Below are 57,663 nucleotides of genomic sequence, written 5' to 3' on the forward strand. Positions count from 1 at the left end.
CTTCAGCTGTATTTTCTTTAGTCATTGTATTCTCCTAGAGGTAAGTTATTTAAGCAGCCAAGCTCTTGAGAGTCAATGGTTATAGTGATATTTAGGGTATGACATCTTGTCTAATCAACATCTGATATATGCTAAGTAGAATCACTATATTGTCTCACTGTTTGATGCTAACAAAAGATAGTGGATTTATATCATTACTTCAAAAAATATGTCGCCTATTTGTTTCTATGTTTGCTTGCTTCATATCTACTTGCTTCTCTGATTTGACCATGTCTATAGCGTGCTCACTTGCCTTTTTTATACTTAAGTTACATTGAACTGTCTATGCAAGCTACTCTAAAATCTTAAACATCATAATTAAAATATATAGCACGAGGTTTAGGTATGTCACATCAGCCATCTGATAAAAATGTCACATTGGTCTTATTTCATAATGATTTGCGAGTAGCGGACAATGCGACATTGTCGACAGCAGCTAACCTATCTAGCAATGGAAAATTACTGCTTGTCTATGCATCATCATTGGCTGAGGGGTTGAATGATATCAACAGTGACCCCGCTTATCATTATGACACTATGGGTAGTGCTCGCGAGCAGTTTTTGCAAGAAAGCTTGGCTGATTTGAATGCCTCACTGACGCAGCTTGGTAATAGACTGCTGTATCTAAAAAAAGACGCTACAGTGCCAGACACGCTTACTCAGTTGCATGAACTGATTGAAGTGCAACAAGTAACGGATATCTGTGTCAGTAAAACCTCTGATTATTATCAGAACCAAGTATATGCTTTACTACAGGATAAACACCCGCAAATACGCTGGCATGTCCAGACAACGGCCATGTTATTTGATGAGTTACCGCTAGAGCAGTTACCCAAGAGCTTTACCCAATTTCGTAAGAAAATTGAAAATGATCATGATTTATTGCATACCGAAGAAGATGCGATCATTTGTCCAACGCCAGAGTCACTGGCGCCAATGCCTGAGAGTATGGCTGACAAGAGTGAGTGTTTTTGTGACGCGCATCAATGCGACTTGCAAGAGGTCGATAGTTTTAGAGGCGGGGAGTCAAACGGTCTCAAACATTTGGAGCGTTATTTTGATTCTGAGGCACCAAGTACGTATAAGACCACGCGAAATGCGCTTGATAACTGGACACAGTCTACCAAACTCTCTGCGTGGCTTGCCAATGGTTCACTGTCTGTAAATACGGTATTAAATCGTCTGCGCCGTTATGAGCGTGACATTATTGCTAATGGCTCTACCTATTGGATATGGTTTGAGCTGCTGTGGCGCGAGTATTTCTATTGGTACGCGATAACGCTTAAGCAAAAGCTATTTTGGTTCACAGGTATCGGTCAGCACATGCCAGCAACTCAGCTAGATGAAGAACGTCTATTACAATGGACGCGGGGTCAAACGCCATATCCGATCGTTAATGCGTGCATGAATCAGTTGAACACCACTGGATATATGTCAAACCGCGGACGGCAACTGGTCGCAAGCTGTTTTATCCATGAGCTGGGGCTTGACTGGCGTTACGGGGCAGCTTACTTTGAGCAACACCTCATTGATTATGATGTTGGCAGCAATTGGGGCAACTGGCAGTATTTGGCAGGTGTGGGTGCTGATCCAAGAGGATCTCGACAGTTCAACCTTAAAAAGCAAACCCAGCAATACGATCCAGAGGGTGCGTTTATTCGCCAATGGCAAGGCAATATTAAAAAGAGCGATGAATAATTGCTAAACATTGCGGATGTGCAGGCTACAGCTTTGAATAGACTAACCATACCATCAAAATAGGTTTAGACCATGAAAAAACCAAGTCCTTATCTCACTTTTGCAGGTGCTATACCCTTTATCGCCTGCGCGCTTTTACTGGCTATAGATAGTGATACGATACTGGTATTGGGCAAGACGACTGAGGTGCTGAGTATATATGGCTTGGTGATTGCCTCGTTTATGGCAGGCGCGCATTGGGGTAATCATCTGAGTTTAGCTGATAATGATAGATGGGCTGTTAAATTGCCCTTTTTAAGCAATATGATAGCGCTTGTCTTATGGTTCGGGTTTTTAATACTATCTACGGTCAGTTTTATTTGGTTACTAGCAGCTAGTTTTGCCAGTATGTGGCTGATTGATTATGGTCTCAATCAAGCGCGTATCATTACTCAGAATTATTTTAAAGTGAGAACCTATGTCACAGGAATAGTAATAGTGTCTCTAATCGTAGCCGCTCTGCAGCTATAAGTTATGCAATATAGTACTAAAATATTCACTCTACGATTAAGTATATGGTTGTTCTAGCTTATGGTTGATTTAGCATATAGTTGTTCTAACATATGACTATCACTAGATATAATGGTTAGGTGCAACCAGTATTATTGAGCAAGATATTCAAAGGAGGCTACCAATATGGTAGCCTCCTTTGTATTGATAAAATCTATGTACACAGACTACGTTCGTCGATACACAAGTCTAGGCTGTTTCTAACTTGGGTCGAGCCTTTTTGATGGCTTTGACCAATGCTTTTTCAAATCCACCTTCTTTAAATTGTACAAGGTAGGAATGTGCCGCACAGAAATTACGAACGTCGCGCCATTCATGTGCCAGCGCTTCTGCCCAGTCACAATAATGCTTGCCAGCATTTGGCTCATTTTTCAGAGCTTTTTTGGTGGTGGGGTGCAGTATAAGCTCAGGTAAGACAGCCTCTAGTAGCTTCATTGGTGGACTCATAAATGTATCGTCAACATGCAAGCTTTGGCTGGCAGGATGATAGGCCAGTAGCGATCCTGCGTGAATCATCTCGTTTGACGATATATAAGCGATACCTTCTGACATTGAAAACTTGAGCTCTGGATAGCGTTCGGCGACCGCGTCACTTTCTACCAGATCATCTGCCCAACTCACTTCTGGCACTTTTTTGCGGTGACGGCTACTGCCATAAAATATTGCTTGCGGAAAGTCTTTTGCCATTTGGGCGCAATGCACCGTATGGAACGGGTGGACATTGAGGACGGCTTCGACATCTTGTCCATTGTTGGTCAGCGCCATGACTTCGTCTCGAACATCACCTGTTAAGGCGTAGCTGTCTAAAAATATAAAGCGTCCTGAAGACAGTTTGACAAGTGAGCAATGGGTACCAATGTTCACCACACCGCCAATACGGAATGACCCGCGTATGTTCCAAAATCCTGCCCCTAAATCATGAATTTGTTCTGACATTTATAATTCTCCTTATTCAATATGTTGACTCAAAAAATCACAATGATTTTCAATTTTTGTTCTTTAGATTTTACCGTAATCGTTTATAGACATAGCAGATTATAAAAATTCTAACTTCTAAAAATTATGCTTTTAGATATTGTACCTTTCAAACATAGACGTCTTTAGCATCATTGATTCTCAAGCTCATGGCGAGTGTTATCAATGACTGACAAGAGCGCTGCTTCAAATTGACCTTCCTCAAATACCATCAGTCCTGAGTGTGCGCCGCAAAAATGACGAACATTACGCCACTCGTGTGCCAGATCTACTGCCCAATCGCAATAGTGCTTGCCCGCGTTTGGTTCTTCTTTGAGTGCTTTTTTGGTAGTGGGATGCAAGCCAAGATTGGGCTGTACTGTATTGAATAGCTTTGACGGTGGGATTTCAAAAGTATCGTCGACATAGATGCTCTGGCTAGCAGGATGATATACCAGCAATGAGCTTGCATGAACGTTTTCATTAGGCGCAATATAATGAATACCTTTAGGTATGGAAAATTGAAGCTCAGGATAACGCTCAGCGACTGCGTCGCTTTCTACCAAATCATCTGCCCAGCTAACCTCAGGGACTTGTTGCGGATGTCTGTTACTCCCATAAAATGTCGCTTGCGGGAAATCTTGTGCCATTTGGGCACAGTGTACCGTATGAAATGGATGGACGTTGAGGACGGCTTCGACATCTCTACCTTCATTGGTCAGTGCCATGACTTGTTGACGTACATCGCCCGTTAACGTGTAACTATCCAGAAAAATAAATCGTCCTGATGGTCGCTTTATTAGAGCACATTGGACACCAATATCGATAATGCCATTTTTTATAAATGATCCTCGAATACTCCAAAACCCTGCACCTAAATCATAAATTTCATCATTCATCGTTGTGCTCCTTTACTGTTCATTTGTTCAATCATTTTACTTATTTATATATAACACTATGCGATTATTGATGGTTTGGTAAATAATGTCTGTACGAGAAAAGATATAAGCAATGTAGATGTGTAAAAATAAAACAGAGTTGTTATCCAAATGTCATCTCAGCAAACGAAAACTGCCCATCAGTCTACAATCAGCGATTGTAGCTGTTGTCTGATAGCTAAAAGTTACTGTTGTAGTTATTGAGCTTGTTGCAAAAACCATCTCTCACTTTCAATCAGTAAATAGAGTTTTATCTAATAAGGGCAAGCGTCTCCATAACGATCTAAACCTAACTTTTTAATCTAAGTCAAGAGCACTATCAATTGCCAATAACACATTTAAACCTGAGTATATTAATTGATGTGCTAACATGCCTCTCTTATCACTATGATAGCTATTTATCCTCTACGGCTTCATGTCTATGCTATAGCTATAAAAAGTCGATGTCATAAATTCGCGTTATATTTTCCTACCATTTAAGCTAATGACACGCTCGATCTACTGTCATAGCATAACCAATATAGTCAGCTCTCTTGTGAATAATCCTACAGATAAACCCCAAAGCATTGCCACAAAACCATCGCCTTCATCCAGTCATTCAGTGTCGTGGGTTTTGAAGCTTACGATTGGTTTGATAGGTATGTTCGCTTTTTTACAGATATATTCTATCCAAGCGGTACTCCCCGTCATGATGGTGGATTTTGCTGCGACTGAAGTACAAGCTGGCATGATCGTTGGTGCTACGGTCATGGCAATTGCTATCATGTCACCGTTTTTGGGTATGCTCTCAGATGCCGTCGGCCGCAAATCATTTGTGGTTGGTGCGTTGCTATTCTTAGCCATACCGACATTCTTGATCGCCCAAAGCTCCAGCATCGGCTGGGTAGGTTTATGGCGTTTTATGCAGGGGCTGTCCGTACCAGGTATTACAGTGGTGACGATTGCCTATATTGGTGAGGAGTTCGAGGGACGCGCAGTAACCGAGCTGATGTCGTTTTATGTCTCAGGGTCAGTGTTCGGCGGTTTTATGGGCCGGTTTTTGCTAGGGCATTTGCATGAGTTGATCGGCTGGCGTCATGGTTACTATGTCATGACAGCGATAACGCTACTGGGTGCGGTATGGGTCGGTAAGATGCTGCCATCGTCTCGTCATTTTGTACCCAATCCCAACTTTCGCTCAGCGATACAAACACTAGGGGAGCACGTCACCAATCGCTACGTGGTCACCTCTTGTTTACTGGGTGCTTGCGTTTTATTTTCACTGGTCGGTTGTTTTACTTTTATTAATTTACATCTGACAGATGAGCCATATCAGCTGACGACTGGTGCACTTGCGAATATTTTTGCGGTGTACTTACTTGGGGTCATTATTACACCGTTGTCTACGTCACTATTACGTCGATTCGGTTCAGCGCGTACCGTACGAGTGGCGATTGTTATCTCGATGGTCGGGGTGTTGTTAACGTTGGTGACACCATTGTGGGGCGTAGTTATAGGACTTGCCATTATGTCATCTGGCGTGTTTATTACCCAGTCAGCGACCATCAGCTATATCGCTGTCAATGTTAAAAAAGGACGGTCACTGGCATCGGGTTTATATTATCTGGGTTACTACTCAGGCGGCACGCTCGGCGCGTGGTTGTGCGGTATGGCTTATGCACGCGGGCAGTGGTCTATGACCGTAGGGTTATTAGTCATCGTACAAATATTGGCATTGATAATAGCCAGCGTTGGGATGGTCAAAACCACGGTGCAGTCAAAGTAGCTGACTGATCTCTACATTATGTATTTGCCCATTATGCTACTTAATGTAAGCCCGCTTTACATGGCGCTGCTTTTTTTTTACTATCTATAACGATGCTATTAACCTAATAAGGTTGTCGTTCATTATAAAAACTCATTAAGAAATGAGAATGGTTGGGCAAAACATTCCACATGAGTATTTCTACTGCTTATCATTACTGTGTATAGTCAAAGGAATCTAAAATAGGTACAAGGCAGCCGACTGCAGATTGTACAAATAGTACGTCTAGGGAGGATAACGTCGTAGCTGTTTAGCAGTTCTCTGACTATATAACCTATAAATACAACAAACAAGGAAGTCAGATCTATGTCAAATATTTATCACAGCGCGCCATCTGCCTATGATTATCCATTACTGGTCAAGCAGCTACTGAACCGTGCAAAAACAGTATCGCAAGACCAAGAAATTATTTACGCGGACAAAAAGCGCCTCACATATAAAGATCTGTTTGAACGTATCAATCGATTGGCTAATGTATTGGCAAACCTAAATCTCGATGCAGGTGACGTGGTTGCTGTTATGGACTGGGACAGTCATCGCTATCTTGAGTCTTATTTTGCGGTACCGATGTCAGAGTACATCCTACAAACGGTCAATATCCGTCTCTCTCCAGAAAAAGTTCTGTACACAATCAACCATGCCAAGCCCAAAGTACTAATGCTCAACTCTGAGTTTGCGCCACTGGTCAAAGACTATCAGTTTGAAAACTCTAGTATCGAGCACATCATTTGGCTTGATGATAATGGAGTAACGGCTGAAGGTGTCTTTGGTGACAACCAAAGCCGTGTCACAGGCGAGTATGAAGCCCTACTAGACGCTGCTAACAGGGAGTTTAATTTCCCAGATTTTGATGAAAATACTATCGCGACGACTTTTTATACCTCTGGTACGACAGGGGACCCAAAAGGGGTTTTCTTTAGTCATCGCCAATTGGTATTACATAGCCTAGCAGAGGCCGCCACTCTAGGTATGCTACCCAACAAACAAGGTGTCAGCTACGGTGACGTCTATATGCCGATGACACCGATGTTCCACGTCCATGCATGGGGTTTCCCATTTACAGCGACGATGGTCGGTCTAAAGCAAGTCTATCCAGGGCGTTATGCGCCTGATACATTGATGGACTTAATCATCAACGAAAAAGTCAGCATCACTCACTGCGTCCCTACCATCCTGCAAATGGTACTTAAAGAAGCCCAAGATCGTGATGTTAGCTTCAATGGTCTAAAAATGATCATTGGTGGTTCAAGGTTGACTGAAGGGTTGGCAAAAACAGCAATGTCTCAGGGTATCGAAGTCTATACAGGCTACGGCATGTCAGAAACCGCGCCACTTATCAGTTTGACTGAGTTTAGTCTTGATGAGCCTGAAATGAGCGAAGAAGAAGACATTGCTCGTCGCTGTATGACAGGTAAGCCTGTGCTTATGGTAGATGCTCAGGTCTGGGGTGAAGGCAATAAATCAGTTGGCAAAGGACAAGACAACACAGGTGAGCTGGTACTACGAGCGCCTTGGTTGACTCAAAGCTATCTCAAAAACGACGATGCTGGTAAAGAGTTGTGGGAAAGCGGCTATATGCACACTCAAGACATTGCCTACATACGTCCTGATGGTTATATTAAAATTACAGATCGCCTAAAAGATGTGATCAAGTCTGGTGGTGAGTGGATATCATCGCTTGAGATTGAGACGATTCTATCACTGCACCCTTCAGTAGCTGACGTGTCGGTGATAGGGGTGCGTGACGAGCAGTGGGGCGAACGTCCACTCGCATTGGTTGTCCTAAAGCCTACTGCCCAAGATACGAGCGCTGATGATATCAAAGCCATCGCAGAGAAAGCAGTAGAGCGCGGTATCATTCCTAAATATGGTGTACCAAGTCAGTTTAAGTTTGTAGATGAGCTGCCAAAAACATCAGTAGGTAAACATGACAAAAAGGTCATGCGTGAGATATATGCCAACCAGACACAGGTATAATCATATCTATCAGTTGAACATTCAACATTTGTATTTGTCAAAATGTAGTGCATGTCACATGCTTAATAGTTGACCTTTGCAATAGGCTCTGCTACATTTTAAACCGATACGTAATGTATCGGTTTTTTAATTCTGGCAAGGATGACCAGTACTTATTCAGACATTGTCTACTATAATCGTAACCGTGTAAGCCTCGTAGAGTCGGACGTGCAGATAGCGCTTCCAATGCGATGACGACTTGCTAGGGTTTCGATGATAAAATAACATTGCCTCATTTCTCGTTTATGCTAAGGACAGCTATTATGAGTGACCACGCCCAACACCCAGTCTCTACTCACACAGCAGACATGCCTACATTTGCTGATATCTATCACGACTCTATTATCGAACGAGAGGATTTCTGGGCGCAGCAAGCAAAGCGCATCTACTGGCACAAAGAGCCTGAGCAAATTCTCGATGACAGTAATCTACCGTTTGCAAAATGGTTTGTCGGCGGTGAGACCAATCTTTGTTATAACTGCGTAGATCGTCATCTGGCGGATCGTGCCGAGCAAGACGCGTTTGTCTGGGTATCATCAGAAATCAATCAAGAGTTGATAGAAACCTTTCCAGCAGTCGTTGATTCGTTTAAAGATCTGGGCAACAACGTCGAGTTTTATACAGACTATACCAAGCGTCGTCTGACGTATAATGACCTATATAAAGAAGTTAATTATTTTGCCGATGTGCTACAGCGCCATGGTATTGGTAAGGGTGATCGCGTCATCATCTATATGCCGATGATTCTAGAAGCGGCATATGCCATGCTGGCTTGTGCTCGTATTGGCGCAATACATTCAGTCGTTTTCGGTGGGTTTGCAGCCCATAACTTGGCTATCCGCATGGATGATGCTGAAGCAAAAATGGTCATTACGGTAGATGCAGGTCTGCGTGATGGCAAGGTTATTAATTATAAGAACCTTGTCAATCAGGGCGTCGAGCAAGCAACAACCAAGCCTGAGCATGTATTGGTGGTCAACCGCGGTATTTTACCGTTTGAGCCGAGAAATGTTGACGTCGATTATGCGACCGAACGACGTCACAGCTGCGAGGCGCATGCAGTTGTGGAGCCCGTCTGGCTTGAGTCAAACACACCGTCTTATCTGCTTTATACCTCTGGTACGACAGGTACTCCCAAAGGCGTACAGCGTGATACGGGCGGTCATGCGGTCGCACTGACTACTTCGATGGATTATGTCTATGATGGTAAGGCAGGTGAGACGTTTTGGGCAATATCGGATATTGGCTGGGCAGTTGGGCACTCTTATACAATTTATGCGCCACTGCTAGCAGGCATGACGAGTGTCATGTACGAGGGCCTACCACACTCACCGAATCCTGGTATTTGGTGGCGTATCGTTGAGGCCAACAAGGTCAATATTTTGTTTACAGCGCCCACGGGCGTGCGTATGCTCAAAAAACAAGACGAGAGCTGGATGACCCGCTATGATGTCTCTAGTGTCAAATCGTTCTTTTTAGCAGGTGAACCACTTGATGAGTCAACGGCCGGCTGGCTGACCCAGCATTTAGGCGTGCCAATCTTAGATCACTATTGGCAGACAGAGTCTGGTTGGCCCATCTTGAGTCACACACCAAAATTTGATCATAAACCGCATAAGCAAGGATCACCTGGCTATCCTATGTATGGTTACGAAGCGCAGGTGATCAATGAAGAGACTGGTGACCCCTGCAAAGCGGGAGAAAAAGGCTTGCTTGCAATCAAAGCGCCATTGCCGCCTGGTTGTCTGACTACGGTGTGGCGCAACGACGATCGTTTTATCAGTAGCTACTTTGGTTTGTTTGATGGGCAGCAGTATTCTACGTCAGACTATGCCGTGACAGATGAAGACGGTTACTTTTACATATTGGGTCGTACTGATGATGTGATCAACGTCGCAGGTCATCGGATAGGGACGCAAGAAATTGAAGAAGCCATCAGTATGCATCCAGATATGGCAGAGTGTGCAGTGGTTGGTATTCAGGATGAGTTAAAAGGAGAGCTACCCATTGCATTCTGTGTGCTAAAAGATCAGTCGCAAGTCGAAACGACCGAAAACCGCTTCCGTGTCGAGCAGCAAGTCATCGGTGCGGTGGTCAAATCTTTGGGCGGTATCGCAAGGCCAGCGGCTATTTATTTCCCGCAAGCACTGCCAAAGACGCGCTCTGGCAAAATCCTACGCCGATCTATTCGTGCATTGGCTGAAGACAAGCCTACAGGAGATATGTCGACCCTCGATAACCCAGCCGCTATCGATGCGATTAAGCAATCAATGAAAGACTATTAATCATAAACGATTAATAAGTTGCCTACTGCCTATCAAAATTAGACTAGGGCGTGTCCCTATTTTAGAAATGGTGATAAAAATGAGATAAATCGAAGGCAAACAAGGAAAATAGTGCATACAATATCGAGATATTGACCAGCTATTTGACGCCGTTTGTCAAAGGTTTAGCCATTTTTGGCACATTTAGTAATAAACGTTTGAATTAGGGGCACGCCTCAACCATTCAAAAGCTCATGAATCCTCATGGGCTTTTTTGTTTCTGCTGTTTTCTTATAGCAATCTGTTTACTTGTCGCATTTTGACAAAACAAACTTAATGAAAATGTTGATAAAGCGCTTGACCCTAAAATTGATTTATTGCTATAGTAAATAACGATACAAAATAAATCATTTTAAAATTTAGAATTTTAATGTTGTTTTATATATAAACGCTTATGGCGTTTCATTCACTAATGAATACTTAGGTGCCGTCATACGGTAGTCTCGCAAAAAAGATAAGGATATCTTATGCACCACGTTCAACAGCTCATCAACGGTCAGTTCACACAGTCAAACACCGATGAATGGATTGATATTACCGATCCTGCGACCCAAGAAGTCATCGCAAAAGTTCCGCAAACCACCAATGATGAGATCAATCAAGCCGTTGCAGCCGCCCAAACCGCGTTTGAGACATGGCGCAAAACACCAATCACCACGCGTGCTCGTATTTTCTTGACCTATCAAGCACTCATTCGTGAGCATATGGATGAGCTAGCAGAAATATTGACCGCAGAGCAGGGCAAGACGATTGCTGATGCACGCGGCGATGTGTTCCGCGGCTTAGAAGTGGTCGAGCATGCCGCTGGTATTGCCAATTTGCAAATCGGCGACTTTGTAGAAAACGTCGCATCAGGTGTTGATACTTATAGCATTTGGCAGCCGCTTGGCGTTTGCGCTGGTATCACGCCATTTAACTTTCCCGCGATGATTCCGTTATGGATGTTCCCAATGGCGATTGCCACGGGCAATACGTTTATTCTCAAACCGTCTGAGCAAGACCCGATGGTCACCATGCGTTTGGTTGAGCTAGCGATTGAAGCAGGCGTACCAGAAGGTGTGCTGAACGTGGTACATGGCGGCAAAGCAACTGTCGACGCCATCTGTGACCACCCAGATATCAAAGCTGTCTCTTTTGTAGGGTCTACTAGCGTTGGTAAACACGTCTATGAGCGTGCCAGCCAATCAGGTAAGCGCGCTCAGTGTATGATGGGTGCAAAAAACCATGGCGTTATCTTGCCTGATGCCAATAAAGAGCAAACGCTCAATCAGCTAGCAGGCGCGGCGTTCGGTGCTGCTGGTCAACGCTGTATGGCACTCTCAGTTGTCGTGTTAGTAGGTGCTGCTGGAGAGTGGATCGATGATATCAAAGCCAAGGCAGAAAACTTAATCGTTTCAGCTGGCAAAAATGACAAAGACTTAGGACCACTGATTTCACCTGCTGCAAAAGCGCGCGTCGAGCATTTGATCGGTACTGGGGTAGAAGAGGGTGCAGACTTAATTCTGGATGGTCGCGGCATTAGCGTTGAAGGATTTGAGAACGGTAACTTTGTTGGGCCAACTATCTTTGACAATGTCACAAGTGATATGCAAATTTATCAACAAGAAATATTTGGACCCGTACTTTGCATCATGCGCGCTGACAGCTTAGATGAAGCGATTGCACTACTGAATGCCAATCCACATGGTAACGGCACGGCGATATTCACCCAGTCAGGCGCTGCTGCACACAAATTCCAGCAAGACATTCAAGTCGGTCAAATCGGTATCAACTTACCGATTCCTGTGCCACTACCAATGTTCTCCTTCTCAGGCTCGCGTGCCAGCAAGCTGGGTGGTTTAGGCCCTTATGGTAAGCAGGCAGTGCAGTTCTATACTCAGACCAAAACCGTCACTGCACGTTGGTTCGATGATGAAGCGAGCCGCGGTGTCAATACAACGATTTCAATATAATAATCAATTGACTATATTTGCGGTATAACCTTGATGCCACTTGCGATACTATTGGTCGCAGTTTTATTATCGTTATACCGCTATCGTGCGGCGCGCACACCTTATCAGATGTCTCACTCGCACTTTATCAAGGGGTGCATCAAACAGACTTTTTATTTGATCTATAAGAACAAGGATAACCCTATGGATTTTGCATTGACCGATGATCAGATTGCCTTTCGCCAAACGGCCCGTCAGTTTGCGCAAAAAGAGCTCAAGCCAAACGCTGCTGAATGGGATCGCAACTCGCATTTCCCCATAGATGTCATCAAAAAATCTGGTGAGCTTGGGTTTTTGGGGCTGTATACCAATCCAGAATACGACGGTTTGGGATTGCCAAGGCTCGACTCCGCAATGGTATTTGAAGAGCTATCGTGGGGTGATACCTCTGTGGCAGCCTACATGAGTATCCATAATATGGCAGCATGGATGATTGGCGAGTATGGCAGCGATTCGCTATGCAAAAAATATTTGCCCGATATGGTCAGTGGCGAGTGGCTCGGTAGTTACTGCTTAACAGAGCCAAATGCAGGATCTGACGCAGCCTCACTACGTACCAAGGCTGAGCAGCAAGGTGAGTATTATGTACTGAACGGCGAAAAAACCTTTATCTCTGGCGCAGGCTCAACGGATGTATTGGTAGTCATGGCGCGCACTGGTGCGGCAGGTCCAAAAGGCATCTCAGCGTTCGTTGTAGATGCCAACAGCGATGGTATCGAATATGGCAAAAACGAGCATAAAATGGGCTGGAAAGCACAGCCGACGCGGACGATTAGTTTTAAAGATGTCAAAGTCCCAGTAGAGAATCTGATAGGGGAAGAAGGTCAGGGTTTTCGTATTGCGATGAAGGGACTGGATGGTGGTCGTATCAATATCGGTATCTGCGCTGTGGGTACGGCGCAATCTGCATTAGAAACAGCAACCAGTTACGTACAGGAACGTAGCCAGTTTGGCAGTCCAATTGCAAGCTTACAGTCCGTACAGTTTAAGCTTGCCGACATGCTGACCCAGACTATCGCTGCGCGTCAAATGCTCTATCTAGCGGCTGATAAAGTCGATAGTAATGATGGGCAAGCTTCTACCTACTGTGCAATGGCGAAGCGCCTCTCTACGGATCTATGTTTTGATGTTGCCAACACCGCCCTTCAATTACATGGCGGTTATGGCTATCTAAATGAATATCCGCTTGAGCGTCACGTGCGAGATTTACGCGTGCATCAAATATTAGAAGGTACCAATGAAATCATGCGAGTGATTATTTCGCGTCAGGTTCTACAAGACGAGGCGCTAAGCCAACTGCGCTAATAGGCTGTTATGGTTATTATTGTGACGATATCATACTTTTTCGCTTGACTAAAACAAGGATGTTTTATGACAGATTATACCAATCTAAACCTATCAATTGACGGTCATACTGCCACATTGACATTGAACAACCCCCCTGCGCATACGTGGACGATGGACAGTCTGGGTGCGCTCAAACAACTCATCACCGATCTCAATGCCAATGACAATATCTACGCGTTAATCGTGCATGGTGATGGCGAGAAGTTTTTTTCAGCCGGCGCAGATCTCAATAACTTCTCAGACGGTGATAAAGGCCGTGCGATAAGTATGGCGATTGCGTTTGGTGAGGCGTTTGAAGCATTGTCTGCTTATCGCGGTGTCAGCATTGCAGTGATCAACGGCTATGCGATGGGCGGTGGGCTTGAATGTGCGCTCGCGTGCGACATTCGTATTGCAGAAGCGCATGCACAGATGGCACTACCGGAGACGGGCGTAGGTCTACTGCCATGTGCAGGCGGCACACAAAACCTACCTTGGCTCGTCGGAGAGGGTTGGGCAAAGCGCATGATATTGTGCGGCGAACGCGTTGATGCAGAGACGGCATTACGTATTGGCTTGGTTGAGGAGGTCACTGAAACAGGTGCAGGACTACTAGCCGCTCAAGACTTGGCCAAAAAAGCCGCAAAGCAATCGCCTGTTGCTGTCAGTTATTCTAAAGGACTTATTCAAGCAGCCAGAGATACCCCGCCTGCCCAAAACCTTATTCATGAGCGCGAAGCTTTTGTGAAGTTGTTTGACACGCTGGATCAGCGCGAAGGTGTACAAGCATTCTTAGAAAAACGCAAACCCAGTTGGCAAAATAAATAAGCATTGCTTAAAATGCTTGGGTCATAATGTTTATGACATTATTTAATTTTTTAACTTTGTAGGTCACTTTTATGACAGCAGCTACCGACGATACCCAAAAGCCTTCGAGCAATACCGAGCAAGAGGCCTCTGTATTATTCAATACTGAACCGACAGTTTGTGGTCACCTCATTGGAGTGATGACGCTCAATACACCCAAATCGCTCAATGCGCTCAGCGTTGATATGTGCCAGCTGCTATCAGAGCAGTTAGTGCAGTGGCAAGCTGATAACCAGATAGTCGCGCTGGTATTGAGAGGTGCAGGGGACAAGGCGTTTTGTGCCGGCGGTGATATTCGTAAGCTGTATGACAGTATGTCTACCGATGCGCCAGTGCCCAATCCTTATGCCACTGAGTTTTTCAGTCATGAGTATCGTCTCTATCGTCAAATGCACTTTTATTCAAAGCCGCTAATACTTTGGGGCGACGGCATTATTATGGGTGGCGGCATGGGATTAATGGCAGGTTGTAGTCATCGTGTGGTGACTGAGCGTACCCGTTTTGCTATGCCTGAAGTGACAATTGGGTTGTTTCCTGATGCCTCTGGTAGTTGGTTTTTGCAGCGTATGCCTGCCAAGACAGGTTTATTTTTAGGATTGACAGGCGCGATGTGCAATGGCAGTGATGCGCTATTAGCGAATCTAGCGGAGTATGCTGTTGCCAGTCATGACTATGACGCTATCATGCAGCGTCTAAAACGAAGTAATTGGCAAACATCAGACAGTACGAGCAATACGGACAAGTTCCATAATGACAGTGCTCATAGTATTGTTAGCCGTGCACTTGCAGCACTACCTGCAGCGGATCTACCCGATAGCAAGCTGGCGACGTACTGGCAGCCTATTCAGCAACTCATGAACAGCGGTGGCTTGGCTGATATCGACGCACTGCTACAAAGCGATGAAGCGCTCGTACAGTTGAGCAAAGATTTTGCAGAAGACAGCTGGACACAGCGAGCAGTTGCCACCTATCGTCATGGTTGCCCAGTGACAGCAGCATTGACTCATGCGCTATATCATAAAGTCGCCGATTTATCGATAGAGCAGGTTTTGTATCTAGAGACCAACGTCGCGGTACATTGTGCGGCTAATCCTGATTTTAAGGAAGGTGTGCGGGCATTACTGATTGACAAGGATAAGAATCCACAGTGGTCACGCTCACTAGCAGACTGTCTCAGTGTAGAAGGGCAGGCATATATCGATCAGCACTTCGATAACCCTTATCCTAAAGGTCAGCATCCTTTAGAAGGCTGGTTGGATGCCACTGCTTTAGCCAGTCAGCTTGTGCGATAAGCTCAAACGTAGCTAGAAGGGTCATAAGGTCTAGATTACTTACCAACAGGGAGCGCCACCGACTCTCAATAACTATGTTATTTCAAACAATCTATGTCAGTTAAGACAATAGGGCTCGCTGGTTCATAATATACAGTGAGTCGCAAATAGTAATCATAACAACCATTATTAACGCAATATAAGTAGGTAGCAATGCCTACGCAATCATCAAGGAGTGATGAGATGAGTACAAAGGATACAAGTACAATAGATAATGACACCTCTAAACCAAACGTTGCTTTTATAGGACTTGGTAATATGGGTGCTCCCATGGCAGAGAACTTACTAAAGGCAGGTTATACACTTTCTGTGTTTGATTTGTCTGATGCTGCTACCAAGCGTCTGCAGCAGGCAGGTGCTAGCGTCGCGCAAAGTCCTAAAGAGGCTGTGAGTAATGCTCAAGTTGTCATTAGTATGTTGCCTGCAGGGCAGCACGTGCATTCGGTGTACTTAGGCGACAACGGTTCCAGTGGTCTACTTGCAGAGCTGAATAAAGGTACGCTAGTGATTGATAGTAGTACGATAGCAGCTGCTGATGCCAGAACCGTGGCAGACGCTGCGAGTAAACTGGGTGTTGAGTTTTTGGATGCGCCCGTGTCTGGTGGGACGGGCGGCGCGATTGCTGGTAGCCTAACCTTTATTGTTGGCGGTAACGCCGAAGCATTCGCTCGTGCTGAACCAATACTTGCCGTTATGGGCAAAAACATCTTTCATGCGGGTACGCATGGCGCAGGACAAGTTGCGAAAATTTGTAATAATATGCTGCTAGGTATTTTGATGGCAGGGACAGCAGAGACTATTAACCTAGGAGTGAAGAATGGTCTAGACCCTAAAGTGTTGTCAGATATTATGCTACAGAGCTCAGGTCGTAACTGGACATTAGAGGTTTATAACCCGTATCCACAGGTCATGGAAAATGTCCCATCTAGTAATGGTTACCAAGGCGGATTTATGAGTAAGCTCATGCAAAAAGATTTGAATCTTGCCATGCAAACCGCTCAAGACACTCATGTAGACACGCCGATGGGTGCAAAAGCAACGGAGTTGTATGCATCACACACTCTAGAGAATGGCGACAAAGACTTTTCCAGTATTATGGGGCGTCATGATATCTCGCTGTTGTCTTAAAGACTGCTATAGGGACTATTAGTAATGTTGCTAATAGCGGTTGCTTATTAATAGGTGGTGCTTATCAATAGACACTTGTGATGTGCCAATAGATACTTGTTAGATATCAGATAAAACAGAAAAGCGCCGCGCTAGGGACTATAGCGTGGCGCTTTTTGGTGCATGATAAGGGCGATATCAGCTCTGTAGGTCATACACGAGGGCTTGGATATCCTGCGCGGCTTGCTGTAGCCGAGGTACATAAATCAGTAATTCATCGAGGGACACGCGTATCGTCGGTGCATGCAGGTACAGTGAGGCCAGATAACGTGACTTCTTGTCTAATATAGGCACTGCTACTGCTACCATTTCAGAAATAAACTCCTCGTTATCGATACCGATGCCAGTATCAGCGATACGATCAAGCTCAGCGTTCAAGGCATCAATATCAGTAATGGTATTTTTGGTGAATTTATCTAGTGGTAATCCTTGTAGTATCTTCATACGGCTGGTAATAGATAATTGACTGAGGTATAGCTTACCTGTCGCTGTACACCACATAGGCGACTTGGCTCCTACAGGAAGGTATATCTGCAAGGGCAGGGTTGTTTGCGCGCGATTGGTATAGATCATGTCCATATGATATGGAACGCCAATACCACAAGTTTCTTTAATTTCGTCAACCAGTTTTTGCAAAATCATCTGGCGCTCATTGAAGAACAATCGCTGTTGCCAAAGCTCAACACTCAGATTGCGTACCCGCTTACCAGGGATAATCCCACCACCGATATCAACAGTCAAAAAACCGTCATCGACCAAGTTTTGAATCAGACGGTGTATGGTTGGTTTGGGGATATCCAGCTCTTGTGACAACTCGAGTGGAGACAGAGGCTTAGAAGCGTAAGAGACAGCTTCTATGATCTCTAGTACACGGGTAATTGACGATACTTTAGGCATATAAAAGGCTCAGTATTAATAAAAGATCAAAGTATAGAAGCGCACAACGCTTTCATAAGTAGAACAAAGGGTAATAAAAAAAGACGTCTGAGAACAAATTCCTTCTTACCTCTAATTTAGCACAATATAAAGCCTAGACAAGGTTTAGTGATACTAAATAATAGCATTCGTATCATTATTTCCTATATTTACAATTTATTTGTACAAGCAACATAAGATACGTCCAATCACAAGCTGCAACACTCTGTAGTAATAAGCTATATAACTGATATTGAGCTGCACATTATACTCAGTCATTATAGTGAAATATTTTGTAATACCTTTACATGAACATTAACCCCGCCGACACTCATGTCTACACTGTTTGGTTACTTTGAGAGCGTTGTGTAACAGGAATTCAAAGTTTTGCAGGTTGGTGTAGCAATTATTACAGTATCTATGCAATCTTTACATAACGGCAAATAAAAAGCGCATTCCAAGGGGTGACTTTTACGGCCAAAATTGTTTTAATCTCCTCAACAAAATGATGGTTTAAAAAAAGCATAACTATCGTTTTTTATGGGCGAGTTATTTCACACTTTAGGAGAATAATTATGAAACTGATTAAACTAACGGCAATCTCTGCTGCTGTTCTAGCATCAACTGCTGCATTAGCAGCTGATCCGGTTATCGTTGTTGATAACAACGATGCGGTAGTATACGAAGCTCAGCCAGTTGCTTATCAAGCAGCAGAGCCTTCTTATGCATATAATTCTGACGCTGGTATCGTACGCAACACTACTGGTGCTGTTGTTGGTACTACCAAAACTTTATTTAACACTGTTACAAACCCAGCTTCTGTAAGCGCTGAGGTTGGTTCTTTGGGTTATGGTGCTAACGTTGGCTTTAGCATTAACGAAAAAGTTGAATTACAAGCTGGTTGGGCTGGTGGCGATGTTGCTGACTTGTTCGGTGGTGATTTTGATGTAGAAGATATCGAATATGATGTTGATTCTGACTTCAGCAATCCATACCTAGGTGTTCAAGTACGTCCTATGGCGAACTGGTTCACTATGGGTGCTGGTGTTATCGTACCTGACAACGAAATCAACATTAACGCCAATTCTAAAGACGGTAACTATAGAATCAATGACGTAGATTATGATGCTGATGCAGTTGGTACTCTAAAAGGTAGTGTTAAACATCGTAACGAACTTGCTCCTTACCTAACCGTAGGCTTCCGTCCTAACATCACTAACAACTTCGGTGTATTTGGTGAACTAGGCGCTGCATATTTAGGTGATGTAAATTCTAAAGTAACTGCTAGTAATACTAATGCTATTGCTACTGAAGCTGCAGCTGCTGCCAATGCTGAGCTTCAGAACGAAGACTACTTAGAGTGGTTACCAATCGTTAAACTTGGTGCAACTTACCGTTTCTAATCCAATCGCAGCCTAGATGCTGTCGTGAGAAGAATCGAAGTACAAAAAAACGACCCTTTTTAGGGTCGTTTTTTTGTTTCGAATAGGGTGCCATATTCTCAAAAAACTATGACGGTTTGCTGAGATTTTAATATTGTAATCTGGTAAATAGAATGACTGATACGAGTCTCATTAGTAGAGGTATCTTCCCTCATGCCGTCAATTAAATCAGGTAAGAGCTCAGAACAATCCATCCCTAAACCTTGTGCTAATGTGTACTGGTGAACTTTTATAAAGCTTTCTTTTATTTGCCACAGTAACTTAGTAATAGGGTCACGTTTGTTTGTTGGTAATGTCTGTAAAACAGCAATCTCGTTATCGGAATAGAAACGTTGTGCGACGTGCCAAGCCACGTTATTGTGCTCTATGTCGATTCCAGCAGGACGATGGTGACTGATGACTAGAGCTATTTGACTCGGTGACGTCTTATTGCTATTGCTATGATTTTTATCATGGGCACCTGTATGGCTAAAACAGACGTAATATTTACTGTTTATAAGTCGATAAGGGAAGCTCGACTCGTCTAAAGTGTCTTCGATGTGTAGTTTCTTAAGTAGGTTTTGTAGAAGGTGCCTGACGCCTTGACGCTGCTGCTCACGCTGTCTACGAGCCATGCTGCGTTTCGATGTGGGCTTTTGTAGAGATACATAATACCATTTACAATCACCCAGATTAGTAAGGTCTGTACATAATGACCCAGATGATAATGACCGAACTGACGCGTACAGCGTGCTGTTTATATTCAGACAAGCTAATGACTCGCTCACCTTGGCAGTCACGCACCATATGTCATGACCGAGCTGAGTATATTGAATGTGAGTTATATTTGAGGCTGGTATTATCATAATTAATCGTTAAGGATTTCAGTCGAAATGTAAGGTTTTTCAGATATCAAATTACTTGACGCTAATTCAAGGTAGGCCGTTCTTTAAACAACTGTCGTGCCCATGAGTTGCAGGTACCCATAGCGCTTATAATAAAATATAAAAAAGCCCAGCAATAGTATATTACTGGGCTTTTTTAAGGATCTAATAGTTTAACTATTCTTAGTAAGACAGCTCAGCACGGCGATTTTGGGCATAGGCGTCTTCAGTATTGCCGGCAGCAGCAGGGCGTTCTTCACCATAGCTGATAACACGGATGTTGTTGGCAGTGACCCCTTGAGCAGCAAGATAGTTACGTGCTGCTTGTGCACGGCGCTCACCTAGGGCCATGTTGTATTCACGGCTACCGCGCTCATCGGTATGACCTGCGATCACAACACCAGCCGCTGGATTTGAGTTTAGTAGACTCACGTGCTGGTTAAGGACACTTGCTGCTTGTGCAGTGATTTCGCTACTATCAAAAGCGAAATAAACCACTGCTTGTAAGTTTTCTGCACCAGTAATCACGGCGTTTGAGTTATCAACAATAACGGCACCATTGTAGCCGACTTGACCACCTGGAATACCTAGCGGAGCTACCACAACTTCAGAGGTAGAGCGTTTGGTAGCACAACCTGTGGTTAGCGCCACAGCGCTTGATAACACAGCAAGAACAGCGATTTTAGAAAAACTGATTGACATGACGAGCTCCTGAAATTTTAATTGAATTTATTTTTTTAAACTGCTTACCATAAAGCTTGAGCAATCTCTCCTATCATATACTAATTGTTAATTTATGTAAGTATTTTTACTGTAAATAACCATAGATAGAATATATATCACCAACGATGCTTGCCCCAATTCTCTGGATTTGCCCAGTAGTCAGCATTGAGCCAGTTTGGTAGTTTTTTATAATCATATAAATTGAACTGCCAAAGTGTCGCTGACACTGTGGATGAGGTGATTGATTCAACTTGATTAGCACCCAAGGATGGCTCGCTTAAAATATCAAACGGTGTAAATCCATAAGGTTTTAGATCTATCGAGCTATCAAGAGCAACCAGTAGATGTGCTGCATATAGATCACGATAGCGCATGAGCGCAGGAATATATTGTTGTAATGTCTCATGGGACAGGGAAGGTAGCCAAAAACAGGCAAGCTCATACCGCTTAGGTAGATGCTGTTTGGTAAGTTCTGATAAAGTCGATATATGCCACGATTGGACTGGCACATTGCTGTTATCTGGTAAAGTCTTTAGCTGTGTTTGCAGCGCTGATAATTCTGTTTTGTCGTGTGCAACCCATAACAGCTCAGTGGTATCGTCAGTCTGATCCCCCGTCGTGTTTGCCTGCTCATCCATTGAGGTGTCACGTGAGCTACCAAGTGATGGCATAAGGGCATCGACATAGTCTCTAAGCAAAGGTAGAGTGATCTTTGAGGTTTTGGCAGTATGTGTTGTCATATCATGGGCCGTTTATTGAAGGTGGGTCATTGGTATGTTTATTAAATCATTTTAAGCGACATTATCCAATTGATAACTCGCGTCCATTTGTTTATTTGATTTTTAGATCAACGCTCGCTATGAATTATGCGAGTAAGCATAGCTGCACAGAAAAGGCGCGTATTATCTGTAAATGATAACTCAGTTATCTCAATGTCTACACTTGAAATTTAAGGGTTTAGGTCAATCTAGCTATCAGGCTAGTAAAAATAGTTAGGCTAGCGATAATAGGGTGACAGTCCCTTATTAATAAGCAATATCAAGCAATGAATTTATGCCATCAACTCAAGTATAAGCCTGATATAAACCAGATTGTTTATAAATAACAGTTTGCAAACGTCAGGCAGCTACAACAGTGTGAGCTTGAATGCGATACGTATTTTAAAAAAAGCAATAACAACAGTATTAATATCAACCATCTATATCATTAATAATAGGAAATCATATGTCCACTGCTGAAACTGATGCTCAAATTATCAATCCTGATATGCCTGATGTACCACCGCATGCGCCTAGCAAAATTAACTTAAAAGATTATCAGAAGCCAAGTTTCGATGTTGAGACGGTTCATCTAGACATTAAGCTATTTGAAGACCATGCACTAGTAAACAGTGCACTTGAAATGACGCGCCAGACCATAGGAGATCTTGTTTTATTTGGTGAGTCGTTAGAGCTATTAGCCCTTACTATGAATGGTAACGAGCTAACAACTGATCACTACAGCCAAGAAGACGGTAAGCTGATAATTCATGATGCTCCTGATCAGGTGACCTTAGATATTCAGGTGCGTATCTGCCCGCAGACCAATACCGCGCTAGAAGGTCTGTATATGGCGGGTAGCGGTGATGACACCATGTTCGTGACCCAATGCGAACCAGAAGGCTTTCGCAAGATTACTTTTTATCCTGATCGTCCTGACGTGCTGGCGATATTTACCACTCGATTGGAGGCAGATAAGCGCTATCCAACCCTATTGGCCAATGGCAACTTAGTTGAAGCAGGCGAGGTCACTGATGCGCCAGAGCGTCATTATGCAATCTGGCAGGATCCCACCAACAAGCCAAGTTACTTGTTTGCTTGTGTCATCGCTGATTTGGATGTACTGACAGATTCTTATACGACGAGTGAAGGTCGAGAAGTCTTACTAGAAGTGTATGCAAAATCTGCCGATATCGATAAATGTGATGTTGGTATGCAAGCGCTAAAAGACTCTATGAAGTGGGATGAGGTTAATTATGGGCGCGCCTATGATTTAGACCGTTATATGATCGTTGCCGTCAGTCAGTTCAATATGGGTGCAATGGAGAATAAAGGACTTAATATCTTTAACACGGCTTGTGTGTTATCTAGTCCTGAAACCACCACCGACGCACGCAGCTTTAGTGTGAAAGCTATCATCGCCCATGAGTATTTTCATAACTGGACAGGTAACCGAATCACTTGCCGTGACTGGTTTCAGTTGTGTTTAAAGGAAGGCTTTACGGTCTACCGTGATCAGTCATTTTCAGCGGATCAGCAGTCAAGTGCTGTGCAGCGTATCGATGATGTAGCCACACTGCGCGCACATCAATTTGCTGAGGATGCAGGCCCATTAGCCCATCCGGTACGCCCAGAGAGCTTCGTTGAGATCAATAATTTTTATACAACGACTGTCTACGAAAAAGGTGCTGAAATTGTACGTATGATTGCGAACACATTAGGACCAGACGATTTCCGCACAGGAACAGACGAGTATTTCCGCCGTTATGATGGGCAAGCCGTAACTGTTGAAGACTTTTTGTCCGCACTTAGCATTACTAATCAAAAAGTCGAAGACTTCATCGATTGGTACCGCCAACCTGGTACGCCAGTATTATCAGGTCATCAAACCTATGATAGTACCGCACAGACGCTGACCATCACTTTGAACCAGCAGACACGTCATGTTAGTGGCTTTGATGCGCCAAAACCACTGCCGATACCTGTAGCAACGGCACTGTTTGACAAAGAGTCTGGCAGTATTGTTGCTGAGCGTATGCTGCTGCTTGACCAAGCAACGCAAACCTTTGTGTTTGATAATATGACAAGCGAGCCAGTGGTTTCTTTGTTGCGTGATTTTAGCGCACCAGTACAGCTCAATTATGATTATCAAGATGAAGACTTAGCATTTTTGCTCAAGCATGAAACCAATGGGTTCAATCGCTGGCAAGTGACTCAGATGCTAGTCAATCGTATTTTGCTGCAAGGAAAAGGCGAAAAGAGTAGCCCTGATGTGTATCTAGAGGCATTGGAGCAGTCGTTTCCTGTCTTGGCAGCTGATGATGAAATGTTGGCGGCAAGGCTACTTGATATTCCCTCAGCACAGGAGCTGGCTTCTGCTATCTCTAAGGATTACAATCCAGCGTTAGTCAAAGAGCAGCGTGATGGACTATATCAACAAGTAGCAGACAGACTCAAAGACCAGTGGGCAGTCTTGTATAATAATCTGCCAATGCAGTCTTATGAAGACAGTGCTAAATCTCGTGGTATCCGAGCTTTGCGTAACGTTGTACTTGATATGGCACTGACTGCTAATGTTGACGGTTCAGCAGACTGGGCGCAGCAGCAGTATGATCATGCCAGCTGTATGACTGAGCGCTTTGGTGCACTCAAGGCAATGGTCAATCATCAATTGGCACATGCAGATCATTATCTCGCTGATTTCTACCAGCGTTTTCAAGAAAACGATCTGGTTGTCGACTTGTGGTTTAGCGTGCAAGCCGCCGCTGACAGTGTGACGCCTGACGTGGTCAAGTCGCTACTTACACATACAGATTTTGATTGGAATACACCTAACCGCGTTCGTTCAGTCATTAGTGCCTTTAGCTCGCAACCAACAGTACTATGGACGGCAGAAGGTCTAAAAATGTATACCGATGTTATCAAACAGTTAGATGACGCCAACCCTGTATTGGCATCGCGTTTGCTACAAGTACTAGCACGTTGGAATACATTGGCTGAGCCACATCGTCAAATGGCACATGAACAGCTACTAGATTTACAAAAGAATGTATCATCTAAGCATGTGACTGAGAGTCTAGACAGTGTACTGGGCGCGGCAGACGATTGATTGTGAACCGTAATGCAACGATACAGTCTCTGATATAAAAGCAAAGCCAATCCTGAAATGGGGTTGGCTTTGTTTGATTGAGAGCTATAGGGCATGTCCCTAATTAAAATGTTTATAACTAAATGGGCTAAAAATGGCTAAATCTTGCCACACGGCGTCAAATAGCTGGTCAATATCTCGATATTATCTGCGCTATTTTCCTTGTTTGTCTGCGATTTATCTCATTTTCATCACCATTTTTAAAATAGGAACACGCTCTAGTTATTTTTCATTGCTCATTAAGTGTTTTAGAGTTTCAAAATAGCATGTCATAAAGAAAGCCCGTTTGGCACTTGATCATTAGTGCCAAACGGGCTTTTTGTTTTACCAGATAGTTTTTGCTAGACAGTAGGTTATTTTTAAAACCGATTAGCGGTTTGGTAGGACGTCTTTTACCATATCATGTAGGCTACGCAACGCGGTAACCGTGCTGTCCCAATCTAGGCAACCATCAGTGATAGATTTGCCATACTCAAGTTGACTCAAGTCAGCAGTTAGCTTTTGATTGCCGCCTTTTAGATGGCTTTCGATCATCATACCGATGATTGACTTATTGCCGTTTTGAATCTGCTCAGCAACGTTGTTGATGACCATCGGCTGTAGGTACGGATCTTTACCTGAGTTGGCATGGCTCGAGTCAATCATGATCTTACTGTTGGTTTTGCCTTTGGCAAGCTCGTTTTCAACTTGAGCAACTGCAGTTTCATCATAGTTAGGCTTACCGTTACCACCGCGTAGTACCACATGTGCGTAAGGGTTACCTTTCGATTTGATGATAGAGACTTTGCCATCTGAAGACAGACCCAAGAAACTATGTCCTTCTTTAACGGCTTGCATCGCGTTGACAGCAACCGTCATGCCACCATCAGTACCATTTTTGAAGCCCACTGGACAAGATAGGCCCGAGCTCATCTCACGGTGTGTTTGGCTTTCGGTAGTACGAGCACCAATTGCTGACCAGCTGATCAAATCCTGCATGTACTGCGGGGTGTTTGGATCAAGTGCTTCCGTGGCACAAGGAAGACCTTTTTCATTCAGATCAAGCAGTAGCTTACGTGCGGTGCGCAATCCTTTTTCGATATCAAAGCTATCGTTCATATCAGGATCATTAATCATCCCTTTCCAGCCAACCGTGGTACGCGGTTTTTCAAAATAGACACGCATCACGACAAACACGCTGTCTTCGATCTCTTTTGCCAATACGGCCAAGCGATCAGCATATTCATGTGCCGCCTTGATATCATGGATAGAGCAAGGTCCAATGACCACAAACAATCGCTTGTCTTTGCCGTCCAAGATGTTTTGGATAGTGTTTCGACCGTTTAGGACGGTTTTATAGGCTTCATCTGATAGAGGTAGCTCAGTTTTTAGCTCAGCGGGCGTAATCAAAGGAATAAATTTTTCAATATTCACGTCGTCAATATCTGCATTATGGGTAACTGATGTTGTCATGGTTATATATCGTCTAGCTGATTTATAGGAATATTCATTATGCGGACAAAATGGTTGGTTGACAAGGGTAGTCAGGCAGTTAATTGACTGATAACTGGAATGAGGAATCTAAAACTTAGTTATACTTCCATGCATTTAGGGTGTGTTTTTCAAAATGAGATACGTCTTAGCATTGTATTTAAAACTGCAAATGCACGTTTGGGATTTATTTTTTCTATCTATTAATAACGACTAATCTAAATTTGTACGGTCGATACTCAGATTTTATAGCTTAGGTTTCAGAAATGGAGTCTCATAGCTTAGGTTCTATAAATTGGGTTTCACGTGCGAGTTTAGCTATTTTTATCATCGTCACGTATGATAGCGACATCAGCGGTAGGTGGCTAAAATGTTACTTTAGAGATATGGTAGACAGACCTGCACATCATCTGTGAATACTTATCACTGATTTGTGGCGTTATATTTTATAATAGCGGTTTATTTTTATTCTTTAATACTGAGAGCTTGTCATGACAGATTCTGCTACGTCTCATTCACATACTGATTTAGTCAGCCAGACAGAGGCGGACTCTCAAAGACCGAACAGACACCTCGCACCGCTAGTCATAGGTATCGTGGCAGGCGAAGTGTCTGGAGATAGCTTGGGTGCAGATTTCATGCAGCAGATGAACAATCTACGTGATGATATCGTCTGGGTTGGTGTTGGTGGTCCCAAAATGCAAGCGCAAGGGCTGCAGAGTATTTTTCCATTAGAGCGTCTTGCGGTGATGGGACTGGTGGAAGTCATGTCACAGCTACCAGATTTGCTCAAAGCGCGCCGCGAGCTACTGAGTGCGTTTGATGTGGCTAGTATTGATTGGTTTGTCGGTATCGATGCGCCAGACTTCAATCTACGGGTATCCAAAAAGCTCAAGCCGCAAGGCGTGTTCTGTGTACAGTATGTCAGCCCTTCTATTTGGGCGTGGCGTGAGTCACGTATCCACAATATCAAAGCAGCAACCAATCTGGTGTTGTGCTTGTTTCCATTTGAGCTACCAGTTTACGAGCGTCATAACCATCCGGCGATCTGCGTGGGTCATCCACTGCTACGAACTATCGATCAGACATTGATAGACACACCAATCAATCAGCGCCGCAGCGAGCTCGTTTGGCACAATGATGGATTACAGCAGTTTTTTATTGAACGGTTTGATGATGTGAGTCAGCTTGTTTGTGTGATGCCAGGTTCTCGGCGCGGTGAGATTACGGCTATTTTGCCTTCAATGCTTGATGGTATTCAAAAGTTAATACTGCTAGATCCTAAGCTGTGCTTTATCATTCCGACAGTGGATCAAAACCATCAGTATATTGTCCAAGAGGTTATAGATCAACGCTCAGAGCAGCTACGAGAAGCTATTGTGGTCGTTTATGACGACACCCAACCAGAATTTAGCCAGCAGGCCATGGCAGCTTCAGATATTGTGATGCTAGCATCTGGAACAGCAACGTTGGAGGCGATGCTGCTTGAACGACCGATGGTGGTGGTGTATCAATTAAATAAGCTGACCTATCAGATTGCCAAACGTTTGGTAAAAGTGCCTTATGTGGCACTACCAAACATTTTGGCTAATGCGCCAATCGTACCTGAGCTTATTCAAGAGCAGGCAAGCGGTGACAATATTTGCCGTACCGTGATGCGTCTACTGCAGCCACGTGCCTATGCTGAACAACTAAAGGATTTACTAGCGACAAAACAGTCATTACAGCAGCAAAGCAACCATGAACCAGCAAATAGTGTGATTGAGCAGTGGTTTATGCAAAATACTAAGATGATCAATCCTACCTAAACAAGAAAGACTTTTTAACATGATGCCTATTCAGCACAGTACAGATCAACATAGTACGGATCAACACAATATAGAAAACTCAATTCAGACAGTTGATATCAAGATCGAAAATATCGATGTCAAAGGTCAGTATATTCAACTGGTAGCACCCATACATTTATATGGGCAGATGAATACTTCGGAGCTCCTCACTCACTATTTCACCAGTAATAAAGAAGCTAAGCAACCAGTATTGCACATTGGTGTTGATGAAGCAGGGCGTGGACCATTACTGGGGAGCGTCAATGTTGCCGCAGCAATACTGCCCCCGTTGTGGTCAGGACTAATCGAAGCACAGCCGCTAAAAGACACACCACTATCCACTCTAACAGACTCAAAAAAATTGAGTGAAAAAAAGCGAGACATTCTCTATCCGCTGGTCAAACAGCATGCCACAGGGTACGTCATCGCTGACATACCAGCAGCAGTCATCGATCAGGTAAATATATTGCAGGCAACCATGCTTGGTATGCGGCTGTGTACGGAAACGTTATTAAAAATAGTTTTTAAAAGTATTTTAGCGGCCACAGTCGCTGAAGACGCATTGCCAAATAGTGTAAAGATTGAGGTGCTGTTCGATGGCAATCGTTGCCCTGATCTGAACCCCGCTATATTTGACGAATTAGATATGACGCTATCTGGCGTTGATTGCCAAGCGTGGGTGAAGGGTGATGCGCGCCATACGAGTATTGCCGCCGCCAGTATATTAGCAAAGGTGAGCCGTGATGAGGCCATGTACAGCCTTGATGCGCAATATCCAGAGTATGGTATTGCTAAACACAAGGGCTACCCGACGCGCGCTCACATGGAAGCAATTGACAGATACGGTGTGCTATCAGCACATAGACGTAGTTTTGCACCAGTACGAAAGTCGCTAGAAAGTAGATAAACGCAAAACAGCGAGCATTTTAATCATCACGAATGTACCGAAATCCCATAACAATCAAGCGACATATATTATGAATTAATAGACTGTTTTCTAGAAATAACGAGCAAAAGTCCATAAAGTATATTACAATATATTCATACCAATACAAAAACCTGTAAAATCAATAACTAAGCTTTGGTTTAATTTTTTATTTCCACTATGATTTATATACATAACTATTTTATAGGATAAAAGATGACAGCTCATATCCCTCAAAAGAACCTCGCTTCAGTACTATTTTTAACAGTGTTTTTAACGGCTTGTGGTGGCGGCGGCGGTGGAGACTCCGATAGCAGCTCTGTACCTAATGATCCACCGAGTGAAACACAAGAAGATATCGTATCAGAACCAATTACTTCAGTACCTATTACAGCGTCGCCCGATGAAGAGGAAGAGTCAGCCGGAGATGTACCAGACAATACAAATAAGGAACCCGTAGACAACAACGCACGAGCAGCATTAAGTGCTAATAATCAATTTAGTCTGGCCAGAACCAGCTGTGGTATAAGTGGTCTCTCTGGTGATACAAAACTGGACGATATTGCGATTCAGCATGCAAACTATATCAAATATGTATTTGCTAATAGCACACCAACCACATTCAATGCCCATGTCGAAAATGAAATCAGTGATATTGCTAGCGTCACAGGCGACAACAATCCATTCTTTGGTGGCTTGGACTTCTCAGATAGATTGTTAAATGCAAACTACAGTAATGCACAATATGGTGCGACAGAAAATATCGCTCAATCTGTCTATTACAGCTCAGCAGGTAATTTCTTGAGTGTAGATATGGTGGCAACCTCAATGGCAAAATCATTGCTAGCCGCACCGTATCATCTGCGTTCTTTGATGCTGCCAACGTCGAGTCTGATCGGCACAGGGATGGTGACTTACAAACCTAATGCCAAAAATCCAACCCTTAATCAAGGCTATGTCTTAGTAAGCCATGCTTCAGCGACAAGAGCGACAAGAGATAGGTCCGTATCAGGTGTCTTTACTTATCCATGCGAAGGGGTGACTGGTACAGTAACTGCGCTATATAATGAGTCGCCAAACCCTGTTAGAGGAACTGGTCGCAATTTGCGTACCGATCCTATCGGACAGCCTGTTTATGTGAGTATGCCATCAGCAGATAAAATCAAAGTCAGTAACATCAAATTTCGTGATACTCAGCGCAATACTGATGTACCGATTCAGTTGATTGATTTTGACAACGATCCGTACAGCAATACCAACTACGAGCTACCAGAGAACGAAGCTTTTATATTGCCGTTGACCGATGCACTCAAAAGCTGCGAAGTTAAGCGTCGTACAGATCAGAGTCAACAATGTGGTCTTTATGGTAATACAAAGTATCAAGTGAGCTTTGATATCTTGGTTGACAACCAAGCTTCAGAAACCCAGTCATTTACGTTTACGACAGGTCAAGTAAATTACTAGTAGGTAAACTAAAATACCCGTTCGGCGATTGAGCTGATAGGACAAAAATAGGGGCTGAAACAGATAACTGATTCAGCCCTTATTTTGTAAAACACTTTTGACTATCCTTGAGCGTATTATACAACTAATCATTAGCAGTTTTGACTTTAGAACGATGAGTCTGGCTGTTGCAAAAAGGCTTTTTCATCATTGGTTGAGTCGCGTCCTAACGCCTCGTTACGATGTGGATAGCGCCCAAATTGATCAATAATTTCTTTATGGCGATACTCAAAGTCCAATGTGGTTGGATCATTCAACTGCTGAAATAGCGGCAGATAACGGTCATGAATCAGTGCTGATTCAGAATGCATAAATGGAATGATGATGAACCTGCGCCACTGCATCGGCAGCGTATCAAAGTAGGGCTGCTGAACCGCTTCTTGTGCCAGTACTATTGCCATACCGTCTTGAGCAAAAGCGTTCGCTTGACCGCGGTATAGGTTGCGTGAAAACTGATCCAACACGATAATCTCTGCTAATCGTCCTGCCAGCGCCGTAACCGAGCTATTACCGTCCAGTGAAGACTCCGCAATACGCCAAGTGACGCATTCACCTTGCACGGCTGCCTGCCAAGTACTATAGAACTTATCCGCTATTTGTTTATCAAAATGATCCTTTTGTTCAAACCAACAGGCTTCATTGTCTTCATTAAACCAAAAATCCAACACTGCACGTGCCTCAGGATCGAGATGAGTCAAATCTATGTCTTTTGGGTCTAGTTGAGAAGAATGAGATCGGCTGGCAGAAGTGGAATAATCGGTTGAGAGTGCCATAAGATATTCTAATTATGATGAATTTAGTCTACTATAGCGCAAATATTTATATCTGTCTGTCAAGATACCAACAGCAGAGTGTCTATTAGGTAATCTATTATGAATGCAAAAAATCTAGAGAATTCTATCACCGCATCATTGCCACCAACGCCTTACTATGTGCTTGATGAAGCGGCTATCGTTGCCAATATGAAAATCATTGCCAGGCTATGTGAGCTGTCTGGTGCCAAGGCATTATTAGCACTAAAATGCTTTGCCACATGGGGTGTTTTTGATGTGATGCAGCCTTATCTGCATGGTACGACTTCATCTTCGCTTAACGAAGTCAGATTGGGATATGAAACCTTTGGTGATAATACCGAGGCGGGTAGCCAAGATAAAAAAGAAACACATGCCTATAGCGTTGCCTACAGTGCAGATGAAATGCCAGAAGTATTGAGATACGCTGACAAGATTATCTTTAACTCAATCTCTCAGCTCAATGCTTTTAAAGACCAAGCAGCGGCGCAAAGTATTCCAGTCGGTTTACGACTAAATCCTAAGACCAGCAACTCATCGTTTTTGATTGCTGACCCTGCGCGTCCATTCAGCCGCCTTGGGGAGCATGACAAAGACAAAATTGCAGCAGTGCTTAGTGATATCACTGGTGTTATGATTCATAACAATTGCGAAAACGACAGCTTTGACGCTTTTAGTGAGAGTTTGGCTGATATTGAAAACAGATTCGGTGATGTATTAGCACAGCTTGAGTGGGTGAGCTTGGGCGGCGGTATTCACTTTATCGCGCCTGATTATCCACTAGAAAAGCTCGCTGACAGATTAAAAGCATTTAGCGAGACGTATGGCGTGCAAGTCTATCTTGAGCCGGGTGAAGCAAGTATCCATGGTGCGGGTACGCTGGTTACTACTGTCCTAGATACGATGCATAATCAAAAAAACTTAGCCGTCGTTGATGCCTCTATCGAAGCACATATGCTTGATTTACTGATTTACCGTGAGTCAGCACCAATTGCTGCGATCAATAAGGCTGCTGCTGACATCGTACCTATTGGTAATCCAGCGGAAGCTGCACCGTCTGAAGCTAATGCAGAGTCAGCAGACCATACGATTATCTATGGTCGTTCTTGCTTAGCAGGCGATATCTTTGGTGAGTATGCATTACTAAGTAACTTACAGATAGGGGATGAGATTGCCTTTGGCAATGCCGCAGGCTATACGATGGTGAAGAAAAACTGGTTCAATGGGGTCAACATGCCTGCGATTGTGATTCGTCGTTTGGACGGTCGTATCGATATCCAGCGTGAGTTTGATTACCAAGACTACAAAGCCAGCCTGTCTTAAGGGTTGGTTTTTAAAACAATGCTATTGTCGAATTATCATATTTTTAATGATTAAAAAACAAAGACTTAGTTTGTATTAGCAAGTATTTTAGTATCTCTGTTTTTTATGCATATTTTTTACCGATAAGGGAATAAAAATTGTTATAATCGCCTCGGGCAAATACTGGAGTGGTATTTGTCCGACGGGTGCGTGGGTTTTCCTCGGTCTTCCTTTTTAATTCACGCATATCATTCACTCGTTTCTGTTTTGCATAGCCGCGATCAACGGTATCGACAGGGACACAAAGGAGGATTGTTCATTGAACACAAACCAACAAGCCACATCTAACAAAAAAGACGTACTCATCATCGGAGCAGGCGGTGTCGCTCAAGTGGTCGCGCATAAATGTGCGATGCATAACGATGTGCTTGGCGAGATCCATATCGCCTCACGTACCAAAGACAAATGCGATGCCATCGCGCAGAGCGTAAAAGAAAAAGACAGCTTTAAACAAGCTGCAGTCTTGCATACGCATCAGGTTGATGCGATGGACAGCCAAGCACTTGTGCAGCTGATACAAGACACAAAAATACAAATACTCATCAATGTTGGCTCGGCATTTATCAATATGACCGTTCTAGAAGCTTGTATCGAAACAGGCACGGCATATATAGATACGGCGATTCATGAAGATCCACGTAAGATTTGTGAGACACCGCCGTGGTACAACAACTACGAGTGGCAACGCAAACAGCGCTGTGCAGACAACAATATCACTGCTATTTTAGGTGCAGGGTTTGATCCTGGTATGGTCAATGCGTATGCGCGTTTGGGCTATGACATGATGGATAAAGGTTCAGTGACTGATATCGACATCATCGATATTAACGCTGGCAGCCATGGCAAATACTTTGCGACTAATTTTGATCCTGAGATCAACTTCCGTGAGTTCACTGGTACCGTTTATTCTTGGCAAGACAGCAAATGGCAGTCTAATAAGATGTTTGAAGTCAAACGTACGGATGACCTACCAGTTGTAGGCGTGCAGAACAGCTATCTGAGTGGTCATGATGAAGTTCATTCATTGTCAGCTAATTTAGATGTACCAAACATCCGTTTCTGGATGGGTTTTGGTGAGCACTATATCAACGTATTCACCGTGCTACAGAGCCTAGGACTACTGTCTGAGCAGCCAGTAATGACGGCTGAAGGTCAAGAAGTAGTACCGTTAAAAGTTGTAAAAGCCGTACTACCAGATCCAAGCTCGCTGGCGCCAAACTATACAGGTAACACTTGTATTGGTGACAAGGTTAAAGGCAAAATCAATGGCGTTGAGACTGAAGTGTTCATTTATAACGTCTCAGATCATAAAGATGCTTACAACGAAGTGGGTAGCCAAGGGATCTCATATACTGCAGGCGTGCCACCTGTTGCCGCTGCGATGCTAGTGGCGACGGGCGAATGGGATGCAGGCACGATGGTCAACGTCGAAGAGCTAGATGCCAAGCCATTTATTAATTTACTCAACAAGATTGGTCTACCAACGCGTATCAAAGATAGCGAAGGTGATAGAGCGCTTGAGTTTGATATTTAGTTAGCAGGTTCGATCCAATAAAAAAGCTTATCTTTTATAGATAGGCTTTTTTTATGTCTGGGTTTATGAGTAATGAGAGCTAGCGGGGTCATTATGTTCTTGCTATTGTTTACTGTGGTTAGAGCATATTTGAGTAAAACTTAACTTACACTTCTGATAGCGCGCGTATCAATTTATACTGATAGCTACTTTATCGCATCTTGCATTGCTTATATTAAATATACTTATTCACTTAATTAGGAGGTATATAATTTGATCTCAGAATCTTACTACTGGAAGCAATCCCTTCTAGACTGTGCAAATAATTTAGAAAGATATTCAAAATTAAAAGATATAAAACTAAAAGATTTAGTTGAAATCGAAAAAGATATTTTCGTTAGTTTTTATTCTATTAGAAAGTTGATGGATACTCCCAAAATAAGTGACTCTACTAGAGAACTGAAAATAAATCTTAATTGGAGTCCTAATTTGAAAAACGTGACTATGCTCAACAGTCACAAGATGAACGAACTATACGACTTAGGTGATATAAGGGTTGAAACAAAAAATCTCAGATTTTTGTGCAACCAGTTTGTGCATAGCTATATATTTGAAGTGGTTATAGAGGATGGTGTAGGGCTTTCCTGTTGTTACTTTACCTCTGATCGAGATAAAAATAAAAAAATATTTTTTATAACAGTAGAAGTGCTTGTACATATACTTAATTTAGTTGGCAATGATTATCCATCTAAGTTGAAAATCACAAGAGATTCAAAGACTGGAGAACTTCTTACAGGAGTATTATGATTTTTGTTGCCCATACTATGGCGCAACTTATAGACAACCAGTCATTCTAAAAATTACGCCCAAAGTACATCATAAAACAGTAACCCAAGTTAGTCTTGATTAGGATTATATTCTCTCAACGCCGCAATACGATCATCTAGCGTGGGGTGTGAGCGAAATAAATTGGCAATACTAAAGCCTTGAGATTGTCCAGATGAGATTGCAAACGCTTTCATACTCTCAGGCATTTGATCTGGTCGCTGTGCAGAAGGACGCAATGCGTCAAGCGCACTGATCATTTTTTCGCGGCTGGCAAGTTTGGCCCCCATTTGATCCGCACGGAATTCACGTAAGCGTGAGAACCACATCACGATGGCAGACGCCAAAAATCCAAGCAAAATATCCATCACAATACTGGTGATAAAGTAACCGATACCGGGGCGATCACTGGTGTTTTTGAACACAGTACGATCCACAAAGCTACCGATAATGCGCGCAAAGAACATCACAAACGCATTGACCACGCCTTGAATGAGCGCAAGGGTTACCATATCGCCGTTAGCCACATGACCAATCTCATGCGCCAATACGGCCTCGACTTCATCTTGATTCATATTTTGTAGTAGACCAGACGACACTGCTACTAGTGCTTTATTCTTATTCCAGCCAGTTGCAAACGCGTTTGGCTGCGAATTATTAAAAATACCAACCTCAGGCATACCGATATTTACGGCTTGCGCTTGTTTTGCTACTGTATCGACTAGCCACTGTTCAGTAGCGGTGCGTGGCGATTCTATGACTACTGTACCCGTGGATTTTTTAGCCATCCACTTTGATATAAAGAGTGACACCATCGAGCCAACCATACCGTAGATACCGCACATAACAGCAAGACTGACATAGTTTAGCCCACCTGCCGTGTATACACCGCCAATCCCAAAAAATCTGGACAGTATCCCAAACACAATGCTAAAAACTACGATCACGGCCAAGTTGGTTAATAAGAACAATCCAATGCGCATCATGAGGCTGATTTCCTATTTAAAGTGTTGGTATGGCCTAGATAGACGGTTATCTAAGAGGTTTGTTTGTTATGATAGATTTTACTGTGGTTTTATCTGTCATACCATTTTAATAATGTCAAAGTGCTAAAATAATTATGTTGTCCCAACAATCTAGGTATATTAGCTCGTTGCCAAGACTGGTTAGCTACAGTACAACATCACCGAAACTATTGCCTATTGATCTAAGTATTAAGTTTTGGTCAACTATTTCTTATTTTGATTTCTCCGAAGATAATGATGACCAAGGTTAATCTTTAAAAATTAAAAAAATGAGAACATCCCATGCAACTAGAAATAAATATTATAGACGCCTTCACTGACACTTTGTTTAAAGGCAATTCCGCTGCGGTTATTGTGACAGATGAATGGTTAGATGATGCTTTGATGCAGTCTATTGCGTCTGAAAATAACTTGTCTGAAACGGCTTTTATCGTTGTTGATGACAAAGGTTTTTATCATATTCGTTGGTTTTCACCACTGACTGAAATTGACTTCTGTGGTCATGCAACCTTAGCGTCTGCCTTTGTGCTTTTTAACAAAAACCCAAACGTACAGTCGATTAACTTTTCAGCCAAAGCAGTTGGTATACTTACCATTGTCCAAACAGAATCAGGCAAGATACAAATGGATTTTCCTAGTAGAATGCCTGAAAAAATTGATGAGATTCCTGATAGCTTATTGGCAGGGCTTTCTATTATGCCTGCTGAAGTCTATCGCAATACTCAAGCGTATTTTGTTATCTATGACTCTGAAACTGATGTATTAAATGTTGTGCGTGATAATGACAAATTGAAGCAGCTAGCACCTTACGATGTGGTGGTAACTTGTGAGGCAACCTCAGAAAATTATCAGGATTATGATTTTGTCTCTAGATACTTTTGGCCAGCAAATGGCGGTGACGAAGACCCGGTAACTGGTTCGGCTCATACTGGGCTTGCACCTTTGTGGGCAGAGCGCTTGGGCAAAAGCGAATTGATTGCCTATCAAGCATCCAGTCGCGGCGGCGTGCTTGACTGTACCGTAACAGGGGATAGAGTGCTTATTTCTGGCAATGCTGTACCTTATCTTACTGGATTTATCACCGTTGAGGAGTAGATACGTTTGACAGAACTGAAGACCGTTAGCCTGTTTGCGCTGACCGCATTGGCTGAGATTGCAGGGTGTTATCTGCCTTATCTGTGGCTGCGAGAAAGCAAGTCAATCTGGCTGCTGATACCTGGCGCGCTGAGTTTGGTCGCTTTTGTTTGGCTGCTGTCATTACATCCGACCGCTGCAGGTAGGGTTTATGCAGCCTATGGCGGTGTGTATGTTTTTATGGCAATACTATGGTTATGGGCTGTCGATGGTATTCGTCCGACTTCATGGGACATAATAGGTGCTGTGGTCGCGCTACTTGGTATGGCGATCATTATGTTTGCGCCGCGTAGTGCCTAGGGTATGTCTTCAATTCAATCGATGGTCGTCTAAATGGACTAAAAATGACTAAATTTTGCCAAACCGCGTCAAATAGCTGGATATTATCGAGACTATTTTCCTTGTTTGATGGCAATTTGTCTCATTTTTATGACCATTTTTAAAATGAAGACACACCCTAGTTAGTAAATAGCCACTAATAAAAAACGGTTCGTCAAATGATTAGATTTGATGAACCGTTCTATATGATTAGTATCTATATATAAAATTAGTGCTTGCCTAGGATACTGCCATTATTGCCGTCTTTCTTAGCTTGTTTGGCGGCTTTTTTCTCTTTAGCTGTTAAAAGCGGCTTCTTTTTGACGTTCTTCTTACTGTCTTGACCCTTACTCATGGTAACTCCTTTGTAGATAACGCATACACCCGTTAAGCCAATTGAGCTGACTCAAAGTAAGTATGGTGACGACTAACATAGTCGCTTACCCAATCGAGTATAGGCTTAAGCGTTAGTAATAGATAGCACTCGCACAATTCGCCTACGATTTATTCCTTTTACTTTATTTAGTAAAATCATTGTGTTAGCTAAATCATATTACAGCTAATTTGTTCAATCAATCATGGTATTTATAAGTGCTTACTTACGGATACATAGCGATTTGCTATAATGGCTAAAAGCCGATGAATAAACGCGGCAAACTCTTATTTATTAACATTTAGCACCATCGTGCTCACTGTTTTGGTCACCCTATTATGCGTATACGTAAACTGTTTAAATTCGAAAATGCTCACATTGTTCGTAATTGTAGCTCTGAGCGTTGCAAACACTCAATCCATGGTCATAGCTATCAGATTGAGCTTATTTTAGAGGCTAATCGTTTAGATCATGGGCAAATGGTTTATGATTTTGGGCTGCTAAAATCTTCTATTAAAGACATTATCGACAGCTTTGACCATGCGATTTGTTTTTGGAACAAAGACGATCCTGAGTATGTTGCAGCGTGTAAAAAATTCAGCGCGCGCTGGATAAGTCTGCCAGTATCTCCATCGGCAGAACAGTTCTCACGTGTGATATTTTTCTGGGCGCAAGAAATACTGCGCCAGACGCAAATGCAAAATGGCGAAGCAGATGTTAGTGTTTATTCAGTGATTGCTCATGAGACGGCGACAGGGTACGCGCAGTGTTTCGCTGACGATGTGACAAACGAGCAAATGGGTAAGCTGGTTTTAGAGGACTTTGAATTTAGTGAGCAAGTTCGTACTGAATGGACCGACTCTGATCTGTATGCCAAGCTGATTCGCGGTGAAAGCTTTACTAATCCAACGGTGACGATGCAAGTACAGGCAGGTTCAGACTAATGCATAACGACCAATCAATAAAAAATAGTTGCACTGTGCAAACGCTGATACTGAACTCTGAGCAAGATACCCAGTCATTGGCTAAGCAATTAGCAGCATTGCCACTAGCGGGTGGTGTATGGCTGGCAGGGGACTTGGGCGCTGGCAAAACCACCTTAACTCGCTATTGGTTACAGGCGCTTGGTCATACCGGTGCCGTAAAAAGTCCCACCTACACGTTGGTTGAGCCTTATAGTGTTGAGCAAAATAACGGTACAACCAAGCCTGTGTATCATGCAGACCTATATCGTCTTCAAGATCCAGAAGAGCTTTCTTTTATTGGGTTTGATGAATATCTAGATGAGCCTGAAGCGCTCGTTATTATCGAATGGGCAAGCCGTGCTGATGGCTATCTACCATTGCCAGCTTTATATATCGATATGACTCAAGACGAAAGCGATGATACCGATAATGATGCCCGCCAAGTGATACTGCGATTATCGAAGACAGGACAAGCACAAGGTGTAGATCTAACAAACTTGCAAATCTAAACAATGCTTACCAATGCGCTCCAAACTTTCCAAAACATGACAGTCAATAATGCCAGATAGCCATTCCTATATCCGTATCAAAAAACTATCACCGCTGCTGATCAATCAACTAGCAGCAGGTGAGGTCGTGACGCGTCCAGCCGCAGTAGTCAAAGAGCTGCTTGAAAATGCCATTGATGCAGGCGCGACCAATATTGACGTGAGTATCACCCAAGGCGGTATGGGTACGATAGAAGTGGTAGATAATGGCACAGGTATACATCCTGACGATATGGTCATGGCTATCACGCGTCATGCTACTAGCAAAGTCGCTGATGTTGCTAACTTGCACGGTATTACAACACTAGGTTTTCGCGGTGAAGCATTGGCGGCGATGGCTGCTGTCTCTCGTTTAAGTTTGACGAGTAGCCATGATGATAGTGGCATTGGTCGTCAATTACAGGTCGCTGGCGTGCTGGATGATACGCCAAAACTGATGCCAATCGTGCATAATCGTGGTACAACCATTGTAGTAAAAGATCTATACTTTAATGTGCCTGCCCGCCGTGGTAATCTGAAATCTATTGCGACTGAGTTTGGTCATATCGAGACGATTGTTCGCGACGTTGCACTAGCACGAGCTGATGTTGCGCTAACACTATGTCATGATAATAAAAAACGGTTATCGCTCTCTGCAAGCAACCACAGTAGTAGTGATAATAAACGTTTGCCACTATCACGTTTAGAGCAAGCCACTGGTATGGCGCTGACGGATGATGCACTCAACATATCGATAGATTTATCGAGCCTTATACAACAGCCCATAGCGTACGATAATATGGCAACAAACCAAGCCTCGATTAGCGGCTGGCTGTGGCCGATGCATCATGAGCAAACGGCTCTGCCGAAGCTTATTTATGTGAATGGTAGGTTGGTAAAAGAGGCCTTGATCAGCAACCAGATGCGTCAACTGACTCAGAGTGCCCAGCTGGCAGGTGTGGGTTACGCGCTTTATTTTGAATTGCCAACCCAGTGGTTAAATATCAATGTTCATCCATCGAAACAGCGTATCAAAATAAGCCCACTTAACAACATCATGGCGCATTTGAGCCATACGATCCGCACTCAGTTGAAAACGATTGAGACGGTCAAGACCACATCTACGCCGATGGTTGATACTGCTGAAGAGGTTTGCTCAGAGCTACCAGATGGTAATGCTTTGATGGGTGGCTCACTTACAGGTCGCTCGTCTGAAATGTTCACATCGAGTACTCAGCCTACAGATACTCACAGACGTCGCCCGCAAGTACAGTCTGTTAGGCAGTCCTATCAGTCAGATCCAACAAGATCAAACCCAATAGAAACATCCTCTCAAAAATCAACACATTCTCACATTAGTGATTCAACAGATCAAAATAATAGTGACGCTCCACATTATTCTGCTGAAATGAAACTGCGCGCATTTTCATTACCAGTTTGCTTAGATATCGTGACTGGTTTGGGTAACGTGGTAACCGCTACGTCTATTAACTCGAACATAGATGACAGTACATTGCCTTGGTTGCTATTCTACAACCAAGGTCAATGTCTATTAGTAAGTGTCAAAGACTGGCAGTCCAAGGTGAATCAATTATTTGAATCGCAATTATTCGATAGCAAAGCATTTAATCAAAATCAAATGCCAAACAGTGCTAGCGATATCAATCAACAACTCAATGAGCTCAACTCTCAAATGTCTGCACAGGACTCTATAATGTTTGAGACCGATCTCACTGAGATACTAAAAAATAGTTCGCTCAAAGTCATAGACAGCAGCCGTCTAGTAGCGTTGATGCTATCTTCAAAATCATAGCTGTTAAACTGAGCTTCACTTTTGCCACCCTCACTTGACTAAAGACAACGCCATGCATTCCTCGTCTGATAACGTATCTCAAAACTTGCCGGATAACAGTGTAGTGTGTCTAATGGCACCAACCGCTAGCGGCAAAACAGCATTGGCATATGAGCTATACGATACGGGGCGTTATGAGCTGATTTCGGTAGACTCAGCACTCATATATCGTGACATGAACATTGGTACGGCCAAGCCAACAGCGGCTGAGCTGGCACGCTATCCTCATCATTTAGTTGACATCATTGACCCTACACAAAGCTATAGCGTTGCTGAATTTGTCACTGATGTGGCACGCCTTATTGATGAGTGTCATGAGCGCAAAAAGATACCGCTGTTGGTAGGTGGTACAATGATGTATTACATGGCATTACTCGATGGGTTATCTCCAGTGCCTGATAGTGATGATAGTGTACGTGCGCGCGTCGAACAATGGCGCCAGCAAGAGGGGATTTCGGCACTGTATGACTATCTGGGTAACATCGACCCGATAAGTTATGAGCGTTTGAACGCTACTGATACCCAGCGTATTACCCGCGCGATTGAAGTCTATTTGCAGACAAATAAGCCGATAAGTGAGTGGCAGCGTCAACCAAAACAAGCGCTGGCACATAATCCAGCTCAGCAGTGGTATGCGTTATCGGTTATGCCTGACCGTCCATGGCTGCACGCACGTATTGAACAACGTCTAGATATTATGTGGAATGATGGGCTAGTAACTGAGGTTATTGGCTTACTTGAGAAATATTCGTTGACACCTAACATGCCCTCGATGCGCTGCGTCGGCTATCGACAAGTATTAGAGTATTTGGTTCATATTGATCATGAGATATTTGATAAACCGCACTTAGATAAAGCTCAGTTTTATGACGCTTTTGAAGAGAATGATAGTCTAACCAGAGAAAACAAATCGCAATATAGCATGATGCAATCAACTGCTCAGTCAATGCCAACAACTCACGAGGCTGAGGCACTTGCTTGTCAGGAAATGCAAAATAAGGCATTATATGCTACGAGACAGCTGGCCAAGCGTCAGTACACATGGTTACGAAAAGTTATGCAGTTGCCTAATACTTCGTTAGATAACGCAGTAGGTTGTGACCCCACTACCGAACTTGTTGATAGTAATATAGTGTTGCAAACATTTGCTACAATGGCGCAAGCAAGAGATTACTTATACAAATAGATATATAAATATAATTTTTGACTGTTAATTTATTGTGCGCATATCATATGTACGATTGACTACTATAACGAATACCACGTATGTATAAGAAAGTAATCACAATTAGTTTCAAAAACTAGCATAGATAGCTGTTATACCTTGAATTGGCTGAAAATGGAGCAAGGCACAATGCTTCTTGCCAAGTTTCTACGCCACAAACCAGTAATAACTGACTTTTGTAGATAAAAATAATTAATGAAACAAGTAGTTACTTACTTATTTACAATAACAATGTATTCGCGATAAAGTGGAATCACTTAAGAGCAACCAATATTGATTTAGATACGTTTTACAAAGAAAAAATACCATTGTATCTACCTTTTAGCCATTATAATTAAATTGACACTTAGAATAATTGGCATCCAAAACATAACTATATAATATTTAGGAGAGATTTCATGTCAAAAGGACAAACTTTACAAGATCCATTCTTGAACTCACTGCGCAAAGATCGCATTCCTGTCTCTATTTTTTTGGTCAATGGCATTAAGTTGCAAGGTCAAATTGAATCATTCGATCAGTATGTTGTACTTCTAAAAAACACTGTCAGCCAAATGGTATATAAACACGCAATCTCAACAGTTGTACCTGCACGCAATCCACGTAGCAGTACAACGACAGGCTCTACTACACAACCTCAAAGTGCGGCACCAGCTGGCTATCAAGGCGGTGGGTTTGAACGTGGTAGCAATTCTGCTGGTGGGTTTGACGAACGCGGTTTTGCTTCTAACCGCAGTGGGTTCAACCGCGGTGGTTTTAGCCAAGGTCAAGAACGTGGGTTTGAACGTGGTAGCTTTGGTCAAGGTCAGGAACGCGGTTTTGAGCGCGGCGGCTTTGGTCAGGATCGTGGCTTTGATGCATCAACAGACAATACAGGCTTTGAAAACAAGCCAGATGATGGATCAAATGACAGCAACAACTAAATAGCTATATGATCTTAGTGTGCTGCCTAAAATACACTATCAAGCTATAATGTATCCATTGAAGACCTGCTACGATAGTGGGTTTTTTTTATATCAACAGGTTCATGGCTGTTAGGAAAGCTATTAGACTGTGACAGTATTATAAATCTTGTAGACCATTATTAATATGAAGCAGAGTATAGTAAAATACTATACTGATTCACCATAAAAATAGAGCAGATTCATGAGTGATACTAAAAATAATTTGACCCATGAGCAATTCATTACTACTGCTATCGAAGCGATCAATACCGAGATATCCGCATTAGGGTTACTGACAGAGCAGATCGATGATAGGTTTGCACAAGCATGCGATATTATTTTGGCTTGTCAGGGTCGCGTTGTAGTCACTGGCATGGGTAAGTCAGGATTGATTGGACGTAAAATAGCAGCGACTTTTGCATCGACTGGTACGCCTTCTTTTTTCATGCATCCTGGTGAAGCTGGACATGGCGATTTGGGTATGCTCGTAAAAGGTGATGTGCTGCTTGCTATTTCAAACTCTGGTGAGTCTGATGAGATCAAAATGCTTTTGCCAGTGGTCAAGCACCTTAACATACCCCTAATCAGTATCAGTCGTGATAAGCGCGGTATGCTACCACGCGCCGCTGATATTGTGCTGACGCTGGGTCAGTCACAAGAAGCTTGCCCACTCAACCTTGCACCTACGTCGAGCACGACCGCTACCTTAGCACTTGGCGATGCTCTAGCGGTGGCTTTAGTACATGCGCGAAATTTCACGTCTGAGGACTTTGCACTATCGCATCCAGCTGGTGCCTTGGGTCGTCAGTTATTAACGCGTGTCGCAGACTTGATGCATACCAAATCAGAAGACCTACCGCTAATCGATCAGCAAGCACCATTACAGCAAGCGCTATTTACAATGTCTGCTGGACGCTTAGGTATGACGGTAGTGACTGATGATAGTGATAAAGTTGTTGGCGTATTCACTGATGGTGATTTACGCCGCGGCTTAGAAAAAGGCATTGATCTACAAACACCTATGCATGAAGTAATGGTCAGCAACCCACGCCGTGCTAACAAGAGCATGCGTGCATCGGATGCTTTGAGCGTCATGAATGAAAATGGTATCAGTCAATTACTGATTATCGATGATGAAGACCATCTAGAAGCAATTATTACCGTACATGATTTATTACAAGCTGGTGTTAAGTAGTATTATCGATCGTTGATGATACGATAAGATAAAATACTCAGTAACACAGCCGTCAGGATGAGAAAAATAATGCAAGACTTAATAAAAAAAGCTGGACAAGTAAAGCTATTGGTTATGGATGTCGATGGGATTTTATCCAACGGTCAAATCATCTATGATGCTAATGGTATCGAGACCAAAGCATTTTCGGTGCATGATGGCGTAGGTGTTAAGTCTCTCGCGCGTTATGGTATTTTGACCGCTATTATTACTGGTCGTAGTAGTGCGATGGTAAATAAACGAGCTGCAGAGATGGGTGTTAACCATGTGGTACAAGGACGTGATGACAAGCTCATTGCGTTGAACGAGTTGCTATCGTCTCTAGATCCTGAACTTAACATTACTGCTGACGACTGTGCTTATATGGGTGATGATTTACCAGATATCAAAGCGATGCAGACGGTGGGATTTGCTGCAACAGTGCCAAACGCGCATGCAGAGGTCATTAAGCGTAGCGATATGGTAACCACTAGAGCGGGTGGTACTGGTGCAGTACGTGAGATATGTGACCTTATCTTAAAAGGACATGGACATTATCAAGACTTTATCGCGAGCTATACGCTTGATGAAGCTCAAACTCAGGATAAACAGTCGTGAATACACGTGTTTTAATTGTACTAGCATTAATCATTGCAGGCATTGCTGGTTGGTTTTTTCAGCAGCAGGGCGACGTAACGCCGCCAGTCAATATTGAAACGACAGATGTCGATTATGAAGCCACTGACATCAAAGCAGTCCAAACGAATGATGAAGGCGAAACTGAGTATGAGCTTACTGCTGAGTCTTTAACTCATAATCCTGAAACCGATCAAGATGAGATGTCAGGTATCACGATGAATTGGGAGCCATCAACAGAACAGCGTTATCGTATTCAAGCGGGCACTGCCGCTATCAGTCAACAGACAGGGGAGTTAAGCCTGTCAGGTGGTTTTACATTGGTGAGCGAAGGGAATAAAGACGCATCCGATATCGAGCCGATAAAAGTGACGGGGACTACGCTAAAAGGCAATACAAAGTCAGGTCAAGTCTACAGTGAAGAACCCGTCCAAATCGAACAAGGCATGAACCGCTTTGAAGCGTCTAGTATGACAGCCAATCTTGAAACAGGTGAGTATGAATTTGGTCAAGTCGCGGTCGCTTTTACGCCAGCTAATCGTCAAGATAAAGCATTGTTTTAACCCATAACCTTTTTATCCATTATGTGAAAATAGCAGCTAGCATGACGTTTGCAATTTCTATCACGAATTATGAAATGAGCCATTATATGAAATCTAAATTTTTGCCTGCTTTACGTGCATCATCACGCTGCTTACACAACTTACGTACCGTGCCAGTAGTTATGCTATTAGCGCTACCGTTATATAGTCATGCACTGCCATCAGATGCCAATCAACAAATAAAGTTGCTAGCGGACAAGGCTACTTATAGTGAGCGTACTGGCGTCACCAGTTATTCAGGTAATGTCATCATTACTCAGGGTACATTTAAGATGACTGCTGATAACATCACTGTCAATCTCTCTCAGCAACGTAGTATCAACTCAGCGGTAGCAACAGGTCGTCCAGCCACTATGCAGCAAGTGGTCACGCAAGAAAAAGGACTGGCCAAAGGTCAAGCCAATAAGATTGATTACAATGCAGTATCCGGCATCATCACGCTAACAGGAAATGCTAAACTGGTACAGAATGGGGCAAGTTTTGCTGGTAATGTAATTCGTTATAGCTTAAAAGCTGGCGATGTCGAAGCAACTGCTGGTGGTAATCAACGAGTAGAGCTCGTGTTCCCGCCTAACAACAATACTAGCCAAAGCGGTGTACGTTAGTCCATGCCAATATGGTCGTAAGATTAAAATCTGAGCAGCTGAACAAGGCAATGGCAGTGCTTGAATTTTGTGAAAGTAAGAGTGAGCTATGAGCGATAATAAAAATACAAACCCTTCAGTATTGAATACCAATACGGCACCTGTCGCTCGATTGACGATGCAAAACTTAGGCAAACGTTATGGTAAGCGCTGGGTCGTTAAAGACGTCTCGTTTTCTGTTGAGCAGGGCCAAGTTGTCGGGCTATTAGGTCCTAATGGGGCAGGTAAAACCACCAGTTTTTATATGGTAGTCGGATTGGTCAACATGGATAAGGGCCGCGTCACTCTTGGGAAAATGGACTTATCCAAATATGCTATGCATGAGCGTGCTCGTGCTGGCATTGGATATTTGCCTCAAGAAGCATCGATATTTCGCAAGCTCTCTATCGAAGACAACATATTAGCCATCCTGCAAACTCGTACAGCGTTAAGTAAAGCTGAGCAGCAGCAGGAGCTTGAAAAACTGATTGGTGAGTTTCATTTAGAACATGTACGTACATCGCTGGGGATGAGCGTATCAGGCGGTGAGCGTCGCCGCTGTGAGATTGCTCGTGCACTGGCAGCTGATCCTAAGTTTATCTTATTGGATGAGCCGTTTGCAGGTGTAGATCCTATTTCTGTCGGTGACATCAAAGACGTTATCTTAACACTGAAAAACCGTGGTATCGGTGTTTTGATCACTGACCATAATGTTCGTGATACATTGGCCATCTGTGAAAAAGCTTATATCGTTTCAGAGGGTGCAATCATCGCTGAAGGAACATCATCTGAGGTATTGGATAATGATTTGGTAAAATCTGTCTACTTAGGTAAAGACTTCCAAGTATAGTCTAAAAACCTAATATTTTTTCTCATACTTATATCTCTACAGACTGCTGGCTCTAATATTGTGGACTGACTCATAAAGCCAGTAGTAAGCACATTTTCTATAGCTATAATAGCAACCATAATACTTATACGTTGAACATTACCTCACCTATAAAACACAGCCGATAACGTCAATGGCTGCGTATTTTATCTCTTTAACGCTTATAAAAACATCTCGTTACTTCATTGATTATTCTCGATTAACCACCTGAATAAGGCTTATTATTTATGGCAAAAAATAAAAGTAGTTATGTTTGTCAGGAGTGCGGTGCGCATTTTGGTAAATGGGCAGGGCAGTGTACAGATTGCGGCGAATGGAATAGTTTGGTTGAAGCCCCAAATGTCAGCATGCCGCATCATAATAAGAGTAGTGCCAAGTCTACGCCGAGTCGAGCCACACCTCGTAATACGGGTGCAGCAGCTGGTAATTACTCAGGTACTCATAGCGCAGTCATGCCGCTTAATGCAGTAAGCGTCACGTTAGATACGCGCTTGCCAACAGGTATCAGTGAGTTTGATCGAGTGCTTGGCGGCGGGTTAGTAGCTGGTTCTGTTGTGCTGATCGGTGGCGATCCTGGTATTGGTAAATCAACTATATTGTTGCAAACAGCAACCAATATGGCGCGTGCTGAATCACTAGCAGGGAGTGCACTATACGTCACAGGTGAGGAGTCACTTGCACAGGTGGCTATGCGCGCTAAGCGCCTAGAACTACCTGCTGATAGGCTTCGCGTATTGGCAGAGACCAACGTGGAAACCATTTGTGCCGCTTTGACTCAAGAGCAGCCAGCCATCGCTATCATTGACTCTATTCAGACTATCTATACCGATGCCATCAACTCAGCACCAGGCGGTGTTAGCCAGATTAGAGAGTCTGCTGCTATCTTGACACGCTACGCAAAACAAACAGGCACCGCGCTATTTTTAGTCGGTCACGTGACCAAAGAAGGCACGTTAGCAGGTCCACGTGTGCTTGAGCATATGGTTGATACGGTACTGTACTTTGAAGGTCAGTCTGACTCACGCTTTCGAATGATTCGTGCGGTCAAAAATCGCTTTGGCGCTGTAAATGAGCTAGGGATTTTTGGTATGACTGATATGGGATTAAAAGAAGTTGCCAATCCGTCAGCTATATTTTTAAGTCGTTATGATAAGCCTGTTGCCGGATCTGTGGTCATGGTTAGCCGTGAAGGTACAAGGCCTTTACTAGTAGAAGTACAGGCATTGGTTGATGACTCTCAAGGCTCACCCAGACGGATGGCATTAGGATTAGACTTTCAGCGTTTGTCGATGCTACTAGCGGTTATGCATCGTCATGGCGGGATTCATACCAGTGGACAAGATGTCTATGTCAATGTTGTGGGCGGTGTCAAAGTTATAGAGACAGGGTCTGACTTAGCGGTGCTACTGGCATGCGCCTCAAGTATTAAAGAAAAACCGTTACCTTCGTCATTAGCAGTGTTTGGTGAAGTGGGTCTCTCTGGTGAAATTCGCCCAGTACCTAATGGTCAGGAACGTTTGAAAGAAGCGATGAAGCATGGATTTAAGCATGCGATTATTCCAAAAGCCAATGCGCCTGCTAAAGGTGCGCCTCAGTTCAAAGGAATCAATGTGATTGCGGTTGAGCGTCTTGACGATGCTATCGAAAGCGCGTTTGAATTATAGCCAATATTCAAAAGAATAATTGGCTTTATACACGATGATATCCCACCACAAAAAAGCGCCTAGCTTATGATGAACTAGGCGCTTTTATCTGTCTGATTTGTATAGAGCTGATTCAGCTAAGTAGCTAGATCATTGGCTCGAAACTAAGGTCCTGAAACGCGCTCAATCGCGACATTACCCACACCTTTACTCGTAATACCGAGTTTTTTGGCAGCACCGTAAGATAAGTCTAATACACGGTTGCCATGGAATGGACCACGATCATTAACTTTTACGACAACGCTTTTGCCATTGGTTTTGTTAGTAACCTTGACATAACAGTTCAATGGCAGTGAGCGATGCGCTGCTGTTAGCGCATTCATATCGAAGGTTTCACCACTGGCTGTTTTGCGACCATGAAACTTACGACCATACCAAGAAGCTAGGCCTGTTTGCTTGAACTTGCTCACTGAATTAGAAGCGACTGCTGTCAGACGTTCTAATACGTCTTCGTCATTGGTAACTTGGGTCGTATCGCTAGCCAATAGAGAGCTGCTAAGCGCTAATGAGGTAGGCTGACGTGCTGATTTGACCAGACTTGATGCACCATCATGTTGACGGCTAAGCTCACCAAGTACACGATCGATATGGGAGGCGTTATCTTGCGTAATCATTGCAAGGGAGGTTTTAGCTTCTACAGCATTTACATTTGTAGCAACTGCAGATCCAGCGAATAACACTGCTGACATAGTAAGTAAACCAGATAAACGCTTATTCATAAATACCTCTATAGCTTATACATTAAAACCTAGCTCTAAATTTTTTAGATCGAAAATGATGATGTCAAATCATGCTGACCGTAACTCATTTTCTGAAGTCTTCTTATTAATGTGTCAGCTTACTGACAATTAATGATAAGACCTTTATAGGTTTTCATATATGGTAATGTTCATTTTATGATCATAAGTAACGGTGAAAGCTCTCGATGTTACTTAAGTCATGCTCAAATGATAGTTAGTGATATTTATTAAATACTTATATCTAGCTTTAAAAGTAAATATCACTATACGTCGTATCTACAAAATGTCCGATATAAAAACTTTCCAATAGCGCTAAATTAATGAGTGGTTTAAATATGATTACGTGATGCTTTGTTGTTAAACCGTTAATTAAGTAGTGTATTTGAAAGCCTCAAATCGACAAGATGACAACTATACGGCCGGGCTACAACTTAAATATAATTAAATGCAAAGTTTATTAGTAGCTATGTACTGGTTATGTATCGAAGTACAGTAAATGAGGTTAACGTAATTTTTTATAAAAAACAAGGAATAAAATACTTTAGCATTGGTTTACAATCAATTAATGTTGGAAAAATCCCTACTTTCTAATCCATTTCATAAGCAATTAAATAACAACAGCTTATATAATATGTTGAGCCAAATATAGAATGCTTCTGAGAGCAGATCATGCTCAATTTATTAAAAGTAACAAAACATTAATGACCGTGAAGCTATCAATGTATTAGGACGTATTTGTAGTAGATCATAGAAATATAGTATACGAAGTACAAAATATTACATGATATGTCTGTATAGATATTTCAAGTATTAAACACTGGTTATATCATATAAGTTTTTGATTAATAAGGTATTAAACTAATTGTTATCACTGGTTAGCCAGACTTGTGCATATGAATGGACATGAGCAAACCAAATCCTGCCATCAAAGTCACAATAGCAGTACCACCATAACTAATAAAAGGTAGAGGGACACCAACGACAGGCAAAATACCGCCAACCATACCGACATTAACGAATATGTATACGAAAAAAGACATGGCGATAGCACCTGCTAATAGCCTGCTGTAGACGTCAGGGTGAGTTAGCGCAATATAAAGGGCGCGTGTTAGTAGGCAAGAGTAAATAAACATGAGTAGCATGACGCCCATCAGACCGAACTCTTCAGAGAAGGCAGCGATAATAAAGTCAGTATGTCCCTCTGGTAAAAAATGCAAATGTGACTGTGTGCCTTCCAAGTAGCCTTTTCCCGTAAGACCACCTGAACCAATAGCGGTCTTTGACTGAATGATATTCCATCCGGCGCCTTGTACGTCAGCCTCAGGATTGAGTAGGGTCAATACTCGCGTACGCTGATAATCATGCAATAAAAAATTCCATGCAAACGCAATAAAGGGTATCGCCAAAACAACCGCAGCAGAAATAAGGCGCCAAGATAGCCCCGCTAAGAACAGCACAAAGATACCGCTTGCTGCTACCAATAGTGATGTGCCAAGGTCCGGTTCTTTTGCAATCAATAGTACAGGAACGATAATGAGCGCCAAGGTAATGGCAATACTGGATGCTGAGGGTGGCAGATCACGTTTTGATAAAAACCAAGCACACATCATAGGCATACCAAGTTTCATGAATTCTGAGGGTTGCACACTGCCAAATCCAGGTATTCTAATCCATCGCTGGGCACCCATACGCACCTCACCGATGACATCTACTAGCACCAATAGTATAAGTCCTAGTACATAAAATACAGGCGTGAAGGTGCGATAGAGACTGGGCGGTATCTGAGCCATAATAAACATGACTATGAAAGCCACACCGTAACTCACCATCTGGCGTATGACCATACCCACATCCTGACTGGCCGCGCTATACAAAATCGTCAAGCCAATACAACAAACCGTTAGCAATAACAAGGTCAGCCACGGATCGATATGAATACGCTGCCACAGCGTCGGTGCATGACCCTGACCTAGGTGATGGCTTTGACGTGAAAAACGGTATTGAGGATTAGAAGACATAGGCAGAGTTTGACTAGCAATTAGGTAAGAGGGAGACGTCGTCTAAAATGTCTGATAAGACTGTGGTTTATCTATTTTATTAAAAACTATAGAAAAAACAGTGAGTCGATTTTTAACATCTAGGCAATAAAGTCACATAATTATAAAGATTATGAGGATAAGTGTTAATTACGAATAGCATGCCTCAGATTAGAGGCGATAGTTTAGCCTGCTTGCTGAAAATTTGATAGTATCGATAAAACGTTTTTAGCGGTAGATTCCTGCAATGATAAAATCAAACAACCATAACCGTAGGCAGTTTAGCCAGTCTATTATGGCACTAATTGTCTTTGCAAGCAGTGTCAGTGTACATGCCGCTATTATAAGTGATAATAGTGAGCGCCGTATCGTAGTGCGTCAGAGTAATAGTGACAGTAGTAATGCCTATATCACGCCCTCTAATAATGTTGCCAACCAGCGTCCCGGCGTGACTATGTTGAATGGGACTAAGTCGAATGGGGGAAACTCATCAGGTGGCGATAGTATGCAAAGCTTGATTGCACAAAAGCAGCGTGATTTCAATATTGATGCCAGCATATCTATCGAAGAAAGCAAACGCGTCAGTATCAACCGCCGCCAGCCCATCTACAATACAACCTACAGTAATAATAGCTACAGCACAGCAAGCAATACTTATAATAGCGCTTATAACGACTTTACCAGCATGGATTTCAATGCATGGCTCAATAGTAACAGTTACCGTGCTAGGCAGGTGGCAGAGTACCAAAGCTATCTGAGCTCGCGCTTAGGGGCGCGAAATGTACCGCCATTGTCTCAGTTACTGACCACAGCGCGTAGCTGGCAGAAATGCGGTTATGAGCCCTATCAATTGCCACCGCAAGAGCTGTGGTCGAATATCGTACCGACACTACATCTATATAGCGAATTAAAAAACCAAGGGATATTGCCACCGAGCACTGAGATACGTTCGGTATACCGCAGTCCTGGTCTCAATGACTGTGCAGGCGGTGCAGATGGTAGTAAACATATGAATGCTAGTGCGATAGATGTTTGGGTGCCAGAGTATGAAGATAATCTATGGCGTCTTAGTACTATGCAAGATGGATTATGTCAATTTTGGCAATATCAAGGTCAAGCCTATAACTTCGGTCTAGGGTTGTATTCTACAGGTGCCATCCATCTCGACACAGATGGTTATCGTAAATGGGGCTTCAACCATGCAAGTAGCAGCTCTTCTTGCCGTTACTAGCAAATAATTAGCAGATAAAAACCTAGATTTACATGGTAAAAGTAGATAGAGACGTTATAATATAGCGCTGATAAGTTCTAGGATAAAAGTAGATATAGAACGATAAGCTAGACGCATAAGTTCACTGAAAATTTGTTTGGTATTTATGGTTTATGCTTTAATGATAGTACTTTTCTTACCTATCTTTGTATCCTTGTCGCTCTTCAAGGAAGAAGATTACGTTATCACAAGCAGGGTTTATGACAAAGCAGCGCGCGACACTTAAACAGTACAGTCAGTCAAATAATAAGAACCAAAGCTTTTTTCGTTCAAGATATATGTATGGCGCGTTAGTAGGTACGGCATTTTTATCCGCATTACTTGTTAGTGCCTGCAGCCCACAAACGCATTCTGACAGCCGCTCATCGGTCACAGATAAGAATACAATCAGCCGTAATAATATTGAAAAAAACTCTAAAAATATTGAAGACGGTATTAAAAACTCTTATGCACGTTTGGCATCAAAACGCTCTGATGTCTGTCCAAAGCTAATAGAAGAAGAGCATGGTAGTCAGGTCATTGAGCGTCTTGAAGAAGTGATGGTGAACGACTATTGCGACTATTTTCTATACCCGCGAGATGGTCAAAGTATTTCAGTAGCAACTAACAATCGTCAAATCGAAGCATTACTGATAGTTCCATCGGTACATAATTTCGCTAACGGAGGTTACCAAGTAACCTCTTATGACAAGCACATCATTCGATTGAGCTACAACGGTGCAACCCATAAGCCAAAAGACCTCAGTTATGATGTTGCAATGACCATTTCTGACAAAGCATATTTATAGTAACGTCTACCATGAGCTTTGTAGCACAGTGTTTTAAGTCTTAAAACGTAAGTTATGAGCGGTGTGTTTTGTGTTTCTCATCACTTACGTTATTAATTTGTCTTTATGTATTTTCAGAACAGCTACTTGTTCACTGGTTTATCTTTCCAAGGGTCATCTTGTCCCACAGTTACAATCAAAAAATCATCAGGCTTTAGCGTATCACGCATGGTTTTATTCACTTCTACAAGCGTGACCTGATCAATACGATTGGTATAATCAGCCAAGTAATTGTTCGGCAATTGATAAAAATTCATCATTCCTAACAAGCCGTTAATACCTGCGTTGCTTGCAAAGCCCATTGGAAAACTATTTTTTAAGTTGTCTGTTGTCAAGCGCATCTCATCCTGAGTGACACCTTTTTCTAGTGTCTTATTAATAACTCCTAAGCTTGCATCGATCGCTGCGCGCGCCTTATCGTTGCGCGTCGAAAACCCAATCTGATAAGGGCCTCGTGCTAGCATCGGACTCATTGAACCTGAAATACCATAGGTATAACCCAAGTTTTGTCTAACCTCAGTCATTAATCGCGCATTAAAATCACTACCTGCCATGATCTCATTACCAACTGCAAAATTGGTTTGCTGCTGCTGCGCCACAGCATCGGTTGCACGTTTACTACCCAGTTGACCCATTAGGACAGTGGTTTGGGTACTTGGGAATGGGATGTGTATATGCTGTGCTGTAGTAAGGGGTGTGGGTTCAGGTAATTCTGCTGCGGCCTGTCCTGTAGGCAGCTTCGTAGTGATCTCTTCAGCCAGACGTTTCGCTTGGACTAATGTCAAATTGCCCGTCATAGCGATAGAAGCATTTGCTGTCACTAAATACCGATTTTTGAAGTCTAATAACTGCTGCTTTTGGATGGTAGGCACGCTCTCGAGTGTACCGACCGAGGGGTGCGCATAAGGATGGTTGCCATACAATGCATTATTAAAAGCAATGCTTGCAAGGCTGTTAGGGTCTTGTTTTTGCTGCTGTAAACCAACCAGTAGTCGTGCCTTGTTGCGTGCTAGAACATCATCATTAAACGTAGGTTCACTCACCATCTGCGTCATTAAGTCAACAGCCGGTAGAAGGTGCTCGTCATCAGATAAGCTACGTAGTGAAACAATAAACATGTCTTTGTACGCGCTACTGCTCAAATTGATGCCTAAAGTTTCAACGGCTCGCGTGAATGCGTTTTCATCTAAACTCGTGGTACCTTGCTCAAGCATTGTCGCTGTCATGTTGGCGATGCCAAAACCATCTTTGTTGATGCTACCGTCACGCGCACTACCAGCGTTAAAGCGCAGGTCTATATCGACGATTGGCAAGGCGGTGGTTTTTACGAATTTTACAGGGACGCCAGCCTTAGTCTTGAATTGTTGGATTGTTGGCACGGTGACTTTTAGAGGTTCGGCGTTATCAATACTAGTCAGCTTAGACAGTGCCGCAATAGGCGCACTGGCATCGACGGCAGCAGGTGCGCGGTAATCTTCAGCACCTGTTGTCTCAGCTTGAGCGGTAGTAGTCAATATACCCAAAGCAAGTACGAGGCTGGTGCTAAGATATGACCATTTTTTCAATGAGCTAGCACTTGATATTTTCTGTCTTACTTGAGAGTCATACTTATTCTGAATCATGATGTTCTTCTTATTAAGAATACGTTTTTGTCGTCATTTTTATTAGACGCTTGATGATAGGCAGCCATTACTTTGCTTGGTTTTGCTTTTCTTTGGGTGGCACGATATGCATCACCGTAAGGTTGTTCTTAACCAAGTATTTTTTACTGGCAGCCTGAATGTCATCTACACTGATACTATCGAGTTTGGTTGGTAGCTTGGCAAGCAATCTATCATCTAAACCAATAGACTGTAGCGAGCCTATCATACGTGCCTGTCCCTCCATGCTATCTTGCGCATAAACCAAGCCTGTGACCGTATTGGTCTTAGCACGGCTGATTTCGTCGGCAGCAATGGGATCTGTTTTGAGCTTTTCTATTTCTGACGTTATGGCTTGCTGCGCTTGCTCTAAGCTGACACCTTCACGCGGTGTTGCCTGAATTAAGAATAGTCCATCGCCGCGATCAAGTAAGTCATAAGAAGTACCAACGGTAGTTAGCAGACCTTGCTCACGTATCAGTCGGCTCTCTAAGCGTGCAGATAGACCACCGTCGAGTACGTCTTGAGCAAGGGAGAGGGCATAGGCCTGTTTTTCGTCATTTGCGCCTGCCGTCACCAAACTAGGCACGTTGTAACCCATTAAGAGAACAGGCACTTGGACGGCCTGCTCAGACTCTACTTTTTGATACCCTCGAAAGCCCTTTTGAGTGACAGCATTGCGTTTAGGTACGTCGCTTGGTGCAAGCGTGCCAAAATAGCGTTTGACTTGCGCGAGCACATCTTGTGGTTGTACGTCACCAACGATGACCAAAGTGGCATTGTTGGGTGCATACCATGTCTTGTACCAGTCTGTTAAATCAGAGAGTTTGATTGACTCAAGCTCACTCATCGGTCCAATGACAGACTCACCCTTCGGACTGTCAGGTAGTGCTAGCAGGCGAAATGACTCGTAAGCTTTGGCAAGTGGATTGTCATCAGTACGTTGACGGCGCTCCTCCATAACGACTTGATGCTCTTTGGCAAACTCTTTATCATCGAAAGTCAGATTTTTCATGCGATCTGCTTCAAGCTCTAAAGCCAAAGGCATGCGGTTAGCAGGAAACAGCTCGTAGTACCCCGTATAGTCATAGCTGGTAAAGGCATTGTTGACACCGCCAAATTTGGCAATCAACCGTTCATAATTGTCACTTGATACATCAGTGGTTCCTTTGAACATCATATGCTCAAGCACGTGTGAGATACCTCCCTTATCAGTTGGCTCATCTGCCGAGCCTACTCGATACCAGATTTGTGTCATGGCGACTGGTGCACGGTGGTCTTCTTTTATAACTACTTTTAGACCGTTTTCTAACTGATACTCATGTCGACCTGACATGTCCATTGCCAGTGCAGATGGTGCTGACTCTCTACTTGCGTCTGAAGTAGGTTGCCCTGTACCGATTGCTGCGACTGAGTTAGTAGCAGTAGTTGTAGAGCTAGCAGATATCGTACTGGTCTGACAGGCGGTCAGTGACGCTGCTATCGCCAAGGCACAAGCAATACGTAATGGGCTGATCGGTAGTGGTAAAGGCAATGGCATGGTATGGTCTACTTATATAAAATGATGACTAAAGAGAATGACGACAGTTATAGTAATAATGGATCGTAGTGCTAAGGAGTCATAGTGATAATGGACGTCATAAAGAGGTTTGAGTGCCTACCATGACACTAGCTGTGGGTCTGAACTCTTGCGTGGTGCTGCAGCCTGCCACAGACAATACCGTTGTCGTTAACAAAATAGCCGCACTGATATTGATGATGCTTTTGTAGTGCTTAGAGAGTAGAGACATGAGCATTTCCTAATAAAGAGTCGTTGATAGTCTTGGTAGAGTAGGCGAAGTCTAGCCAGTTACAAGTCAGAATTTTGTGTCCAAACCTTAAGCAAAACTTTCTAAAATTTTTGAGTGACTTTTGGAGCCAATATATAGTCAGTTCTTTTTAAATAAGATACAATCATTTTAAAGCAAGCGAAATAGCAGAAGAACAAATGACCTATTCAGCAGATTTTCGAGCACAAGTGATTAAAAGTGTCAAAAACAAAGACATGAGT

General features: G+C 43.1%; 49 protein-coding genes (1 of these 49 cut by a window edge). 33 read left to right on the top strand and 16 right to left on the bottom strand.

What is annotated here, in order from left to right; all coding sequences use genetic code 11:
• Positions 1-25 carry the beginning of a hypothetical protein gene (locus NJD71_RS08420; RefSeq protein WP_319051524.1) on the bottom strand. 221 nt of this gene lie to the left of the window's left edge, so 25 of the gene's 246 nt are visible here — the first part of the coding sequence; it begins with the start codon at positions 23-25; the stop codon falls past the left edge of the window.
• 359 nt (positions 26-384) lie between these two features.
• Between NJD71_RS08420 and NJD71_RS08425 the strand changes: the two genes are divergently transcribed.
• Positions 385-1,737 (top strand): DASH family cryptochrome, encoded by a 1,353-nt coding sequence (locus NJD71_RS08425; RefSeq protein WP_319051525.1) that lies wholly within the window; start codon positions 385-387, stop codon positions 1,735-1,737.
• Between the two features lie 72 nt (positions 1,738-1,809).
• Complete coding sequence (locus NJD71_RS08430; protein WP_319051526.1) at positions 1,810-2,247, top strand: DUF3429 domain-containing protein; 438 nt, start codon at positions 1,810-1,812, stop codon at positions 2,245-2,247.
• A gap of 228 nt (positions 2,248-2,475) precedes the next feature.
• Here the strand turns inward: NJD71_RS08430 and NJD71_RS08435 are convergent, their stop codons facing one another.
• On the bottom strand, positions 2,476-3,222 hold the full coding sequence (locus tag NJD71_RS08435) for a hypothetical protein (protein ID WP_319051527.1): 747 nt from the start codon (positions 3,220-3,222) through the stop codon (positions 2,476-2,478).
• Positions 3,223-3,392: 170 nt separating this feature from the next.
• Positions 3,393-4,139: a hypothetical protein gene (locus NJD71_RS08440; protein ID WP_319051528.1), complete on the bottom strand. Its 747-nt coding sequence runs from the start codon at positions 4,137-4,139 to the stop codon at positions 3,393-3,395.
• 574 nt (positions 4,140-4,713) lie between these two features.
• On the opposite strand from NJD71_RS08440, the gene NJD71_RS08445 reads away from it, so the two are divergent.
• The 8 genes from NJD71_RS08445 (at position 4,714) to mmsB (ending at position 16,965) form a co-directional block, all read left to right on the top strand.
• Positions 4,714-5,943 carry an MFS transporter gene (locus NJD71_RS08445; RefSeq protein ID WP_319051529.1) on the top strand — a complete coding sequence of 410 codons (1,230 nt, stop codon included), beginning with the start codon at positions 4,714-4,716 and terminating at the stop codon, positions 5,941-5,943.
• Between the two features lie 345 nt (positions 5,944-6,288).
• Entirely contained in the window at positions 6,289-7,959 is a 1,671-nt protein-coding gene (locus NJD71_RS08450) for a fatty acid--CoA ligase (RefSeq protein WP_319051530.1), read from the top strand.
• Positions 7,960-8,261: 302 nt separating this feature from the next.
• Positions 8,262-10,283 (top strand): propionate--CoA ligase, encoded by a 2,022-nt coding sequence (locus NJD71_RS08455; protein ID WP_319051531.1) that lies wholly within the window; start codon positions 8,262-8,264, stop codon positions 10,281-10,283.
• A gap of 506 nt (positions 10,284-10,789) precedes the next feature.
• Positions 10,790-12,274, top strand: coding sequence for a CoA-acylating methylmalonate-semialdehyde dehydrogenase (locus tag NJD71_RS08460; protein WP_319051532.1), 1,485 nt, complete (start codon positions 10,790-10,792; stop codon positions 12,272-12,274).
• Positions 12,275-12,457: 183 nt separating this feature from the next.
• The gene (locus NJD71_RS08465) at positions 12,458-13,618 is read left to right on the top strand and encodes an acyl-CoA dehydrogenase family protein (protein ID WP_319051533.1); all 1,161 of its coding nucleotides are present in this window, start codon (positions 12,458-12,460) and stop codon (positions 13,616-13,618) included.
• 66 nt (positions 13,619-13,684) lie between these two features.
• Complete coding sequence (locus tag NJD71_RS08470) at positions 13,685-14,467, top strand: enoyl-CoA hydratase (RefSeq protein ID WP_319051534.1); 783 nt, start codon at positions 13,685-13,687, stop codon at positions 14,465-14,467.
• A gap of 71 nt (positions 14,468-14,538) precedes the next feature.
• A complete protein-coding gene (locus tag NJD71_RS08475) occupies positions 14,539-15,798 on the top strand; it encodes an enoyl-CoA hydratase/isomerase family protein (protein ID WP_319051535.1) in 1,260 nt (419 codons plus the stop codon).
• 222 nt (positions 15,799-16,020) lie between these two features.
• The gene (gene mmsB / locus NJD71_RS08480) at positions 16,021-16,965 is read left to right on the top strand and encodes a 3-hydroxyisobutyrate dehydrogenase (RefSeq protein WP_319051536.1); all 945 of its coding nucleotides are present in this window, start codon (positions 16,021-16,023) and stop codon (positions 16,963-16,965) included.
• Between the two features lie 177 nt (positions 16,966-17,142).
• Here the strand turns inward: mmsB and NJD71_RS08485 are convergent, their stop codons facing one another.
• Positions 17,143-17,901 carry an IclR family transcriptional regulator gene (locus NJD71_RS08485; RefSeq protein WP_319051537.1) on the bottom strand — a complete coding sequence of 253 codons (759 nt, stop codon included), beginning with the start codon at positions 17,899-17,901 and terminating at the stop codon, positions 17,143-17,145.
• Positions 17,902-18,494: 593 nt separating this feature from the next.
• Between NJD71_RS08485 and NJD71_RS08490 the strand changes: the two genes are divergently transcribed.
• Positions 18,495-19,322: a hypothetical protein gene (locus tag NJD71_RS08490; RefSeq protein ID WP_319051538.1), complete on the top strand. Its 828-nt coding sequence runs from the start codon at positions 18,495-18,497 to the stop codon at positions 19,320-19,322.
• 98 nt (positions 19,323-19,420) lie between these two features.
• Here NJD71_RS08490 and NJD71_RS08495 read toward each other — a convergent pair whose 3' ends face one another.
• The 3 genes from NJD71_RS08495 to NJD71_RS08505 all read right to left on the bottom strand — a co-directional run bounded on the left by NJD71_RS08495 (position 19,421) and on the right by NJD71_RS08505 (position 21,687).
• Positions 19,421-19,975: a 4'-phosphopantetheinyl transferase family protein gene (locus NJD71_RS08495; protein ID WP_319051539.1), complete on the bottom strand. Its 555-nt coding sequence runs from the start codon at positions 19,973-19,975 to the stop codon at positions 19,421-19,423.
• A gap of 432 nt (positions 19,976-20,407) precedes the next feature.
• Positions 20,408-20,926, bottom strand: a complete 519-nt coding sequence (gene pal, locus NJD71_RS08500) for a peptidoglycan-associated lipoprotein Pal (protein WP_319051540.1) — start codon at positions 20,924-20,926, stop codon at positions 20,408-20,410.
• A 137-nt stretch (positions 20,927-21,063) separates the two neighbouring features.
• The gene (locus NJD71_RS08505; RefSeq protein ID WP_319051541.1) at positions 21,064-21,687 is read right to left on the bottom strand and encodes a DUF6231 family protein; all 624 of its coding nucleotides are present in this window, start codon (positions 21,685-21,687) and stop codon (positions 21,064-21,066) included.
• Positions 21,688-22,213: 526 nt separating this feature from the next.
• Here NJD71_RS08505 and pepN point away from each other — a divergent pair.
• Entirely contained in the window at positions 22,214-24,814 is a 2,601-nt protein-coding gene (pepN, locus tag NJD71_RS08510) for an aminopeptidase N (RefSeq protein WP_319051573.1), read from the top strand.
• Positions 24,815-25,222: 408 nt separating this feature from the next.
• On the opposite strand, the gene NJD71_RS08515 is transcribed toward pepN, so the two are convergent.
• Complete coding sequence (locus tag NJD71_RS08515) at positions 25,223-26,305, bottom strand: 3-deoxy-7-phosphoheptulonate synthase (RefSeq protein ID WP_319051542.1); 1,083 nt, start codon at positions 26,303-26,305, stop codon at positions 25,223-25,225.
• A gap of 509 nt (positions 26,306-26,814) precedes the next feature.
• On the opposite strand from NJD71_RS08515, the gene lpxB reads away from it, so the two are divergent.
• From lpxB to NJD71_RS08530, 3 genes are all read left to right on the top strand, one after another.
• Positions 26,815-28,131 carry a lipid-A-disaccharide synthase gene (gene lpxB, locus NJD71_RS08520; RefSeq protein WP_319051543.1) on the top strand — a complete coding sequence of 439 codons (1,317 nt, stop codon included), beginning with the start codon at positions 26,815-26,817 and terminating at the stop codon, positions 28,129-28,131.
• A 19-nt stretch (positions 28,132-28,150) separates the two neighbouring features.
• Positions 28,151-29,059, top strand: a complete 909-nt coding sequence (locus NJD71_RS08525; RefSeq protein WP_319051544.1) for a ribonuclease HII — start codon at positions 28,151-28,153, stop codon at positions 29,057-29,059.
• Between the two features lie 234 nt (positions 29,060-29,293).
• The gene (locus NJD71_RS08530; protein ID WP_319051545.1) at positions 29,294-30,541 is read left to right on the top strand and encodes a CAP domain-containing protein; all 1,248 of its coding nucleotides are present in this window, start codon (positions 29,294-29,296) and stop codon (positions 30,539-30,541) included.
• Positions 30,542-30,687: 146 nt separating this feature from the next.
• Here NJD71_RS08530 and NJD71_RS08535 read toward each other — a convergent pair whose 3' ends face one another.
• Positions 30,688-31,353: a DUF924 family protein gene (locus NJD71_RS08535; RefSeq protein ID WP_319051546.1), complete on the bottom strand. Its 666-nt coding sequence runs from the start codon at positions 31,351-31,353 to the stop codon at positions 30,688-30,690.
• Positions 31,354-31,452: 99 nt separating this feature from the next.
• Here NJD71_RS08535 and NJD71_RS08540 point away from each other — a divergent pair, with 99 nt between their 5' ends.
• The 3 genes from NJD71_RS08540 to NJD71_RS08550 all read left to right on the top strand — a co-directional run bounded on the left by NJD71_RS08540 (position 31,453) and on the right by NJD71_RS08550 (position 35,053).
• Positions 31,453-32,694 (top strand): carboxynorspermidine decarboxylase, encoded by a 1,242-nt coding sequence (locus NJD71_RS08540; protein ID WP_319051547.1) that lies wholly within the window; start codon positions 31,453-31,455, stop codon positions 32,692-32,694.
• A gap of 298 nt (positions 32,695-32,992) precedes the next feature.
• Positions 32,993-34,267 (top strand): saccharopine dehydrogenase family protein, encoded by a 1,275-nt coding sequence (locus NJD71_RS08545; RefSeq protein WP_319051548.1) that lies wholly within the window; start codon positions 32,993-32,995, stop codon positions 34,265-34,267.
• A gap of 252 nt (positions 34,268-34,519) precedes the next feature.
• Entirely contained in the window at positions 34,520-35,053 is a 534-nt protein-coding gene (locus tag NJD71_RS08550) for a hypothetical protein (protein ID WP_319051549.1), read from the top strand.
• An 89-nt stretch (positions 35,054-35,142) separates the two neighbouring features.
• Here the strand turns inward: NJD71_RS08550 and htpX are convergent, their stop codons facing one another.
• Positions 35,143-36,057: a protease HtpX gene (gene htpX / locus NJD71_RS08555; RefSeq protein ID WP_319051550.1), complete on the bottom strand. Its 915-nt coding sequence runs from the start codon at positions 36,055-36,057 to the stop codon at positions 35,143-35,145.
• Between the two features lie 321 nt (positions 36,058-36,378).
• Between htpX and NJD71_RS08560 the strand changes: the two genes are divergently transcribed.
• Together NJD71_RS08560 and NJD71_RS08565 are read left to right on the top strand one after the other, a co-directional pair.
• Positions 36,379-37,191, top strand: coding sequence for a PhzF family phenazine biosynthesis protein (locus NJD71_RS08560; RefSeq protein ID WP_319051551.1), 813 nt, complete (start codon positions 36,379-36,381; stop codon positions 37,189-37,191).
• A 6-nt stretch (positions 37,192-37,197) separates the two neighbouring features.
• Entirely contained in the window at positions 37,198-37,530 is a 333-nt protein-coding gene (locus NJD71_RS08565) for a YnfA family protein (protein WP_319051552.1), read from the top strand.
• Between the two features lie 247 nt (positions 37,531-37,777).
• On the opposite strand, the gene NJD71_RS08570 is transcribed toward NJD71_RS08565, so the two are convergent.
• Positions 37,778-37,903, bottom strand: a complete 126-nt coding sequence (locus NJD71_RS08570; RefSeq protein WP_319051553.1) for a hypothetical protein — start codon at positions 37,901-37,903, stop codon at positions 37,778-37,780.
• A gap of 356 nt (positions 37,904-38,259) precedes the next feature.
• Between NJD71_RS08570 and NJD71_RS08575 the strand changes: the two genes are divergently transcribed.
• The 11 genes from NJD71_RS08575 (at position 38,260) to radA (ending at position 49,061) form a co-directional block, all read left to right on the top strand.
• Positions 38,260-38,865, top strand: a complete 606-nt coding sequence (locus tag NJD71_RS08575) for a 6-pyruvoyl trahydropterin synthase family protein (protein WP_319051554.1) — start codon at positions 38,260-38,262, stop codon at positions 38,863-38,865.
• Entirely contained in the window at positions 38,865-39,395 is a 531-nt protein-coding gene (tsaE, locus tag NJD71_RS08580; RefSeq protein ID WP_319051555.1) for a tRNA (adenosine(37)-N6)-threonylcarbamoyltransferase complex ATPase subunit type 1 TsaE, read from the top strand. Before NJD71_RS08575 ends, tsaE begins: the two co-directional genes overlap by 1 nt.
• Before the next feature lie 49 nt (positions 39,396-39,444).
• Complete coding sequence (gene mutL / locus NJD71_RS08585) at positions 39,445-41,226, top strand: DNA mismatch repair endonuclease MutL (protein WP_319051556.1); 1,782 nt, start codon at positions 39,445-39,447, stop codon at positions 41,224-41,226.
• 52 nt (positions 41,227-41,278) lie between these two features.
• On the top strand, positions 41,279-42,451 hold the full coding sequence (gene miaA, locus NJD71_RS08590) for a tRNA (adenosine(37)-N6)-dimethylallyltransferase MiaA (RefSeq protein ID WP_319051557.1): 1,173 nt from the start codon (positions 41,279-41,281) through the stop codon (positions 42,449-42,451).
• Between the two features lie 437 nt (positions 42,452-42,888).
• Positions 42,889-43,413 (top strand): RNA chaperone Hfq, encoded by a 525-nt coding sequence (gene hfq / locus NJD71_RS08595; protein ID WP_319051558.1) that lies wholly within the window; start codon positions 42,889-42,891, stop codon positions 43,411-43,413.
• A gap of 223 nt (positions 43,414-43,636) precedes the next feature.
• Positions 43,637-44,629: a KpsF/GutQ family sugar-phosphate isomerase gene (locus NJD71_RS08600; protein ID WP_319051559.1), complete on the top strand. Its 993-nt coding sequence runs from the start codon at positions 43,637-43,639 to the stop codon at positions 44,627-44,629.
• Positions 44,630-44,698: 69 nt separating this feature from the next.
• The gene (locus NJD71_RS08605; RefSeq protein WP_319051560.1) at positions 44,699-45,265 is read left to right on the top strand and encodes a KdsC family phosphatase; all 567 of its coding nucleotides are present in this window, start codon (positions 44,699-44,701) and stop codon (positions 45,263-45,265) included.
• Complete coding sequence (gene lptC / locus NJD71_RS08610; RefSeq protein WP_319051561.1) at positions 45,262-45,846, top strand: LPS export ABC transporter periplasmic protein LptC; 585 nt, start codon at positions 45,262-45,264, stop codon at positions 45,844-45,846. Before NJD71_RS08605 ends, lptC begins: the two co-directional genes overlap by 4 nt.
• Before the next feature lie 161 nt (positions 45,847-46,007).
• Positions 46,008-46,490: a lipopolysaccharide transport periplasmic protein LptA gene (gene lptA / locus NJD71_RS08615; protein WP_319051574.1), complete on the top strand. Its 483-nt coding sequence runs from the start codon at positions 46,008-46,010 to the stop codon at positions 46,488-46,490.
• Positions 46,491-46,578: 88 nt separating this feature from the next.
• Positions 46,579-47,358, top strand: a complete 780-nt coding sequence (gene lptB, locus NJD71_RS08620) for an LPS export ABC transporter ATP-binding protein (protein ID WP_319051562.1) — start codon at positions 46,579-46,581, stop codon at positions 47,356-47,358.
• A gap of 266 nt (positions 47,359-47,624) precedes the next feature.
• Positions 47,625-49,061 carry a DNA repair protein RadA gene (gene radA / locus NJD71_RS08625; protein WP_319051563.1) on the top strand — a complete coding sequence of 479 codons (1,437 nt, stop codon included), beginning with the start codon at positions 47,625-47,627 and terminating at the stop codon, positions 49,059-49,061.
• Positions 49,062-49,204: 143 nt separating this feature from the next.
• On the opposite strand, the gene NJD71_RS08630 is transcribed toward radA, so the two are convergent.
• Positions 49,205-49,819, bottom strand: a complete 615-nt coding sequence (locus tag NJD71_RS08630) for a septal ring lytic transglycosylase RlpA family protein (RefSeq protein WP_319051564.1) — start codon at positions 49,817-49,819, stop codon at positions 49,205-49,207.
• 896 nt (positions 49,820-50,715) lie between these two features.
• Complete coding sequence (gene rodA, locus NJD71_RS08635) at positions 50,716-51,858, bottom strand: rod shape-determining protein RodA (protein WP_319051565.1); 1,143 nt, start codon at positions 51,856-51,858, stop codon at positions 50,716-50,718.
• 313 nt (positions 51,859-52,171) lie between these two features.
• On the opposite strand from rodA, the gene NJD71_RS08640 reads away from it, so the two are divergent.
• The gene (locus NJD71_RS08640; RefSeq protein WP_319051566.1) at positions 52,172-53,107 is read left to right on the top strand and encodes a D-Ala-D-Ala carboxypeptidase family metallohydrolase; all 936 of its coding nucleotides are present in this window, start codon (positions 52,172-52,174) and stop codon (positions 53,105-53,107) included.
• A 239-nt stretch (positions 53,108-53,346) separates the two neighbouring features.
• Positions 53,347-53,934, top strand: coding sequence for a hypothetical protein (locus NJD71_RS08645; RefSeq protein ID WP_319051567.1), 588 nt, complete (start codon positions 53,347-53,349; stop codon positions 53,932-53,934).
• Between the two features lie 122 nt (positions 53,935-54,056).
• Here the strand turns inward: NJD71_RS08645 and NJD71_RS08650 are convergent, their stop codons facing one another.
• The 3 genes from NJD71_RS08650 to NJD71_RS08660 all read right to left on the bottom strand — a co-directional run bounded on the left by NJD71_RS08650 (position 54,057) and on the right by NJD71_RS08660 (position 57,403).
• Positions 54,057-55,595, bottom strand: coding sequence for a M16 family metallopeptidase (locus NJD71_RS08650; protein WP_319051568.1), 1,539 nt, complete (start codon positions 55,593-55,595; stop codon positions 54,057-54,059).
• A 67-nt stretch (positions 55,596-55,662) separates the two neighbouring features.
• On the bottom strand, positions 55,663-57,153 hold the full coding sequence (locus NJD71_RS08655; RefSeq protein ID WP_319051569.1) for a M16 family metallopeptidase: 1,491 nt from the start codon (positions 57,151-57,153) through the stop codon (positions 55,663-55,665).
• A 97-nt stretch (positions 57,154-57,250) separates the two neighbouring features.
• Entirely contained in the window at positions 57,251-57,403 is a 153-nt protein-coding gene (locus NJD71_RS08660; RefSeq protein ID WP_319051570.1) for a hypothetical protein, read from the bottom strand.
• Between the last annotated feature and the right edge of the window lie 260 nt (positions 57,404-57,663).

The sequence above is a fragment of the Psychrobacter sp. PP-21 genome (genome assembly GCF_033790785.1).
Classification (GTDB): domain Bacteria; phylum Pseudomonadota; class Gammaproteobacteria; order Pseudomonadales; family Moraxellaceae; genus Psychrobacter.

Bases quoted from the DNA above. Each gene is read 5' to 3' on its own strand.
- NJD71_RS08425 (WP_319051525.1), top strand. From the start codon at position 385: ATGTCACATCAGCCATCTGATAAAAATGTCACATTGGTCTTATTTCAT.
- NJD71_RS08430 (WP_319051526.1), top strand. From the start codon at position 1,810: ATGAAAAAACCAAGTCCTTATCTCACTTTTGCAGGTGCTATACCCTTT.
- NJD71_RS08435 (WP_319051527.1), bottom strand. From the start codon at position 3,222: ATGTCAGAACAAATTCATGATTTAGGGGCAGGATTTTGGAACATACGC.
- NJD71_RS08440 (WP_319051528.1), bottom strand. From the start codon at position 4,139: ATGAATGATGAAATTTATGATTTAGGTGCAGGGTTTTGGAGTATTCGA.
- NJD71_RS08450 (WP_319051530.1), top strand. From the start codon at position 6,289: ATGTCAAATATTTATCACAGCGCGCCATCTGCCTATGATTATCCATTA.
- NJD71_RS08455 (WP_319051531.1), top strand. From the start codon at position 8,262: ATGAGTGACCACGCCCAACACCCAGTCTCTACTCACACAGCAGACATG.
- NJD71_RS08460 (WP_319051532.1), top strand. From the start codon at position 10,790: ATGCACCACGTTCAACAGCTCATCAACGGTCAGTTCACACAGTCAAAC.
- NJD71_RS08465 (WP_319051533.1), top strand. From the start codon at position 12,458: ATGGATTTTGCATTGACCGATGATCAGATTGCCTTTCGCCAAACGGCC.
- NJD71_RS08470 (WP_319051534.1), top strand. From the start codon at position 13,685: ATGACAGATTATACCAATCTAAACCTATCAATTGACGGTCATACTGCC.
- NJD71_RS08475 (WP_319051535.1), top strand. From the start codon at position 14,539: ATGACAGCAGCTACCGACGATACCCAAAAGCCTTCGAGCAATACCGAG.
- mmsB (WP_319051536.1), top strand. From the start codon at position 16,021: ATGAGTACAAAGGATACAAGTACAATAGATAATGACACCTCTAAACCA.
- NJD71_RS08485 (WP_319051537.1), bottom strand. From the start codon at position 17,901: ATGCCTAAAGTATCGTCAATTACCCGTGTACTAGAGATCATAGAAGCT.
- NJD71_RS08490 (WP_319051538.1), top strand. From the start codon at position 18,495: ATGAAACTGATTAAACTAACGGCAATCTCTGCTGCTGTTCTAGCATCA.
- NJD71_RS08495 (WP_319051539.1), bottom strand. From the start codon at position 19,975: ATGGCTCGTAGACAGCGTGAGCAGCAGCGTCAAGGCGTCAGGCACCTT.
- pal (WP_319051540.1), bottom strand. From the start codon at position 20,926: ATGTCAATCAGTTTTTCTAAAATCGCTGTTCTTGCTGTGTTATCAAGC.
- NJD71_RS08505 (WP_319051541.1), bottom strand. From the start codon at position 21,687: ATGACAACACATACTGCCAAAACCTCAAAGATCACTCTACCTTTGCTT.
- pepN (WP_319051573.1), top strand. From the start codon at position 22,214: ATGCCTGATGTACCACCGCATGCGCCTAGCAAAATTAACTTAAAAGAT.
- NJD71_RS08515 (WP_319051542.1), bottom strand. From the start codon at position 26,305: ATGACAACATCAGTTACCCATAATGCAGATATTGACGACGTGAATATT.
- lpxB (WP_319051543.1), top strand. From the start codon at position 26,815: ATGACAGATTCTGCTACGTCTCATTCACATACTGATTTAGTCAGCCAG.
- NJD71_RS08525 (WP_319051544.1), top strand. From the start codon at position 28,151: ATGATGCCTATTCAGCACAGTACAGATCAACATAGTACGGATCAACAC.
- NJD71_RS08530 (WP_319051545.1), top strand. From the start codon at position 29,294: ATGACAGCTCATATCCCTCAAAAGAACCTCGCTTCAGTACTATTTTTA.
- NJD71_RS08535 (WP_319051546.1), bottom strand. From the start codon at position 31,353: ATGGCACTCTCAACCGATTATTCCACTTCTGCCAGCCGATCTCATTCT.
- NJD71_RS08540 (WP_319051547.1), top strand. From the start codon at position 31,453: ATGAATGCAAAAAATCTAGAGAATTCTATCACCGCATCATTGCCACCA.
- htpX (WP_319051550.1), bottom strand. From the start codon at position 36,057: ATGATGCGCATTGGATTGTTCTTATTAACCAACTTGGCCGTGATCGTA.
- NJD71_RS08560 (WP_319051551.1), top strand. From the start codon at position 36,379: ATGCAACTAGAAATAAATATTATAGACGCCTTCACTGACACTTTGTTT.
- NJD71_RS08570 (WP_319051553.1), bottom strand. From the start codon at position 37,903: ATGAGTAAGGGTCAAGACAGTAAGAAGAACGTCAAAAAGAAGCCGCTT.
- NJD71_RS08575 (WP_319051554.1), top strand. From the start codon at position 38,260: ATGCGTATACGTAAACTGTTTAAATTCGAAAATGCTCACATTGTTCGT.
- tsaE (WP_319051555.1), top strand. From the start codon at position 38,865: ATGCATAACGACCAATCAATAAAAAATAGTTGCACTGTGCAAACGCTG.
- mutL (WP_319051556.1), top strand. From the start codon at position 39,445: ATGCCAGATAGCCATTCCTATATCCGTATCAAAAAACTATCACCGCTG.
- miaA (WP_319051557.1), top strand. From the start codon at position 41,279: ATGCATTCCTCGTCTGATAACGTATCTCAAAACTTGCCGGATAACAGT.
- hfq (WP_319051558.1), top strand. From the start codon at position 42,889: ATGTCAAAAGGACAAACTTTACAAGATCCATTCTTGAACTCACTGCGC.
- NJD71_RS08600 (WP_319051559.1), top strand. From the start codon at position 43,637: ATGAGTGATACTAAAAATAATTTGACCCATGAGCAATTCATTACTACT.
- NJD71_RS08605 (WP_319051560.1), top strand. From the start codon at position 44,699: ATGCAAGACTTAATAAAAAAAGCTGGACAAGTAAAGCTATTGGTTATG.
- lptA (WP_319051574.1), top strand. From the start codon at position 46,008: ATGCTATTAGCGCTACCGTTATATAGTCATGCACTGCCATCAGATGCC.
- lptB (WP_319051562.1), top strand. From the start codon at position 46,579: ATGAGCGATAATAAAAATACAAACCCTTCAGTATTGAATACCAATACG.
- radA (WP_319051563.1), top strand. From the start codon at position 47,625: ATGGCAAAAAATAAAAGTAGTTATGTTTGTCAGGAGTGCGGTGCGCAT.
- NJD71_RS08630 (WP_319051564.1), bottom strand. From the start codon at position 49,819: ATGAATAAGCGTTTATCTGGTTTACTTACTATGTCAGCAGTGTTATTC.
- rodA (WP_319051565.1), bottom strand. From the start codon at position 51,858: ATGTCTTCTAATCCTCAATACCGTTTTTCACGTCAAAGCCATCACCTA.
- NJD71_RS08640 (WP_319051566.1), top strand. From the start codon at position 52,172: ATGGCACTAATTGTCTTTGCAAGCAGTGTCAGTGTACATGCCGCTATT.
- NJD71_RS08645 (WP_319051567.1), top strand. From the start codon at position 53,347: ATGACAAAGCAGCGCGCGACACTTAAACAGTACAGTCAGTCAAATAAT.
- NJD71_RS08650 (WP_319051568.1), bottom strand. From the start codon at position 55,595: ATGATTCAGAATAAGTATGACTCTCAAGTAAGACAGAAAATATCAAGT.
- NJD71_RS08655 (WP_319051569.1), bottom strand. From the start codon at position 57,153: ATGCCATTGCCTTTACCACTACCGATCAGCCCATTACGTATTGCTTGT.
- NJD71_RS08660 (WP_319051570.1), bottom strand. From the start codon at position 57,403: ATGTCTCTACTCTCTAAGCACTACAAAAGCATCATCAATATCAGTGCG.